The 57671-nt window shown below is 57.0% G+C and carries 49 protein-coding genes and 5 pseudogenes (1 of these 54 running past the window's edge); 28 read left to right on the top strand and 26 right to left on the bottom strand.

The genetic code is table 11. The annotated features are described in order from the left end of the window. Positions 1-230: 230 nt before the first annotated feature. The 8 genes and pseudogenes from D8670_RS03890 (at position 231) to D8670_RS03860 (ending at position 9396) form a co-directional block, all read left to right on the top strand. The gene (locus D8670_RS03890) at positions 231-2183 is read left to right on the top strand and encodes a bifunctional metallophosphatase/5'-nucleotidase (protein WP_121816777.1); all 1953 of its coding nucleotides are present in this window, start codon (positions 231-233) and stop codon (positions 2181-2183) included. Positions 2184-2740: 557 nt separating this feature from the next. Beyond that, entirely contained in the window at positions 2741-3253 is a 513-nt protein-coding gene (locus D8670_RS03885) for a GNAT family N-acetyltransferase (protein ID WP_121816776.1), read from the top strand. A 307-nt stretch (positions 3254-3560) separates the two neighbouring features. Continuing rightward, positions 3561-4223 carry a hypothetical protein gene (locus D8670_RS20670; RefSeq protein ID WP_162994158.1) on the top strand — a complete coding sequence of 221 codons (663 nt, stop codon included), beginning with the start codon at positions 3561-3563 and terminating at the stop codon, positions 4221-4223. Between the two features lie 452 nt (positions 4224-4675). After that, positions 4676-4943, top strand: a pseudogene (locus D8670_RS21780) (AAA family ATPase); the annotation flags it as partial. A gap of 127 nt (positions 4944-5070) precedes the next feature. Continuing rightward, positions 5071-5286 carry a hypothetical protein gene (locus D8670_RS03875; RefSeq protein ID WP_205254032.1) on the top strand — a complete coding sequence of 72 codons (216 nt, stop codon included), beginning with the start codon at positions 5071-5073 and terminating at the stop codon, positions 5284-5286. Positions 5287-6008: 722 nt separating this feature from the next. Next, positions 6009-6905, top strand: coding sequence for an MBL fold metallo-hydrolase (locus D8670_RS03870; RefSeq protein WP_162994157.1), 897 nt, complete (start codon positions 6009-6011; stop codon positions 6903-6905). A 232-nt stretch (positions 6906-7137) separates the two neighbouring features. After that, positions 7138-8898: a Na+/H+ antiporter NhaC family protein gene (locus tag D8670_RS03865; protein ID WP_121816774.1), complete on the top strand. Its 1761-nt coding sequence runs from the start codon at positions 7138-7140 to the stop codon at positions 8896-8898. Positions 8899-8901: 3 nt separating this feature from the next. Then, positions 8902-9396 (top strand): asparaginase domain-containing protein, encoded by a 495-nt coding sequence (locus D8670_RS03860; protein WP_121816773.1) that lies wholly within the window; start codon positions 8902-8904, stop codon positions 9394-9396. A 43-nt stretch (positions 9397-9439) separates the two neighbouring features. Here D8670_RS03860 and D8670_RS03855 read toward each other — a convergent pair whose 3' ends face one another. Beyond that, the gene (locus D8670_RS03855) at positions 9440-9934 is read right to left on the bottom strand and encodes a PIN domain-containing protein (protein WP_121816772.1); all 495 of its coding nucleotides are present in this window, start codon (positions 9932-9934) and stop codon (positions 9440-9442) included. Next, a complete protein-coding gene (locus D8670_RS03850; protein ID WP_121816771.1) occupies positions 9931-10233 on the bottom strand; it encodes a ribbon-helix-helix protein, CopG family in 303 nt (100 codons plus the stop codon). Before D8670_RS03850 ends, D8670_RS03855 begins: the two co-directional genes overlap by 4 nt. Positions 10234-10310: 77 nt before the next feature. Between D8670_RS03850 and D8670_RS21775 the strand changes: the two are divergent. After that, positions 10311-11020, top strand: a pseudogene (locus D8670_RS21775) (peptidase M14); the annotation flags it as partial. Between the two features lie 141 nt (positions 11021-11161). Here D8670_RS21775 and D8670_RS03840 read toward each other — a convergent pair. Together D8670_RS03840 and D8670_RS21265 are read right to left on the bottom strand one after the other, a co-directional pair. After that, positions 11162-11436: pseudogene (locus tag D8670_RS03840) on the bottom strand (hypothetical protein). Between the two features lie 501 nt (positions 11437-11937). Next, positions 11938-12318: a metal-dependent hydrolase gene (locus D8670_RS21265; RefSeq protein WP_205254031.1), complete on the bottom strand. Its 381-nt coding sequence runs from the start codon at positions 12316-12318 to the stop codon at positions 11938-11940. 7 nt (positions 12319-12325) lie between these two features. On the opposite strand from D8670_RS21265, the gene D8670_RS03830 reads away from it, so the two are divergent. Then, a complete protein-coding gene (locus tag D8670_RS03830) occupies positions 12326-12721 on the top strand; it encodes a S8 family serine peptidase (RefSeq protein WP_205254030.1) in 396 nt (131 codons plus the stop codon). 1411 nt (positions 12722-14132) lie between these two features. Here D8670_RS03830 and D8670_RS03825 read toward each other — a convergent pair. Next, a complete protein-coding gene (locus D8670_RS03825) occupies positions 14133-14435 on the bottom strand; it encodes a helix-turn-helix transcriptional regulator (RefSeq protein ID WP_121816768.1) in 303 nt (100 codons plus the stop codon). Between the two features lie 477 nt (positions 14436-14912). Between D8670_RS03825 and D8670_RS20665 the strand changes: the two genes are divergently transcribed. Continuing rightward, positions 14913-15281 (top strand): DUF7522 family protein, encoded by a 369-nt coding sequence (locus D8670_RS20665; protein WP_162994156.1) that lies wholly within the window; start codon positions 14913-14915, stop codon positions 15279-15281. 294 nt (positions 15282-15575) lie between these two features. On the opposite strand, the gene D8670_RS03820 is transcribed toward D8670_RS20665, so the two are convergent. Beyond that, complete coding sequence (locus D8670_RS03820; protein WP_121816767.1) at positions 15576-16787, bottom strand: LVIVD repeat-containing protein; 1212 nt, start codon at positions 16785-16787, stop codon at positions 15576-15578. A gap of 806 nt (positions 16788-17593) precedes the next feature. Beyond that, positions 17594-18547 (bottom strand): helix-hairpin-helix domain-containing protein, encoded by a 954-nt coding sequence (locus D8670_RS03815; RefSeq protein ID WP_121816766.1) that lies wholly within the window; start codon positions 18545-18547, stop codon positions 17594-17596. A gap of 136 nt (positions 18548-18683) precedes the next feature. Here D8670_RS03815 and D8670_RS21910 point away from each other — a divergent pair, with 136 nt between their 5' ends. Beyond that, positions 18684-18914 (top strand): DUF7350 domain-containing protein, encoded by a 231-nt coding sequence (locus tag D8670_RS21910; protein WP_449272248.1) that lies wholly within the window; start codon positions 18684-18686, stop codon positions 18912-18914. Positions 18915-19264: 350 nt separating this feature from the next. Further along, positions 19265-19482: pseudogene (locus tag D8670_RS21770) on the top strand (Cdc6/Cdc18 family protein); the annotation flags it as partial. A 101-nt stretch (positions 19483-19583) separates the two neighbouring features. Here the strand turns inward: D8670_RS21770 and D8670_RS21445 are convergent. The 3 genes and pseudogenes from D8670_RS21445 to D8670_RS20660 form a co-directional block, all read right to left on the bottom strand. Next, positions 19584-19808 (bottom strand): hypothetical protein, encoded by a 225-nt coding sequence (locus tag D8670_RS21445; RefSeq protein WP_233752187.1) that lies wholly within the window; start codon positions 19806-19808, stop codon positions 19584-19586. Positions 19809-19919: 111 nt separating this feature from the next. After that, positions 19920-20194: pseudogene (locus D8670_RS03800) on the bottom strand (hypothetical protein). 242 nt (positions 20195-20436) lie between these two features. Beyond that, a complete protein-coding gene (locus D8670_RS20660; protein WP_162994155.1) occupies positions 20437-20865 on the bottom strand; it encodes a hypothetical protein in 429 nt (142 codons plus the stop codon). A gap of 337 nt (positions 20866-21202) precedes the next feature. Here D8670_RS20660 and D8670_RS03795 point away from each other — a divergent pair, with 337 nt between their 5' ends. Next, a complete protein-coding gene (locus tag D8670_RS03795; RefSeq protein WP_121816765.1) occupies positions 21203-21484 on the top strand; it encodes a hypothetical protein in 282 nt (93 codons plus the stop codon). 169 nt (positions 21485-21653) lie between these two features. Here D8670_RS03795 and D8670_RS03790 read toward each other — a convergent pair whose 3' ends face one another. Beyond that, the gene (locus D8670_RS03790; RefSeq protein WP_121816764.1) at positions 21654-23375 is read right to left on the bottom strand and encodes a hypothetical protein; all 1722 of its coding nucleotides are present in this window, start codon (positions 23373-23375) and stop codon (positions 21654-21656) included. 469 nt (positions 23376-23844) lie between these two features. Here D8670_RS03790 and D8670_RS03785 point away from each other — a divergent pair, with 469 nt between their 5' ends. Beyond that, positions 23845-25062, top strand: a complete 1218-nt coding sequence (locus D8670_RS03785) for a Cdc6/Cdc18 family protein (protein ID WP_121816763.1) — start codon at positions 23845-23847, stop codon at positions 25060-25062. 39 nt (positions 25063-25101) lie between these two features. On the opposite strand, the gene D8670_RS03780 is transcribed toward D8670_RS03785, so the two are convergent. Then, entirely contained in the window at positions 25102-25287 is a 186-nt protein-coding gene (locus D8670_RS03780) for a hypothetical protein (protein ID WP_233752185.1), read from the bottom strand. Between the two features lie 391 nt (positions 25288-25678). On the opposite strand from D8670_RS03780, the gene D8670_RS03775 reads away from it, so the two are divergent. Next, complete coding sequence (locus D8670_RS03775; RefSeq protein WP_121816761.1) at positions 25679-26083, top strand: DUF8112 family protein; 405 nt, start codon at positions 25679-25681, stop codon at positions 26081-26083. Next, complete coding sequence (locus tag D8670_RS20655) at positions 26080-26544, top strand: hypothetical protein (protein WP_162994154.1); 465 nt, start codon at positions 26080-26082, stop codon at positions 26542-26544. The genes D8670_RS03775 and D8670_RS20655 overlap by 4 nt, the downstream gene beginning before the upstream one ends. Here the strand turns inward: D8670_RS20655 and D8670_RS03770 are convergent. From D8670_RS03770 to D8670_RS03760, 3 genes are read right to left on the bottom strand one after another with little or no spacing between them, the layout of a single operon-like run. Beyond that, positions 26523-27449: a hypothetical protein gene (locus D8670_RS03770; protein WP_121816760.1), complete on the bottom strand. Its 927-nt coding sequence runs from the start codon at positions 27447-27449 to the stop codon at positions 26523-26525. The genes D8670_RS20655 and D8670_RS03770 overlap by 22 nt on opposite strands. Next, complete coding sequence (locus D8670_RS03765; RefSeq protein WP_233752184.1) at positions 27446-28135, bottom strand: DUF8168 family protein; 690 nt, start codon at positions 28133-28135, stop codon at positions 27446-27448. Before D8670_RS03765 ends, D8670_RS03770 begins: the two co-directional genes overlap by 4 nt. Positions 28136-28188: 53 nt before the next feature. Then, entirely contained in the window at positions 28189-29043 is an 855-nt protein-coding gene (locus tag D8670_RS03760; RefSeq protein WP_121816758.1) for a hypothetical protein, read from the bottom strand. Positions 29044-29633: 590 nt separating this feature from the next. Here D8670_RS03760 and D8670_RS03750 point away from each other — a divergent pair. From D8670_RS03750 to D8670_RS03740, 4 genes are all read left to right on the top strand, one after another. After that, positions 29634-29873 carry a MarR family transcriptional regulator gene (locus D8670_RS03750; protein WP_121817556.1) on the top strand — a complete coding sequence of 80 codons (240 nt, stop codon included), beginning with the start codon at positions 29634-29636 and terminating at the stop codon, positions 29871-29873. Between the two features lie 327 nt (positions 29874-30200). Then, positions 30201-31736, top strand: coding sequence for a hypothetical protein (locus D8670_RS20650; RefSeq protein ID WP_162994153.1), 1536 nt, complete (start codon positions 30201-30203; stop codon positions 31734-31736). Between the two features lie 185 nt (positions 31737-31921). Further along, entirely contained in the window at positions 31922-33400 is a 1479-nt protein-coding gene (locus D8670_RS03745) for an alkaline phosphatase family protein (RefSeq protein WP_121816756.1), read from the top strand. Between the two features lie 92 nt (positions 33401-33492). Then, a complete protein-coding gene (locus tag D8670_RS03740) occupies positions 33493-34695 on the top strand; it encodes a glycosyltransferase family 61 protein (protein WP_121816755.1) in 1203 nt (400 codons plus the stop codon). Here D8670_RS03740 and D8670_RS03735 read toward each other — a convergent pair. Continuing rightward, positions 34692-36107: a flippase gene (locus D8670_RS03735; RefSeq protein ID WP_121816754.1), complete on the bottom strand. Its 1416-nt coding sequence runs from the start codon at positions 36105-36107 to the stop codon at positions 34692-34694. The genes D8670_RS03740 and D8670_RS03735 overlap by 4 nt on opposite strands. Before the next feature lie 128 nt (positions 36108-36235). On the opposite strand from D8670_RS03735, the gene D8670_RS03730 reads away from it, so the two are divergent. Further along, positions 36236-37306, top strand: coding sequence for a glycosyltransferase family 4 protein (locus tag D8670_RS03730; protein ID WP_162994152.1), 1071 nt, complete (start codon positions 36236-36238; stop codon positions 37304-37306). Between the two features lie 126 nt (positions 37307-37432). On the opposite strand, the gene D8670_RS03725 is transcribed toward D8670_RS03730, so the two are convergent. From D8670_RS03725 to D8670_RS03700, 6 genes are all read right to left on the bottom strand, one after another. Next, positions 37433-38818 (bottom strand): sulfatase, encoded by a 1386-nt coding sequence (locus D8670_RS03725; RefSeq protein ID WP_121816752.1) that lies wholly within the window; start codon positions 38816-38818, stop codon positions 37433-37435. Positions 38819-39983: 1165 nt separating this feature from the next. Continuing rightward, positions 39984-41288: an AGE family epimerase/isomerase gene (locus D8670_RS03720; protein ID WP_233752183.1), complete on the bottom strand. Its 1305-nt coding sequence runs from the start codon at positions 41286-41288 to the stop codon at positions 39984-39986. After that, a complete protein-coding gene (locus D8670_RS03715) occupies positions 41269-42327 on the bottom strand; it encodes a DUF354 domain-containing protein (RefSeq protein ID WP_121816751.1) in 1059 nt (352 codons plus the stop codon). Before D8670_RS03715 ends, D8670_RS03720 begins: the two co-directional genes overlap by 20 nt. Before the next feature lie 3 nt (positions 42328-42330). Beyond that, on the bottom strand, positions 42331-43620 hold the full coding sequence (locus D8670_RS03710; RefSeq protein ID WP_121816750.1) for a nucleotide sugar dehydrogenase: 1290 nt from the start codon (positions 43618-43620) through the stop codon (positions 42331-42333). After that, a complete protein-coding gene (gene wecB / locus D8670_RS03705; RefSeq protein WP_121816749.1) occupies positions 43617-44726 on the bottom strand; it encodes a non-hydrolyzing UDP-N-acetylglucosamine 2-epimerase in 1110 nt (369 codons plus the stop codon). Before wecB ends, D8670_RS03710 begins: the two co-directional genes overlap by 4 nt. Next, a complete protein-coding gene (locus tag D8670_RS03700) occupies positions 44723-46015 on the bottom strand; it encodes a glycosyltransferase family 2 protein (protein ID WP_121816748.1) in 1293 nt (430 codons plus the stop codon). Before D8670_RS03700 ends, wecB begins: the two co-directional genes overlap by 4 nt. A 272-nt stretch (positions 46016-46287) precedes the next feature. Here D8670_RS03700 and D8670_RS20645 point away from each other — a divergent pair, with 272 nt between their 5' ends. The 4 genes from D8670_RS20645 to D8670_RS03685 all read left to right on the top strand — a co-directional run bounded on the left by D8670_RS20645 (position 46288) and on the right by D8670_RS03685 (position 51498). Next, on the top strand, positions 46288-46509 hold the full coding sequence (locus D8670_RS20645; RefSeq protein WP_162994151.1) for a hypothetical protein: 222 nt from the start codon (positions 46288-46290) through the stop codon (positions 46507-46509). Positions 46510-46730: 221 nt separating this feature from the next. Beyond that, complete coding sequence (gene glmU, locus D8670_RS03695; RefSeq protein WP_121816747.1) at positions 46731-47888, top strand: bifunctional sugar-1-phosphate nucleotidylyltransferase/acetyltransferase; 1158 nt, start codon at positions 46731-46733, stop codon at positions 47886-47888. Positions 47889-47891: 3 nt separating this feature from the next. Continuing rightward, complete coding sequence (gene glmS / locus D8670_RS03690; protein WP_121816746.1) at positions 47892-49694, top strand: glutamine--fructose-6-phosphate transaminase (isomerizing); 1803 nt, start codon at positions 47892-47894, stop codon at positions 49692-49694. An 838-nt stretch (positions 49695-50532) separates the two neighbouring features. Beyond that, positions 50533-51498, top strand: coding sequence for a glycosyltransferase family 2 protein (locus D8670_RS03685; RefSeq protein ID WP_121816745.1), 966 nt, complete (start codon positions 50533-50535; stop codon positions 51496-51498). A 69-nt stretch (positions 51499-51567) separates the two neighbouring features. Here D8670_RS03685 and D8670_RS03680 read toward each other — a convergent pair whose 3' ends face one another. The 3 genes from D8670_RS03680 to tnpA form a co-directional block, all read right to left on the bottom strand. Then, positions 51568-52758, bottom strand: coding sequence for a hypothetical protein (locus D8670_RS03680; protein ID WP_162994150.1), 1191 nt, complete (start codon positions 52756-52758; stop codon positions 51568-51570). A gap of 608 nt (positions 52759-53366) precedes the next feature. Beyond that, positions 53367-54602 carry an RNA-guided endonuclease InsQ/TnpB family protein gene (locus D8670_RS03675; RefSeq protein ID WP_121816743.1) on the bottom strand — a complete coding sequence of 412 codons (1236 nt, stop codon included), beginning with the start codon at positions 54600-54602 and terminating at the stop codon, positions 53367-53369. After that, the gene (gene tnpA, locus D8670_RS03670; protein WP_121816742.1) at positions 54599-54988 is read right to left on the bottom strand and encodes an IS200/IS605 family transposase; all 390 of its coding nucleotides are present in this window, start codon (positions 54986-54988) and stop codon (positions 54599-54601) included. The genes D8670_RS03675 and tnpA overlap by 4 nt, the downstream gene beginning before the upstream one ends. A 256-nt stretch (positions 54989-55244) precedes the next feature. Between tnpA and D8670_RS03665 the strand changes: the two genes are divergently transcribed. Continuing rightward, the gene (locus tag D8670_RS03665) at positions 55245-55445 is read left to right on the top strand and encodes a hypothetical protein (RefSeq protein ID WP_121816741.1); all 201 of its coding nucleotides are present in this window, start codon (positions 55245-55247) and stop codon (positions 55443-55445) included. A gap of 87 nt (positions 55446-55532) precedes the next feature. Here the strand turns inward: D8670_RS03665 and D8670_RS03660 are convergent, their stop codons facing one another. Then, positions 55533-56591 (bottom strand): TrmB family transcriptional regulator, encoded by a 1059-nt coding sequence (locus D8670_RS03660; RefSeq protein ID WP_121816740.1) that lies wholly within the window; start codon positions 56589-56591, stop codon positions 55533-55535. Between the two features lie 202 nt (positions 56592-56793). Between D8670_RS03660 and D8670_RS03655 the strand changes: the two genes are divergently transcribed. Then, on the top strand, positions 56794-57671 hold the 5' portion of the coding sequence (locus D8670_RS03655; RefSeq protein WP_121816739.1) for a glycoside hydrolase family protein. It continues 49 nt past the right edge of the window; 878 of the gene's 927 nt are visible here — the first part of the coding sequence; its start codon is at positions 56794-56796; the stop codon falls past the right edge of the window.

Genomic DNA, 57671 nt, shown 5'->3' with positions numbered 1-57671 from the left:
AATCAGCGAATACATCCCCACGAGAGGTCCCACATGTCGCGGAGTCTGCGTCTGGCCCCGTCTCTGTCGCTGAGAGGTGTTTTGGGTCGCACGCCGGAGACTACCGACATAGTGTTGAATTGGATCCATCTGATTGCCTGTTAATTATACTACTTTTGTAATTCTAGTAGTTTTGTTGTACATTTTATTCCCTTACATTAACATACCACTGTGTTGACGCTCAGAACGGTATGCCAGACAGTGATGATTCATTAGACACGCAGGAGTCGATCACACGACGGAACGTCCTCTCAGCGACGGCCGGAGGGCTTGCTGCCGGCGGCCTCGGCGTCGCACAGGGTGGAACGGTCGCCGCACAGTCGGCCGAGACGGTGACCATCCTCCACGATAGTCACTTCCACGGTCGCTTCGGGGACCCGACCGATGACAGGGCCATGGACATCGCCCGATACCAGACGCTCATCGACGACTTGCGTAGCGCCCGAGAGAACGCGGTGTTCCTCGGCATCGGCGACGACCTTGCGCCGTCGATCATGGGCCTCATCCACGAAGGCGAGCATATGGTCGAGGCGCTCAACTACCTCGACCCGCTGGCGGTGGGTGTCGGCAACCACGAGTTCGATTTCGGGATCGACGTCGCCACGGAGCGGTTCGCGGACAGCACGTTTCCCTGGGTGGTCGCCAACCTCCGCACACCCGACGGCGACCCGATCCCGGGAACGGAACCGTGGATCACCCGCGACGTCGGCGGGGTCACGCTCGGCGTCTTCGGGAGCGGCGTCCGGAACTTCTACGACATCACCGACTATCCGGCGGACTACCAGGCCATCGACCCGGTCACGGCGAGCGAGGCAGCGACGGCCGCGCTCAAGGACGCCGGAGCGGACGTCGTCGTCCTCGCCTCCCACACCAACCACTCGACCCACTACGAGATCGCGGAGGCAGTCGACGACCTGGACGCCATCGTCGGCTCGCATTCGGAGGTCACGATGGACGAGCCGGAGGTTCACGCGGGGACCGTCATCAGTGAGGTCGGCGACGAGTTCGACCACCTCGGCGAGCTCACGCTCACTGTGGACGGGGACCTCGTCGACTGGCAGCGACACGATCCCGACGTCGCCGCGCTCGAGCCCGACGACGGGATGGCCTCCATCGTCTCGACGTGGCGGGACCAGCTCGAGGCCGAACTGGGACGGGAGTACTTCACCACCGACGTCACGCTCGACGCCAGGTTCGACACCAACTACGCCAAGGAGAGCGCGCTGGGGAACCTGATCTGTGACCTCATGATGGAGTACGCCGAGGCCAACGCCCCGGGCGTGGACGAGGTCGACGCTGCGCTCCAGAACGCCGGCGGGATCCGCTCGAACCAGGTGTACGGCCCCGGCGGTATCACCGGGCTAGAGTGGCTCGACATCCTTCCGTTCCCCAACACCATCGTCACGATGGAGGTCAAGGGACGCACCCTGCAGGCCCTCCTCGAGAGCCAGATTGCGGCGCTCCCGTGGTCGACCTTCGGCGCACAGCAGTCCGTCCAGGTAGGCGGCGTCCAGTACGAGTGGTCGGGCCACGACGGGGACGGGCAGGTCGAGGCCGTCTACGTACAGGGCGAGCCGCTCGACCCCGACACGACCTATACGTTCACGACGAACAGCTACGTCGCCGGGTTCGACGAGCTCGCAGACGCCGACGTCGTCCACGAATCCGACGGGCCACAGGGGCCCATCACGCTCGACATGCTCGAGGCGAAGGGGACGGTCTCACCCAGCGTCGAGCACCGCATCCTGCGTGTCGATGCGCGGACGGACGCCCGACAAGTGACCGCGGATCGTGACCGCATCAGCGTCTTCCTCGAGTTGCCGGCTGCCGTGGAGGGGCCGGCCGACGGCACCTTCTACGCGGTCACGCGCACCGGGGACCACGCGGAGGCACAGGGGATCCGCGGCCGCGGGGAGGCAGGCGCACTGCGGGTGATCTTCGACCGCGACGACCTCGCCGCGCTCGCGGACACTGAGGAACCGGACCTCCGCGTGTTCGGTGGGTTCGATCCCGACGAGGGGTACTACGACTACCGGGATGACGACGGTGCCCTGATCGACCTCCCGGTCGCCGCTGCGTGGGACACCTTCGTGTTGCGCGGACGGGTGCCGGCCGACGAGGTTCCCGGTCGACCGGGGCGGTGAGGCGAGCCACGCCATTGCCCACACGACGCCATGACGGTGTGGCGCCGGGCCTCGTGCGTGCGGAGACGCAGTGCATGGTCGGGAGGACGACCAAGTCGACACCGCACGGCGGCCATTCGCCCCGTCGGGACGGGCGCGATGCTCACGTCGCGTTTCACTGTCGAGGCGACGCTCACACGGTGGTCGTCCGCGGTAGCGCAGGAGTGCCCAATGCTGTACGGGTCACCCAGATGTCGGGACGAGCGGATGGACTGCTCCGTCTCTGACGAGGGGTGTTGCGGCAGCCCTTCCCCTCCATTTCGAGTTGACGGGGTGACACCTTTGGTGGATGAGTATGTTTTCGTCGGCAGGATCAGGAACTGCGCAGGTCGCTTCATGAGGCTACCCGGGTATCATGCTCGTACGGTGTTACGATCCCTGGGACCCGGAAGAAGTAGAATAGGACATTCAGGGGGAAGACAGAGGCGAAGTTCATCAGAGGCTGGACGGCAGTACGACGCGAGACAGATCGCGGTCTCTGGGGCAGGGTTAAGAAAACAGCGCCAGAATCGGAGCCTATGCCTGGGGCAGTATTCATGCGTGGTGAGCGAGTGACGCTCAATACGATTCATCCCGAGGATTATCCGTTCGTCGAGAAGCAGCTCAACGACCCCTCGATCCGGCAGCAAGCAGGCGTGTCCGTACCGTGGTCCGAAACCGAGGTCGCCGACTTTATCGAAGAGACCGAAGACACAGTGCAGTTTCTCGTCTGTCGTAACGGGACTCCCATCGGACACGTCGCGCTGACAGAACTCGATACGCAGGCCAGCAACGCCGAACTAGGGTGGATCGTGATCACCCCCGAGGAACAGGGCAACGGCTTTGCCACCGAAGCTGTCGAGTTGTGTCTCACACATGCGTTCAACGACAGAGGCCTTCACAAAGTCTGGGCACGAGTAAACGAGGACAACAGGGCGTCGATACGAGTGCTGGAGAAGCATGGATTCGAACAGGAAGGCGTCCTTCGAGAGCAGGAATATGTCGACGGAGAATACGTGGATGTCCGCCGTTACGGGCTGATCGCACCGTAACGGAAGTCTGTCGGGACCACACCCTTGAGAGATCAGCGTTCTCTGTTTGGTACAGTCCGAATCGACTTCTCCAGATTCCAGGTCCTGAAGAGCGAGGGAGTCACACGGTGGAGTTCCACGCCGACACGGACTCGTCAGAGAGTTACCTAGAACAGAGTCTAGTGTGTTTTTATCGGCCATGTCGTGCGTTATCTTCTCTACTACCATGGAGGTGAGAATCTCAATTGGCGAGGGAAAACCAACAGCGAGCCCGTATCCGGACTGCTGAGCGGACGGACTGACACATGATCGAACCAATTGCAGACCCATGAACGAACTGAGAGGATCGACACGGCGGAACGTACTGAAAACGATCGGTGCAGGCGTTACCGGGGGGACAGTGCTGACCGGCTCCGCAACTGCGTCGCCTGGTCAGGGAACCGATATCTACCTCAGGGGCCATAACTTCACTCCCAATCAGGCGAACGTAAGACTCGGTGGTGAAGGGAGTGCGACTGTCCGGTGGACGAATGATGAAGTGAACTATTTCGGGGAGGGCTTTCCCGTTCCTCATGACGTCCATCTCCACCATGAGGATGGCCATCTGGTCGAAAGTGGGATTTTTACGCAGATGTCATCCTTCAATGCTCCTGACCTCGGATCGGTCCCATTAGGGCCGACGTTTTACGAGGTGGAGTTCAGAGAGGAAGGAAACGATCTCGTGATCGAAGAAACCGGTGGGAAAGTAGCGTCAACGGGCTTTGAGAATTGGCCTCCGTATGATCTTATTGAAGACTATGACAGCGCAACGATCGAGGACTGGGGCGGGTCTGTCACCCTTGATGTCCACTGTTCACTACATAGCGTAGCCCTCAATGTGAACGAGGGTGAACTGGTGACTCGAACGATAAAGAGCGAAGACACAGAACCACCCTACGAACTTCACCTCGGCTTCTTCAAAATGGATGGGGGTCTGACGATAACACGGTAGGAATGTGTCTCCGATAGATCATTTTTTCACATGAGCCCCGATTCAGCACGCCGTGGCCCGACCATCGCCGACTGTGAATTGGCCCCATCGTGGATGAGTTCCGCCAGACGGTGACGCCTCCGACGAATCCGATCTGGGTCAGTGGGCGTGACGCGGTGCAGCCAGTTCGCTGCGACGACTGGGAGCGGCGACGCCTCCGCACCGCTGCGACCGCGTCGGTGGTGCCGCGACGGCGTCGGTCGATGGCCGAGTCGGAGAGCCCGATTGGTCCCCACTGTTTCCCGTGCTCGGGCGCTCTTCAGTCGTCAGTCCGCTGGCACACGGCCCGCTATCCCCAGCGCACGGAGGACAATAACGCGTCCGCCGCCAGCGTCGCGCTCGACACCATCCGGTCCTTGCGCACCTTTATCACTGCTGGCGTGTACTCACGCGTCACCCCGCTGAACGCCGCCATGAGCAAGTACGACGACCTCTTCGACGAACACCGCCCCCGACGACAGCGTCTTCGCCGACAAGGGCGCGCTCGATCCCCTTACTGAGCCGGACAAGATCGTCGGTCGGGACACACAGGAACGCGACCTCGCGACGCTGTTGAACGGGGTGCACGAGGGCTACCTCCCGACGACCGTCTCGATCTACGGCCCGCCGGGGACGGGGAAGACGCTCACGACGCGACGCGTCTGTCAGGGGTTCGCCGCTCGGACCGACGATCTCGCTATCGTGTTGTTGGCAGGAGCTGGCCGTTCTGCTGACTCGGCTATCGCTTCTGATGGCTCATCAGCTGTTCTGAGATGTCGTCTCTCGGTTGCGGACGTCGCCTGTCCCAACAATCGTTTTGTTGTCTCCGGTGCAACCGATAGCTCTGAACAGCAACCGGCTCCTCGAGGTCGTCCCCCACTACGTCGCGCTGCTGCTCCTCGTATTTCTCGTGCTCTCCGTCGTCCGGTCACTCGCCGGCGACGTGGGCTTCTGGATCGAATTGCTGATTGTGCTCGTTGTTGGGAGTCTCTACCGACCGGTCGTCCAGCGCCTCGGCATCGGGCCCAGTGCATGGGGGGACTGAACTAGCAGGAGGGGCGTGGGGGCCCGGTGCTACTCCTGCGGCGTCGCCGGACGGCGGCACGTGAGGAGACCTAGAGCAGCGACCTCGCTCCCGTCGCGGCATGTCGTCGCCCACACGTCGTGGGCCGATCAGACGGAGAACTGTGTCCGCAGTCGACGGAGTGCATGAGCCAACGCCACCGTGTTTGCTGGAGCGAGAATCTTGGCCCGCTCGACGAAGGCGACCGCCTCGACATCGGTCAATTTCCCCAGGTGCGCCTGATAGAGGCCGTACAGACACCCTCTCACTGCTTGCTCGTTACCATCTTACGCTCGACCTCGTACTGGCGGGCTGCGACGCGCTCGGCGATTTCTGCTCAAGAGAGCGGTTCACCGTGGTCGTTGAGGATCGCGATAGTACAGCGCCGCCGCACCGCACTCGCCACGTCGGGTATACGACGGCGTCTCATGACGCCGGGCGTGTGTACCGTCAACTGAAGACCTCCACACGCTCGTTCTCACAATCGTTCCGTTGGCTGGAGGCGGATAACAGAGCGACACCATCTTTCCTCGCTTCGGTATCGACTGTCAGACAAACAGGTGGGTCCCTGAGGAGCAAACTGAATACAGGGCGCGACTGCAGCACACGTGGATCCTGCCAACACAGAGATGTTTTGCGGGTCGATATCGATCACTCACGAATACTTATGCCGCCACACGACCCACCTTGTACCGTGGTACCACATGACAAGCAGCATCGACTCGGGTTCGGACCCATTCCGGTTCGAGGTCGGGACGGTCGATTGTACGCTCGTGAGTGATGGGTCCTACGCATATCCCCACCCGGCAGAGGTATTCTTTGCGGATGCACCGCCCGACGAGCGTGAACAGGCGTTGGCAGATGAAGGCATCCAGCCAGACGAGTGGAAGGAGTACGTCAGTCCGTATCCCAGCCTCGTGATCGACGCTGGCGACCAGACCGTTCTCGTGGATACTGGCGGAGGTGAGATGGCCCCAACGACCGGCAAACTCCAGACCTCGCTCGACGCGGCCGATATCGACGCCACCGCCGTCGATGTTGTCCTGATCACCCACGGCCATGCGGATCACGTCGGCGGTATGCTCACCGACGATGGGGACCCGGCGTTTCCGAACGCTCGCTACGTCATGCCCGAGGCGGAGTGGGAGTTCTGGACAGGCGCGGACCCGGACCTCTCATCACTCCGTGTCGATGAGGAACTCCGAACGCTGCTGATCACGGCTGCGCAGGCCAATCTCGAGCCGCTCGATGGACGGATCGAACTGGTAGAGGATGAGACCGAGATCGTTCCCGGGGTTCGGACCCTACCGGCACCGGGCCATACACCCGGTCACGTCGCTGTCGAAGTCACCTCGAACGAGGAGCGCCTGCTCCACTTGGTCGATACGGTCCTGCATCCACTGCACATTGCCCACCCAGAGTGGACCGCTGCCGTCGATTACAACCCCGACCAAACTGTCGAGACGCGCCGAGATCTACTCGACAGGGCAAGTCAGACCGAAGCCCTCGTATTTGCCTTTCACTTCCCTGCGCCGGGTCTTGGACACATCACAGCGACGGACGACGCCTGGGAGTGGCACCCGATCGAAACTCCACTGTAGCTAGCTTTGCCAGTTCTCCGAGAGGCAACCCGGATCCGTCGTTTTGTCGCGACTCGTCCAGCCGCTCTGTATGTGATACCCCTGGGGAGATGTTTGTGTATTTTCTCTCCAGTTGGCTCAAGATAATTTTGCCGTAACAGTCAGAATCTATGCTGATTTATGAATCTCAACAGGGTCTATTCTATTTAGTTTTATAATCGGTTTTTTGTATAGTGGAATGGTAACACAACTCATGTCGCAACATTTCGGCGTCCTCGCACTGGCGCCACCACTACTGGCGATCATACTTGCGATGACAACCCGACAGGTGTTAGTGTCACTGTTTGCCGGCGTCTGGATCGGGGCATTACTTGTCGCCGGCGGAAATCCGATTGGCGCGACAGCGCTCACAATGGATTGGCTTGTCGAAGTCGTCCGGTCACCGTTCGACACGAAGTTCATCATCCTGATCCTGTTTATGGGAGCTGGTGCTGCGTTCATTTACCGATCTGGGGGGATCCTGGCGCTGGAACGCTGGATCGGCGATCGCGTAGATACCGCCCGTGACTCACAGATTCTCACGTGGCTAATCGGCGTCTTCATTTTCTTCGATTCATACACCAGCACCGTCGTCACGGGCAACGCGACGCGGGAACTCTCTCAAGAGAACAAGTCATCCAGAGAGATGCACGCCTATGCGCTCGACTCAACGACGTCGCCAGTGACGACGTTTGGGCCGGTGTCGAACTGGATCGGGTTCCAGGTGTCGATGATCATCACTGGGTTTGAGGCGGCGCGGTTCACCGCCGATGAAATCGGGGTGACGGCGTTCGGACTGTTCCTCCGGTCGATCCCGTGGAATATCTATTGCTTCATGGCGTTCTTTATGGTCGGATTCATCGCGATTACCCAGCGGTTCTTCGGTCCGATGCTAAACGCCGAGTGGCGTGCGCGTTCGACCGGGAAAACTATCCGCGACGACGCGACCCCGCTGTCGGATGTCTCGGCGGACGTCGGCGAACCGAGTGAGAAGAACCCCTCGCTAGTGAACTTCTTTGTCCCGATCATCGTCCTGCTTGTTGTCGGCCTCGTCTCCATGTGGTGGCTCGGTGGGGGCTACCAGCCGGGTGTGGATATCCCGACGGCCTTCCAGGAAACCGACGTGGCGCTCGGCTTACTGTACGGAGCGTTTGCGTTCATGCTTACCGGATTCGTCGGCTCGCTCGCCTACCGGACGATGGATCTCGAAGAGGCCAGCGAAACGATCATCGACGGGTTCAACACGATGATGATCGCGCTCGCAATCATCGTGCTGGCGTGGGCGATCGGTCATGCCGCCGAGCAGGTCGGCACCGCGCAGTACATCGTCGACGTGATGGTCGGCAGTGGCGTCCCGGGCAGTTTCCTCCCGTTGATCATCTTCGTCGCCGCTATGTTCGTCGCGTTCACGACCGGGACGTCCTGGGGCACGATGGCGATCTTAACGCCACTTGCAATCCCGCTGGGGTACCAGCTCGTCGGCCCATCTGTGCTCCCAGTTCTGGTGGCGGTACTGTTCGGTGGTGCCATCTGGGGAGATCACAGTTCTCCGATTAGCGACACCACCGTGATGTCTTCGATCTTCGCAGGATCCGACCACATCGACCACGTCAACACACAGATTCCCTTCGCGGCGACGGCCGCCGGCGTCACTCTGATCATTCTCGTGCTGTACGGCTTCGGGCTTCGGAGCCCGCTCATCGCGTTGCCGCTCGCATTCGTGTTGACGGCCGTGGCAGTTATCGTGCTCAACAAACTCGACGCACGGCGCAAGGGCCTTCCCGAGGTGATGCCCACGGCTGAAGAGATTGAAGCCGGTACGGTTGACGTCGAGCGCGTCGAGCGCGTCGAGCGCGGCGAGATCGACGAACGTACTGGCAACTACGACTACCTCTCGCCGATCACGGTTACGGCGGTCGCCATCGTTGTCGGGTACCTCGCGATCGTGTTCGCGTTTGCTACGCTCGGAGCTTGAACTATGACAGACGAGTACATCCACTTCGTGACCACTGGCGGAACGATCGACAAAGACTACGTCACGCGGCGGGGGACTCGCAACTTCACAATCGATGATCCCGCTGTCGAGCGGATTCTGGAAAGTATCGCCCCGGAGCCGAACTTCGACTATGCTGTTGAGTCCGTGATGAAGAAAGACAGTCTCGATACTAACGCCGATGATCGACAAAAAATACGCGAAGCTTGCAGGGAGGCGCCGGGCAAGAACGTCGTCGTCACACATGGATCCGACACGATGGTCGAGACGGCCGCGGAACTGGACTGCGAGAAAACGATTGTGCTCACCGGCGCAGCGAAACCCCAGCGGATGACCGACTCGGACGCGGCGTTCAACGTGGGAATGGCTGTAGGAGCAGTGCAGTCGCTTGACGACGGCGTGTATGTGGCGATGAGCGGCAGAGTATACGAACGTGACGAGGTTGAAAAGCGTGAGGACGGGCAGTTCGTACGGAAGTGATCTTCCCGCAGGTAATCCAGAGGATCGGACGTAGCGCTCCGAATTACTCGTCGAACAGGCGGCGCGCGTACCGGTAGATCGGCGCATCGAGCCAGTCTCGCCCGTCAGCGATCGTTTCGAACGCGGTTTCCGCGCTCTCGGAACTGAGTGCGTTACGCTTGACGAGCGCTCGGAGCACGATCGGTGACACTGCAACCTCCGCATCGACCAGTCCCTGTAGTTCGGGGAGTGCTCGATAATCGTCCGTTACGAGGAACGCGGCGTCAACGTCGCGGGCGGCGGCGACGCAACTCGCCTCCCCGGTATCGACACGACTCGTTTCGAACGGCGCGCCGTCAGCGTCCTGTACCGTTAGTACGTCTGTCTGTCGGAGTACTGTGGTCGCCGCTGTTCCGTGTCGGTCATCGTACTCAGCCGTCTCTTCGAGTTCCTCGATGACCGTTGGCGTCGTGACGACGTCGAACGCTGCCAGCGTCTGATCGAGTACATCACCGACAGCGAGTGAAATGAACGCGCTCGTATCGACGACGACAGTCACAGCTCTGCGAGGTCGTCAGCGAGTTCCTCGCCCCGATCTAGCACGTGCTTTGACGCACGCACTGACTCGGCATCCTGCCGACCGATGACTTCCGCGAGTTTCTCAAACTCGATTTGGCCGTCGAGATACAGTTCCACGACCGCCTCCCGGAAGCTTTCGTCAGACTCCTTCTCTTCAAGATACTGCTGTAGCGCCTCGATCAGGATCTCGGTCCGGTTCTTGTGCGTGACTTCTGCAGCAACATCCGCTTGAGCGATCAGTTCCTCCGGGAGCCGGAAATTCACTCGCTTCGTGCTCATCGTTGTACGTACGTTGTATGTACGATCTTATAGGCGTGTCGCCAGTTATCCGTACGTACCACAGATCATTCCCGTGTTACTTCCAGCGCGAGTACGTCGTCAACCCGATGCAGTTCTTCGAGGACCTTGCCCCCTATCTGGAGGACGGATCGATCGAGGGACTGCGCGTCCACGACGTCCGCGTTAGGCGGCTGCTGAAGGGGAACTCCGGCAAGCGCCACTACGAGAACCTCGTCGTCTCCCACGACGACCGTTACGTCGCGGCTATCGAGGCGTTCGTCGAGGCTGGCGGGAACCTCGTGCTCACTGATTCGGGCTACAGTTGCTGGGTGTGCTGGATGTCAGCGACGCTGCGAGTATTGATGGTGACGACGTGACTTCGAGCACGGTCCGATTCCCGAATCTGAAGGAACGAGACCTAGAGCGTTCACTGTTAACGGACGTGCGGCCGATCCAGAAGGAGATCTGGAAGATCTCACAGCTCGGCTATACGACTGGGGTCGATTCACCTGTCTGGACCGTGGAGGCCGACGCGTTCGACGGGACGGTCGCCGGTGTGTTCGGTGACAACGGCGTCGGCGCCGGCACGCTGTCGGCTGGCGAAGCGGAGATCAACGTCATCGGCTCCGTACTGCCTCCAGCGAACCAGCGGGAACTCCACCCGTTCGGGATGGCCGACTACACGCTTTCGTTCATAGGCCACACGCTGCTCTGTAACGCCCTCGGCTTCGAGCAACGGCGGTATGTTGAGGGTGAGCTGGTTGGGACGTGGGGTGAACTACGGTAGGAAAACAGGCTAGTCGGACGGGCAGTTGTGTGGAGACTGCTGTCGTGATCCTTCGATCGAAGCCATCGAAGTCGTTCCCCACGTAGTTCTCCGCGCTATCCAGATGATCGGCATACAACACGCTCGTATCGACGAGCACCGTCATCCGTAGAGGACGTCGTTGATATCCGCTTCGTCGGTTTCGACGCCCGAACTGCTGCGGCCACGTCGCATCGCGTCTTTCTCCCCGTCAGAGAGCGGCACGGTCGAGTTCCAGAAGGAGTCGATGACGTCCGCTCGTGACTCGTACGTGACGTCGATCAGCCGCGCCAGGAGGTCCTGTTGCGTGACCGTCTCACCCGTCCGACGGCGAATCTCCGCCTGTAGTTCTTCGAGTTGCACTTCGCGTCCTCGTCGAGCTTCACTGCAGTCGCCAGACGGCAGTTGCATCCGAAACGTAGTAACCAGTGTTACTGAGTAGTGGTGTGAACGAGCGCCGGTGTCGAGGGGACGCCACATGGCCGACCAGCACTCGGTGAGGTTCGGCGACCGCGGACGTCACGGAGTCACCACCGTATCCAGCACGGCCACCCGCCGGGGACGTGCCCGGAGCGCCCCAGCGTACGGCGCCGGTATCTAACGCACTTGACTCCCGTCTCTCCGCCTGCGACCGTTCGAGAGGTTCCTGACGGCGGGATGAAGCGGCGCCGGTTACCAAGGCAGCCGTTCGCCGAGCGCGATGGGATCGTCACGCGTGACACACAGGAGCGCCAGCTTGCGATACTGTTGAACGATGTCCACGAGAGCTACCTCCCGACGACCATGTCGGTGTACGGCCCGCCGAGTACGGGGAACGCTCACGACGACGGGTGTGTCGCGAGTGCACGGCTGGGGTTCTGGTGGGACGCCGCGGCCAAGAGCCAGGGAATTACTCACTCTCAATCCCGTGTGCCAGCCCATAGGACGAGCGCGATGCACCCAGCGACGGCGGCCGGCCAGCGATCACTGCTGAGGTAGAGGTTGCCGGTCGGCGGATGGTACCCGGTGAGTGGCCAGAGGACAGGGTACGCGTATCCGCTCGGGGTGATGAGCAGAAGGTCGAGCGCGTGATGGGAGACGGCACCGAGTGCCAGTAATAGGAGGGTGACACGGCGCTGCTCTGGACCGACCAGCCACGCTCCGATGGCGACGATCAAGACTGTGCCGCCGAGCGTGTGCAGCGGCAGCCAATCGAAGGGGATGCCGAGCATTGCCTCGATGGACGTCGCAGGGATGAGGAGTCGAACCTTGACCACGTCGGGCGAGAGCGCGCCGAGCATCACGAGCGTGAGTGCGACCGGCCCGAACGACGCACTGACCTTCTACTCGAACTGGGGGACCAACGAAATCGACGTTGGCGCACCCGGCGGCGGGTACGAGACGTATGAGAAGACCGTAGACCCGGAGGCTGACGTCGAGTGGCCGTACCCGGCGAACCTGGTGCTTTCGACAGTCCCGGAAGATCTCTACAATGCATCGTATGCCTATTTCGCTGGCACATCGAATGCAGCGCCCCAAGTAGTGGGGACCGCGGCCCTCGTCCGCGAGGTCGCTCCGAACGCGAACGCTCGGCAAGTCGAGAACGCAATCAAGCTGGGGGCGGATCTCGTTAACGGTCGCGGCGATTCGGAACTCGGGGCCGGCCGAGTGAACGCTCGTGGCGCGCTCGACGCTGTGCGGTAGCCGACCCCCTGCAACGATAGCGCTAGGCTGTCCGCAGTCGTGGTGAAGGGGTCGCCACCAGCACCGGGACGACTGGAAGCACTTCGACGTGGTGGCGTCGTCGCTCGGCACGCTGGTCGTCTGTACCCGTCCCCGTATCGGGGAGCGCCGAACTCGGTACGCCACAAGAGACGCCAGGGCGGTGGCCGACGTCTGGGCCACTCCGCGCCCCGTATCCAGAGGTCTACTCGTGAGGCCCTGACTGTCGACGCGCCGTGTGCGGCATGCCGTCGCTTGGCTATCGACTCGTCTTGGTACGTCACTCCACCCGTGCCATATCCTCGCTAGTATCGGCCGTATCAGGCTCGACGTCATCCATTCCTTGCGAACATTTAGCAATGACGGCGTGTACTCACCCGTATTCCCGCTAGACGGTATGAGCACGTCCGGCGACCGCTTCGACGACACCGCCCCCGACAACAGTGTCTTCGCCGACACGGGACGCTCGATTCCCTTTCCGTGTCAGACGAAATCATCACGCGCGCCGCCGGCCGGCCGAAAATCGCCGCGAACTGGTAGTCGTTCGTTCCCGTTCGATAGCCACTGGCGTTCGTAGGACCGCTGCATCGTTGTTCCGCGCCGGGTTACTGGAGTTTCCTCAACTCCGTACTGCCGTCGGATGCTTCTAACAGGGCTTTGCAGACCTCGCTTTTGCGGTGATGCACCATCAGGTGCATATAGATGGTACGTACGCTCTCTCCTGTTGAGTCACAAAGTGGGCAGGTATGGTGATCGGTCATGTGAAGTCTTGTACACTGGTCGATGCCGTTGTTCAGATGGTGCACGATCGATGTGCGAGGGTGCGAGTGGCGACTCACAGCTCGTCAGAGACGAGCCGAGAGGTGGATTTCTGTCTGTATGCGGTGGGAGTCCCCTTGCGACTGACTCAGCCGCATCATCGCCTCTCGTTGCCCTCGCTGTCCGTGAGTCGGCACCAACTGTAGGAGAGCTCCCTTCGTAAATACTGTGGGGATATATGTAAACTTCTGAACTAACATAAATCGGCAGTGAAGGCTTCAGTTGCGACACTTGGGCGGAAACCTCCCATCTGTTGTTGGGTGTCTCGTAGTCCCTGGCACTCGTCCACCTGGGAAGGGGACGCTGGACAGGTGGGCGCGGCAGTGTTCGCCCCCATCCTTGGTCCCTATACAGATTAGGTGTCTGATATGGTATTTGCTAGCTATCGGGATCACGGACAGTCTCTCACTCTGCTAAACACCTTTCGGTGAAACTGGCTCGGTCAATCCATCGAGTATGACCGCCTTGGACACCGTCTCGGTGGGAATCCGCAGACACACCCAGATGAATTAGTCAGTGCCGCACCGGTACAACAATCGGGTCAGAGCCCCGTTTGATGCCCCAGAAACGGAGATCAGGTGGAGACAGCGTCGGCGAGGTCTGTGTTAGAGAGGTACTGGTCTTCCCACTCCCGGCGACTTTGGATTTCACGCCGGCCACGCTTCGTCAACCGGTACTCGTTCGTCCGTCGATCCTTCTCACTCTTGTTCACCAGTCCCTTGTCGACCACGGTATCGAGATTCGGGTAGAGTCGCCCGTGGTGTACCTCCGTCTCGTAGTAGTCATCCATCTCTTCTTTGATCGCGAGGCCGTGCGGTTCATCGAGGCCAGCGATCGTGTACAGCAAGTCGCGCTGAAATCCTGTCAGGTCGTACATTGAGCGTTTCCCTCTGTAGGTATCGTCACTGTCGGACTAAATAAGTATACCAAAATACGATAAGTATAGTGACAACAGACTGGACGTTCCGTGCCATCGCGCGACGCGTCCGCCTGTACTCAGCCCGCTGTTCAAACCTACCGGGATCGTCGGCGGGAGAAACGAGCGATGATGAGGCTGGTGAACGGTGACGCTGAGAGCTACTTGCCGACGGCGTCGTTCCGTCTCCTGAGATGCCTGTCTCAGTGATGCCGAGCAGCCCTCGCTTCTACTTCCCGCCGGCGTTTCCGTCCAGCCCACTACCGTGTGCCAATGCGCTGAACCAGTTGCCTTCTGCACCAGGAGTCTCGTCCAAATGGTTGATTCACCAATTATTTAGAAAAAGGGCTTATCCGGTTAGTTGTTCAATATAATTATTATGCGTGATAGAAGAGGGAAGAAGGGACAAGCCGGCCACGCCATCAGGAGGCAAAGTCGATGAGCGACGAAAAACCGAACTGGATCGCTACGCTGAAAACGAAGTTAGGAGATGATCTCCGAGTCGCCGTTGAGTATGACGAAACCGGATACGTATCCAGATACGTCCGAGACGATCTTGATGAAGAGTACTCTTCAGACGATCTCAATGAGATACGGCAGGAAATGATTGTGCTCATGCTGGGAAAAGATCGTATTGAAGAGTTCCTCACTGCTGGCGAGTTTCGTGCGCTCACGTATTGGCTTGATGACGCGATTATCTATCATTTTCCAGAAACGGAGGCGTTCTATGGCAGGGTGGTAAGCGTTGAACCAGAAGGAGAGTCAATGCGGGCAGCCATATTCGATGCGTGTAGTACGAAAGCATAGTCTCTCAGATACCTTTACTTCCCATCTCTCGGAATCCTGAATGGGACACTCCATCTCTGTTACCGTCCGCACGATCCCTCGCTGGTCTACTGGCACGCGTAATCGAGATCCTGGGAACATGTAGACGACCGCTTCGACGACACCGCCCCCGACGACAGCGTTGTCGCCGACACGGGGGACTCGACCAGTTAGCAAGCACCAAGCAGACTCGTTGCGCGAAAAAAGATGGCCTAGGGATCGTTTGCGGACACCTGTTCCACCCCACGCCCGGGTTCACGGCGCGTTTCCAACTGCCTATTCGTCGGGTCCGGGATGTCGACGCGCCGTGTGGGCCACACCGTCGCCTTGGATATCGATCGGGGTAGCGTCACCGGCGGGTGGGGCTCGCTCCCCACGGTCGGTGTGCAGCAGTGCAATGGAGCCACGGCTCAGATCACTCGCAAGCGTGAAGCTCCGATGCTGGATCGCGGTCCAGAACGACGAGCCGTCCGGGTCGTACGACGCGATCTCCGATGGGGACCCGGGGTCTGAAATATCGAAGACGCGAACCCCGCCCTCGTACCACGAGGTGTGGAGCCGGTTCGCCGTCACGTCGAAGTTATGCGACGTGTCGAAGCCCGGGGTGTCGGGCGAATCGATGAACCCGATCTTTTCGATGTTCGAGAGGTCAGACGTGTCGAGTACGTGGATCCCACCATATGGCTCGCTAAACGTCTCATCGCCGACGAAGACGATATCGTCGTTCGGCATCGGCTGGGCGTAGTGGGCCGCGTCGGTCGGGTCCGGCCAGTGGCCCACCTCCTCCGGGCTCGCCGGATCGGACACATCGAGGATGCGCAGGCCGGCATCGAACGCCGCAACGTACGCGAGGTCGTTCTGGACGTACACGTCATGCACGAGCCCTGTACTTTCGTCCGTGGGGTCATATGTCGCGATTCGTGACGGGTCACTTGCATCGTCGACGTCCCAGACCTCGAGGACATATTGGAAGCCCTCGTCAGTTGGGACGGCATGGCGGATAACGTACAGCGTCGTGCCGTCCGGATACACGTTGTGCGACCCTACCGGCGGGACCGGTACGAACCCGATGTCGGTCGGGTCGGTGGGATCACTGATGTCGTAGATCGTAACACCGACCTCGTCCGGGTTGCCCTCGCCGAGTGGCGGCGCAAGCTCCCCGCTTTCATCCAGTTGGCTCGCGACGTACATTCGATTGCCCTCGACTTTGACGTCCCACGCAAACGACCCCGGGACATCGCGGCTTGCCACCTCCTGGAGACGATTCGGATTTCGTAGATCGATCACCGAGACGTTTCCTGGTGAGTAATCGGTCACGTACGCGTAGTGGCCCTGCGTGACGGCTTCCGTACAGGCACTGTGGACCTGTTTCGTGCCGAACAGCCGCAGGTCCTGTGACTGCCCTGCACTACCAGTAGTGGCGAACCCGCCTGCCATTGTCACTGCGCCGATCGACCGCAGGAACGTTCGCCGTGTTGAATATGTCATTGGGATAGTACCCCGTCCCGAAATCCACTCATTTTCTATTAACTATTATTGAATAAATTAATAATAATATAAAACACCAGATCTAACTGAAAAGTCAGGGCAGAGACGTTCCTCATCAAACTGGGCGGCGCGCACGGCAACGCACTGGGTTTCGGTGCTGTGTCGAAATCAAAAAGGGAGACCAGCAGAGTGACGCATGTCCTACCCACGGCGTTTCCGGTTGAGAAGTTCCGTGATAGTTCTCTCACAGAGGACGGGTTGGTCGCCGGCCCGTGACTCCGGGGAGATGACGCACATACCCCACGCGCGTATATGACGGGGCGGCCGGGGTTCCAGCATGTCGGGCAGCTTTCCCGACAGTTGTTTCACTGTTATTATATTACTTAAACGCTTCCGTTTTAGTATAAAATACCATATATATATGAGTGGTATCAGGGAGGGACGAGTCTGCTGGGAGACTGAATCGATACGGACACCCGTGAGAGACAGCGAGGTATCGATCATCAGCTTCTCCCGCACGCGATTACCGTGGCAATCTGCGCCAGTTCGCCGTTGGACTGAGAAGAACTATCACGTTTCTCGTATTTGTCCGACTAATCCTTGCTTCCTGAAATATAGCGTGATCCAGCCGCTCTCTTCGGCGGCTTCCTGGTGGAGAGTGGAGAGCACCAGTTTTGCAGCGTACTCGTTCGTCCAACATCGATGGGACGGCACTCTCTGCATCCTCCTCTCACTACCGCCGTCCATTCCCAGGGCTGGGAATCGGTACGGGCAAAATAAGCCGTCGACAGCTGCGGCGACGGAGATTACTCCTGCGACTCCGCTGCTTCGATCCAGTCCGAAGCCTGCTCCTCCGAGACTTCCGCGGCCTCGGCGACGGTCTCCGTCTGCGCGTACGCGAGGTCGTTGGCGCTCACGATCCCGACATCGTTGAGTCGCTCGGCGATGGTCGCGCCGATGCCGTCGATGGTTTCCACATCTTCTTCGGCGTCCTGGTCAGCCGCGTCTTCGAGCGCATCCGAGGTCTCGTCGACGACCTCTTCGGTCGCCTCGGCGGCGTCGCCGGCGACGCCTTGCGTGGCTTCCTGAGACGTTTCAACGACGCCAGCGGTCTGTTGCTGGGCGGTCCGCACGGTCTCTTCGGTCTGCTGCTGGACGGACTCGGCGGTCTCTTCGGCGCGCTGGACGCCCTCGATGGTCTGTTGTTCGGTCTCCTGCTGGGCGTCGAGGAACGACTGGGTCGACTCGGCGACCAGCTGCTTCTGCTGTCGCGACAGGTCGTTGACCATGTCGCGGTACTCCGCTTCGAACTCCTCCCAGGCCTCGTCCTGGGCCTGTTCGAACTCGTCGAGCTGCTGGTCGACCGCCGACTGGACGTCGACGTCGTCGACTGCCGACTCGAGCGCGTCGAGCTGGACGTGCAGCAGACGCTGGAACAGGTCGGCGCCCTGCTCGTACTGCTTGTTCAGCAGGTCCTGGGTCTGCTCTGCGTTGTCCTCGAACTGCTGGTCGATCATCGCGCGGAACTTGTCGTCGTCGACCGCCGACTGGACCGCGTCGAGGTAGGCGTCGAAGACTTCCCGCGACAGTTCGGTGCCCTGGCGCTGGGCACTGCGCTGGGCCGAGAGCCCGTTCTGGAAGAACGCCTCCAGGGCGTTCTGCTGGAAGTCGAGGCTCTGCTCGACGAGCTGCTGGCTGTGTTCGACTGTTCGGCGCTGCAGTTCGAATGCCGCTTCGATGGGTGTGGTTGCGTTTGTCATGGTTATGTGGGGTGATTCCGTGGCGAACCAAGTTGCCTCGGAATCTTCGCTTGCAAGAGACCAGAGGCACTCCGGGCGTATAAGTCTCTTCCACTGTATGGATCTAAATACCATCTGATGGCATCTGATGGTATAGATGTTACCAGCGTCTGCGAACGATATCGTCGGTGATGCGGTTGCTATATCATACCGTTACCACTACGGCGCTCTCCACGACGGGATAGAATCGGGGGATGCAGTACTGATCACGATCGACACTCCGCCACATCGCTCTCGCCACGACGGGTGCGAGACGGCGTTGTTCGATATGACGCCGGCCACATGGCTACGGCCGCCGTTCGAGTGGTCCCCTTCTCGAGGTCTCTAGTACGATGGAGAGCGATCCGGTGGGATGCGCCATCGTGACGACGGTGAGCTGCCCCCACCATTTCCTGTTGGCGTAGCAATACCGTTGCGGGCACTCACGTCGAGATCGCCGAGACCGTGTCCTGCGACCCTCTTCTACAAGACACCGCTCCCAAATCCGGATGGGGTGCTCCAACACCGTTACCCCGCGGACGACCACAGGTCGTACCGCTGGCACGCGGACCGATATTCCATGAACAGGGACGTCGACTGCTTTCACGACACCGCACCCGTCGCCCGCGTTGCGTTCGGCACCGTCCATTCCTTGCGCATCTTTTTCACTGTCGACGCCTCCCCCCGCTGAAAGATGGTATGAGCATGTACGACGACCGCTTCGACGACACCGCGCCCAACGACAACGTCGTCGCCGACAAGGGCACGCTCGATCCACTTACTGAGTCCGCCGCGATCGTCGCTCGCGACGCACAGGAATACTCGCGACGCTGTTAAACGGTGAGCATGAGGGCTGCCTCCCAACGACCGTTTCGATCTACGGCCCACCGGGCACGGGGAAGACGCTCACAACTCGGTGTCCTCGGACCCCATCACACGTTCTCTGGAGCGATCCGTCGAACGACACCATCGAAGTCGTCGTCGAAACTTAGGATTCCGTCGGGATCATGTCGGTCGATCAGACGACACTCGTCGCATCCGTGAAACTCAGTGCTTGGTCGTCGTATCGTTCGAACACCGAAATCGCGTCGGTGAAGACCGTGGTCGAGACGTGAAGTAGCTCGTACACGTGCGGATCCGGGTCGTGACCGCGGAGTCGGTCGCTCAACTGTTTGGCTGCGGCGTGTGAGCCCGACAGCGTCCGGGTCAGCCTGATGGCCTCGTCGAACACGTAGTCGCTCACAGACGGGTGGCCAAACTCGCCGTCGTAGACGGCGTGCCTCGCTGGCCACATCGTGTCTGGACGCGTCCGTATCGTGGTCGGCAGCCGACACACCCGTCTCGACGAGCACCGTCATCCGTAGAGGATGTCGTCGATATCCGCTTCGTCGGTCTCGACGACCGAACTGATGCGGCCACGTCGCATCGCCTCTTTCTCCTCGTCCGAGAGCGGCACGGTCGAGACCCGGAAGGAGTCGATGACCTCCGCTCGTGACTCATACGCGTCATCGATCAGCCGCGTCAGGAGGTCCTGTTGGGTGATCGTCTCGCCCGTCTGAAGGCGAATCTCCGCCGGAGTTCTTCGAGTCACGCCTTCGCGTCCTCGTCGACCTTCACTGCAGTCGCCATATCTACGGTTGCATCCGAAACGTCGTAAACAGTGCTACTGAGTAGTGGTGGGAACGAGCGCCGGTAACGAGGGGGGGGGTGCTACATGGCCGACCAGCACTCGATGAGGTACGCGACCGCGGCCGACACGGAATGTAGTTCGCACGTCCGTATCGGTGAGGAATAGGCTCGGAAGGCCATCAGAATACAGTCATGTCTCTGGTCAGGTTTCCACCGCTATGAGTAGACAAGATAGGAGAACGTTATCCATCAACGGCCGTCAAACAGTATTTGAATAGCGTCTCTCCAGTCGGTTGACTGGGATACTGGTAGGTATATTCTCGCCAGTCCAAGGTATACGTCCCGGCCAACCGAATAGTGCGGTCCTGACTCTGTCGGAGACTTGCTTCCTCCGGCCATGCCAGCGTTCCCTTCACAGTCCGCCCATCGTACAGTTTGAAGGAGTCATAATTGGCGCCACTCGGTTGATTATCCCAGAGTAGCGCGTCGTTCGAGAGTATCACGGCCGCCCCTTGATCACAGCGCCCATCTGCAACTAGTGTTTCCAGCCGCTGTATATCGGTGAGATAGCTGGCACAGGCCATATCCGTCGGATCACTCCCAAAGTCGAATAGCTCTTCGTCAGTTCGGGCAGTGAAGTCCTTCTTCGGGTATTTCAGTTCGACTGCCATCGTCCCTTCAGTATCCACCAGCCAGAGATCAACCGTTGAGCCATCTACTGAGTATGCAGTCCGGATCGTCAGCGACGGAAAGTGTTGATGTAACGCTCACGTGAGGGCCTGTTGGAAATCCGCCTCTTTGTGGAACACTCGTGATAGCCGGTCGAGCGTCGCCTCGATGAGGGCTTCGCCCATATCCTCGTTTCGCTGATATCAGTGATAAAGACTGGCCGTAAAGAGGTGATCAACAGCTTCGAGTCCAGATGGGCGTCACGAGGGGACAGCAGTTCGACCGATTGCTGTTGTTCTAGCCAGTAGAATAATAGGAACGGTGCAACTGTGGTCGCGTATGGGTGAAAAGAAAACCCCGAACGAGGGCACGCTTCCCTGTTTGGTCTGTGGCGACCGGCTCAACTATCTTAACACGGCACACCTGCAGACGCATCCGCCCGAGAAGCCACAGACCGTTGCCCAGTATCGGGCATGGGTTGCCGAGCAGTTTGACCTCGATCCCGATGACCCGGCGGTTGCGAGTAACGAACTTCTCAAACCGCAACATTGGCGTGCGAATCGAAAGAAGTTCGAAGGGTGGCGGGAGAAGGCTAAGGATTATTCAGAAGTTCGGAAGTAGTAATCTAACTGGAACTCGTCAATCGGCCGGCTCTGGCGTTCACTTGACCATTCCGAAGCACAGCCATCGAGTCTGATAGAACAACTCGGCAGGTATTATTATCAGCAGGACATGTATTCTAGAATTGCTAGGGAACTGCGATTGAGTTCGTGCGTAGAACTCGGAGAGTCTATTCTTCTTCGATTGCTGTTCTGATCCCCTCTTCGAACATTTCTCGTCCGAGGTCACCAGTCGACATCTTTCGGCGGTCCGCAAGACGTTCTAGAACAGTAAATTGACCCCGTGGAACCCGGAACGTTAGTTCCACTCGATCATCGGCACCGAGATCATGGTGACGCTGAAGCGCTGCATTGAAAAACTGCGTTCGGGACTCGACTGCAGCAGTCGATTCGATGGCCGTATCAATCAACGATAGCAGATCGGACGGGAGAAGAAGTTCTACTGATTGGGAGGGTGAGCAAGCGATATCCGATGGGATATCCCCGTCGATCACGTCTTTCAAGAGAGTCCTAGCAGCGTTTTCAATCACAGACGGCGTGTCCGATTCAGTATCATTAGTCTCGGTCGTCAAAAACAATAGGAGTGGGTCGAACTCTACCTCGATCCTCTCACAGGCGTCGTCGCTGGCCGCGAGAGTATACTGATTGCGGGACTTCTCTGCCTGATGATCATCACTCGACGGTTCTGATCTCATCTGATCGTCCTTCCAGTGCGAGCGTACTTGTTCCAGTGACCAGTTGCGCCAGTTTGGCCAGGATTCCAGAAACTCCTGTACCTCCAGGTCGTCCGCTTCGTGGCGAATATTAAAGGCGTAAATCCGACCGCGATGATGGTTGACATCAAGCGAGACGAGATCGCCAGTCTCAATTTCTGGATCTTCGAATTCGTCTTCAGAGAAGGGGAACGTATGGCCTGTGTGGGTCCGGATGCGCCCGTATCCTTTTTGTCCTAACGTCAGGGGCACGCCGAAGACCCGACCATACTCAGCAGGGGTAATTGGTCCGATCTCATCCAACGCTTCGATACGGTCCTCGTCTCCATCTGGGATTGCTGCCGTCGCAGTCCCCTGTAGATCACCAAGTCTGGGACTTTTGACTAAGTTATGAACATAGTAGGAGATATCGGGAAAGACAGTGACGATATCCTCTACTTGGCGAGGGGAAAACCGGTCGCTACTCGTGTGCCACTCGACGATCTCGTTCTCGATCGTGATCGACTGCGAACCGCTTTCACCGGGCCTGATATCGAAAAAGAGAGAGGCATCGAGCGTCGAGTCTCGAATCATCCGGAAGTCATACACTACCCACGGGATCCCGTTCGAATCAAAGGAATACACCGGTATTCCGCGAGAACTGATGTGGAACCGATTCGGCTGGATCGGGTGTTCAGTGGCATGGTGTGCGACCGATTTTTTGATCCCCTCCGGGTCTCCGGCATTCGCTAATCGGTTTACCGTCGCTTCGTATTCGTCATCAGTGGGCGACCACTTTTTGATGAAGTACTCCTGGTTGCCGAAATCCGCTTCGGTAGCGTCGTCCGGAGAGTTGTCGTCAGGCTGCATGTTCTCTGTCAAACTGCCTCGCGGAGTATGGCGATCAAGGAACTCCTCAATCCGCTGTTTTTCCGCCTTAGAGAGCGAGGTAGAAGTAGTTGAAACGCCGGCATCGATCGTCTCTTGCGTAACTTCTGTTCCGGATTTGTTGGTATAGACGTGGCCCTGCTCACAGAGCGGCTGGAGCAGGGTCCACGAGATCTCCTCCTCAGCAGTGTATCCAAGATCCCTGAGAAGGCCTTCCGCTGCGGGTGTGAGTTGCAGAGTGATAAACCGACCCTCGATATTGGACCGTAAATAAAGCCCCGTCTCATCGGTATATTGGCGTATAGTTGGCATCGACACTGCTTTTGTGAGTTATTTGTTCTATATTGACTTTTCGACTAGACGAGCTGAGCCCGCATCATCGAACCATCCCTGAGATTTATTCTAAGCGGTAGCACCACTGCACACGGATGGTGGCGTCAACGGCGCGGAGATACGCCCAAATTAGGGCTGGGGTCCCCGCTACGGTGCTCGTCGCGCGATGGTCAAGGACGGTGCCGACAGCAGAGGAACGTTCACACGAGGTGACTACCAGCAAGTCCCTATGGCACCGATCATCGCTCGGAAATTGCCTAGTAACGTTTTACTGCCGTAATCGATCGCTACAGCATTCTGCAGTCAACCGTTTTGTCGCACTACCCAGCCCACATGTGGTATCCTCGCTGGTGACTCCACTGCCAGCGTCGCGATCGGCGCTCTCCGTTCCTTGCGTACCTTTTCACTGTCGGCACGTACTCACGCGTAACCCCCGCTGCACGCCGCTATGAGCAAGTACGACGACCGCTTCGACGACACCGCCCCCGACGACAGCGTCTTCGCGGACAAGGGCGCGCTCGATCCCCTTACCGACCCCGACGAGATCGTCGCCCGTGACGCCCAGGAGCGCGCACTCGCGACGCTGTTGAACGGCGTCCACGAGGGCTACCTCCCGACGACCGTCTTGATCTACGGCCCACCGGGCACGGGGAAGACGCTTACGACGCGACGGGTGTGTCGTGAGTTCGCCGCGCGGACCGACGCCCTCGCCGTCGAGTACGTGAACCTGAAGGAGTGTCGATCGCTGTTTAGCGCCGCCAACGAGATCCATGTCGAGCTCACGGGCGAGAAACTGGGCGCCTACGCAGGACTCGATGGCGTGTTCGAGGGGATCTGGACGGCGCTTGCGGACTATCCCGAGTGGACGGTGCTCATCCTCGACGAGATCGACCACGTCCAGCACGACAGCAACTACGATCCGAGCGACTTCTTCTACCGGCTGCTGCGCGGCGAGGGGAAGCTCACACGCGACATCCAGTTATCGGTGTGGCTCATCAGTAACGAGTTGCTCGAGGTGGACCTGCGGTTGGACAGTCGCGTCCAAAGCGCAATGAGCGGTGAGGAGCTCTTCTTCCCACCCTACTCCATCGAGGAACTAGCACAGGTGTTGCAGCCGCGGCTCAAGACGGCATTCCAGGATGGTGCACTGTCGGATGCAGCGATCGATGCAGGAATCACGATGGCGGCGACACGGTGGGGTGACGCCCGGAAGGCACTAACGCTGTTTCGACATGCCGGCGAGACGGCGAACGAACGGGGCCTCGACCAAGTGACTGTCGAGTGTATCGAACAAAACCTTGATCAGACTGATAAAACGGCGATCCAAGAGAAATTCCTCAGTCTCCCTGTGAAGCACTTCTTCGTGTTGTTGGCGGTCACTGCGTGGACCGAGCGGTTGTCCGGCGAGATCGTTCAGCCAGTGACCACCGCACAGGTTCGCGACGCGTACACGGACGTCGTGGGTGAGGGTTCGCAGGTGAGTGAACGAGCGATTCGCGACCTCCTGACCGACCTCGAGACGATGAATATCGTTGAGACGTGGGTCCAGTCGAAGGGCAGTGAGGGGCGCGTCAAGCAGATCGAAACCACGTTTGATCCTGCATGGGTGCAGGAGGTGCGGGATCAGTACATCGATCAAACGCCAAACTTAGAACATCAGAAGTAAAATTGATATCCAAGTATCAGATATATTCTTGACAGTACGTTAGTCTTCCTCGCAAACCACATCACGTAGTTCCTCAAGAAGATCAGGGCGATGTTCTTCGAGGACCTCAATATCTTGTGGGAGTTCCTCATTGATTCTTTTACGAACCCGGTAGACCGACTGATCCACCTGCCTATCAGACGGATCATCTTCTTCCGAGATATGCTTTCTATCAGTTTCCGTCATTATCGCGCGATATCGTCCCATCGGTATGCTGTTTTGATAACCAGTCATAAGTAAATCTCTACACTCCAGTTTTATCTACTATGCAATAATGACCAGTCTTCACTATTGCATAGTATTAATAGGCATTAGTGCATAGATGGAACTAGCGAGCACGGTATTGCTGAATCGAAACCGGCCGGTGCTGATGACACCGACCGTGCTCCTCGGAGGTTCGAGAAGCAATGGCAACTACAGAACGAACACAACAAAAGACTGGCGGAGCAACGAACGATTGCGACAACGACTGGTGTGACGGCCCGACGGGTGAGTCACTCCCATGTTTCGAGTGCTACGACCCAACGCAGGAGTACGAACCTCGCAGTCGGCACGATGATACCACGGAGCGGCGTGCATGATCGACGAGTACATCCACCCGTGGGACACGCCATGGGAGCGTACCGATACCGAGCTGTCGACGGTCCTCACGACGCCGGAACAGCTCCTGACGGGGGTGTCGATTGGCGTCCCGATCCCTGAAGCCCAGTGTGCCGACTGTGGACGAACGCTTCGGGAGGGGGAAAACGTCGTCGTGTATGCCTATCGGGCGGCAGACGCGACGGAGTGGGACGTGGCGCGCTGTTACTGCCGGGACTGTGGCCCCGATGGGATCTCGGCGCCGACCCTTGGCACGAGTGAGACCCTCGTAGGCGCCTTGATCGGGACGGTATCGGACGTCGGGCGGCAAACCCACCAGTTCTGCCTGCTTGACATCGAGCGTGTCGATGCAAGTCCACCAACGGATGGGACAGAGGCATGAGTGGCGCAGACGACTGCGATGAAGCCCTCGAACGACGCCTTGCTGCCCTCGAGGACGCTATTCACGACCTCGAAGAGACGGTGTCGAGGGCGACGAATCGGGACATACCACTGCTCACGGGAACCCTTCGCGCGCTCGTCGATGCCGATATCGAGACGCTTGAGGAACTCCCCGATGCAGGGCGGACGTTCCGACAGCACTGTGCCGAGCGCGAGGAGCGGCTACGGGCAGTCGAAGCACAAATCGACGCGCTCGGGGACGCTGAAGCCGCGAAGACCACGAAGGCTGAGAAGTACGGCGCGATTCTCTCGTTTGCCCACAACAAGCGCAACGGAAATGCGAAAGTCGCGGTGTCGCCTGCCGAAATCAAATTTTTGATGCGAACTCGATTTCTTTATTATTCTCCATCTCGACCGGGCATTCACAAGGGTTCGTTTATTTATTGGGTCCTACTACAGTGAAGCGTCCGAGATGGATCTGTTTCCTTTTCTATCGGTAGTACTCGTAGTTCTCCGAACCCATACTTCGAGTGGCTTCCGACGCGGCGGATGCCGCTCTTTGCTGTCTCCACCGGGCGGTCGCCCTCGTACGGTACCACCTGTCCGTGGTCCACCGTCTGGAGTATGTACTCTTCACGCCCCTCGAGTAGCTTCTCCTCGCGTTCCCGGAGGTCGGCGCGGTCCTCTCCCCACCACCACGGAACGTCCTGGTCGGCAGCGTCGGGATACGCCGACGCCAGTACGAACGGTGTCACCAGTTCGAGGCGGAACGTTTCGGCGTTGTCGAGCCGTGAGTAGTCCAGGGTCTCGAGGTCGACCATCTGAGTCTCCTTCAGCCGAGTGGTCCCGTAGCCGTAATTGCGCTTCCCGCCGAACTGGAGGCCGTCCAGGCTGCTTTCGTTGAGCGGAAGGACGTCATCTTGGTCGGCATGAAGGTAGGCGGTGATGTACCACGTCGTGGTTTGGTACTGTTTCCATGCCTCAGCGGGCCTGCCCATGATGGTTTCGTGCGCGAACGCTGGGTGGCCACCCTGAACGCGGACGTCGTGGGTGTTCAGTGCGTCACACGGCCGCGAGTCAAGCAGCCACGGCTGTGCCGGGTGACGCAGTAGGAACAGGTCGTCGTAGGCCTTGACGGACGGGAGGCTACTGCCGAGATACGGCTGGACACCATGCTGCGAGTGTTCCTCCGGGAACGACCCGAACTGCCCTGGGACGAAGATACCGTGGCTCGCGTGCAGGTGCTGATGGGCGTCGTTCGGAAGCCGCTGCCCGAGCGCGTGCAGGATGGCGTTCCCCGAGACGTAGTACGGGTGGCCGATGTAGTCCATCGTCAGCTCCCAGTGGACTTGTTGAATTTTCGTCATTGCTCGAACCTCTTCTCGTAATCCTCGATGTACTGCAGTGCCGTGGACCACGCGCCGATCCGACGGAGGTTCGTATCAAGCACCATCTCGATCTTGTCGTTGTCAGTGTCGAGCGGCTGCGCGGTCAATCGGGACCACGTCGACGCCCACGACCGCCACGGCCGTCGACCGAGCCGTGCGCCTGGCCGTCCGTCGGTTTTCGCGTCGATTCTGAGTGCGAAGCGCTCACCCGCGTAGACCGTCCGGTGTGGCACGAGCTCGTCGGCTGGATCCACGACCAACTGGAGGTCGGCGAACTCGTGGCCGTCGCGGTAGTTCGCCAGAAGTGCCGCCACCAGTAGTGTGTGGTACTTCAGCGACGTGTACGGGTAGTAGACGCTCTCGTTGAACGCCGCGGCGACGTCGCTGTCCAACCACGCCCGGTGCATGGCTTCCGGATCGGTTTCTGTTAGGAGCTCGCGGACGGCGGTCTCGTCATCGCGTGTGGCCGCCTGCGCCTCGTCTCGGCTCTCGCCCTCGAGGAGCGACAGCCGATAGGGCGTCGCGTGGGTGTCCACCGTCTGCTCGGGCTGGCCAGTGGGCCGGCTCAGTGCTGCCGCGTCGCCGTCCGCGCCCTGAGGGACCGGCTGGTTCACTGGCATGCCCGCGATCGTCTCGGGTGCAGCGTCGTGCGGATGGCCGGTCATCTTGTGCGCATCGTGTCTGTAGCTAGTGATAAGAACGCGATCTCTTGAGTCAGTCATTGGCTTTCGATGCGCTCTTCCAGTGCTTCGATGAATACCGGGCGGTATTCCTCGGCCCATTCTGTGTCTTTCTCGTCCATCGCCTGCGTAGTTCCCCGCCCGCGGTCGAAGACTCGCTGCAGTTCCCGCTTGTCGTAGAGGGGATTGATGACGTGCGTGTCGACGATCCCCGCGCCGAAGTTTCGCGCACCACCGAGTTGGTGCATGAACTCGGTGCTTCTTTTATTGAGGAATTCGATTGCTTCAATCAATAACCCGAGGAACTCCGGCTTTGACTCTCGGAAGGAGAGGTGCCAGCAGCCGTCGAGATTGGCGATGGCATCCACTTCGGTGTTCCGCAGCGGCTCTCGCTTGTCTTCGTCGTTGCGGGAGACGACGTTGCGGTTGAGTTGGCGGTAGTGACCTTCGGCCTGGCCGCGCGTGTAGTCCACGCTCGAACGGACGGGGTTGAACTTGATCGGCCGTCGCATCACCTTCCCGGGAACGCCACCAAAGCCGCCGAATAGGTCAAAGACCACGCAGCCGTCGTCCACGTTTGGATCCTCAACGCACGCACCCTTCTCATGGTACCCGTCGTCAAGGTCACGGTCGTAGACACTGTCCTTCCTGAAGTTCGCGTTCGACTCTCCAGGATGACACGCGGTGCTGCCGTACTGCTGCACGACTGCTTCCATCCCATGCCGAAGCCACCCGGAGAGCGGAAAAGCCGGAATGATCCCACCGATCTGGTTCTGCGGGTCGTCGGCTTCGTAGTTCCCGTTCGAAGCATGATGGCGGTCGGTCATGATCGAGTCGCCGACCACCAGCAGGTCAGCCTCGAGTCGAACGTAGACGTCCTGGATGTTGGTCATCGGAACACCTCCTCGCCATCTTCATAAACGACGTCGCGCACGGGTTCCCGACCGCGGATCCGCCACCGACACCCGTTCCACACCTCGTCGATACGCCAGTAACCGGATTCATCCGATCGCGGTTCGTACCGAATCCGTTGGCGGCTCCCATAGACAGGAGAGTATTCGATGGTAAACCCGTCAGTCATGCGTGTCGACACCTCTTGAAGTGACTTACGCGGTCTCTGTCGTCAACCAACACTTCGATTCCACAGTCAGAGCATCGAAGGAAGAAGTCTCCTGTATACTTCCCATACCGATTTCGTTTTGCGATGGGTCCTTCCCAAGCGCTGCTCTTTCTCGATCCGGAGGATTCAACTCCGGTTGCATCCGTTTTAGACATGGGTTCTTCAGTGCACGGAACCCAGTCCGCCTGTTCCAGCAGGCGGGCGCTTTTGCGCTATAGCACCCTACAGGACTGGGTTCTCATTATCAGATACAACAGAGAGGCACTTAGTGTTTTTGCTTAGCAAAGTGCTTGATATTTTACTGTGCGGAATACCAAACGAATTGCTTGGAATTATGTCTCCACCGCTGAAATGGGGAGGCAAATGGTGAACGAAAACTACGAACCGAACGAACGGGAGGAGCAAGTCTTAGAGTTGTTCAAAAACGGATGTGAAAGCCAGGATCCATGGGGACGAGTGAATCCACTGTATATTCGCGAGAACTCTGATTTAGATAAAGGACAAGTAGAATATGCATTGCGAAATTTGAGAAATGCTGGATGGGTGAAGCAGCTAAATCAAGGTGGCCTTTATGAACTCGTTGAGGATCCTCGAGAGGAGTAGAAACAAGGTTCCAGATATGGAGTTAGAGTTAAACGCAAAGGGAAGTCATTGCTTGACAACTGTGAGCGCGTCCATTTCTGTATCACTCCATTCCAAGGAGCTGACAGCGTCTGATTTGCCATCGCACAGTCGCTCGGCTCATTGAGTCGGGGTGGAAATCGCTCGCACTTGAGTATCGTAATTAGAGATAGTAATACCTGACTGGATTTTGATACGCTCTTCCGACATATATCATAAATACTTTCAAAAGAGAACTGTTGTTCTCACATCACTCTAAAATAGAACCGGTAAATACATATTAAATTCTATATAACTATATCCACTATAATGAAATCCGGATTGAAGATAGGATTGACTACCATTTTCCTAGCGGCCGCCATTTCCCTCTATCTACATACAATTTCAATAGCTGACTTTGCTGCACAACACGCTGAAGTCGTTTCCCACAGTCAACAAACGGGCCACCTTTCGACGAATGGAAAGTTGATCGAAGCATTCTACAGTTATGGGATTGTTTTTATTCAAATACTTGGTGTCAAAGGATCTAACTTACTTACATTTCCATTCTTAGTTTGGCCATATGTTGCTATTTTATTCACAACCTCATACCAACTATCTAATAATTATAAGATAGCAGGTAGTATCGTATTCTTGCATTTTGTATCTGGGATAAATGGAACAAATAAGTTATTTTATTGGCCTCATGGAATGGGAGCAGTGTTATTTCTCTGTGTTATAACACTCCTGATCATATTTGCAAGAAACTTTGATCATTACAGACGAATAGCACCCGCATTTACTATAATCATGACAACATTAATGTTCACTTCTTATAATTGGTCTGTCATTGGACTCTCTTCGATATTAGCTTTGGCCATAAGTATTGGGACTTTGTACCACTGGCACCCAGATATAGTTTCTGAGCGCACTAAAATTATATCAATGAGGATGTTATTACCAGTGATCGCCATCTCTATAATTCTGATAACAAGGATAAGCGAGTTCATATATACTACCGCTGTGCCAATGGTGTTACGTGTTCACGAAATATCTAGTATATCCAAGTTCTTGGGAGGATGGCTTGGAGCAAACACTCTACCTGAAGAGCTTTCGGAGATCTATCTGGTCCGGCCAGAGGTATTGACTTATTTATCAATATTCAAATATATTATAGTTGGTTTGGTTCTTTCATCATTCGGGATTATGATGTTACGGCGCCTCCAGAACAGGAAATTACATCTATTAGACTTTTTGATCAGTTCTTTCATTGTTGGAACTGGTGTATTTATAACACTCAGATTGACTATCGGATCAATCCCAATTCCTTGGCTGCATTTCCCTACAATCCTTTGTCTCGCTTACTGCTGGAGATTACAAATTGGAGAGAAGATCTGGAAACGCGTAAAGATTCGACGTGTATTCGTTGTAATCGCACTTGGTGGGCTACTACTCCAAGCACCCTTATTTTATGCGGCGAATGCCGAAGCCGATCTTATTAATCGAACCGATGGCTTAGATGATTACAAAGTTGCAAGTAGCTTTATCGGTGAGTATTTAGATGATCCTATTTACTCAACCCAAAAGCCGCGTTATTTATTGAGTATGTATTTAACTGAGAAGTTTGGTGAGAGTGGGAAGAAACCACCTACGCGAGTAATGCAATCTGAAGACGTGATTAATATTAGGGAACATAACAATATTGAGAAGGGCAGCTTTGTAATTAATTATGAATGGAATCATGTTGTATTAGGGAATTATATTTCCCTCGAATCGTGGAGATCATCTGAAGAAAGAATCAACTCACATCCCGGGGTGAATAAAGTTTATGTGTCTGAAGAAACGTATATTTATATAAGTAAATGACGTAAATTTATGTTATATTTATAGTGTATTGGATATAGGTGGTTTTGTCAGACCGGTCGCCGGAGGTTTCATACCCAAAAAGGGTTTATTAGAGTCTCTTATTGCGGGCACCGTCATATATCAATGAGGGTGATGTACATATACGGATCGTCATTTATTTAATAATTGAACTACTCCGCCGTATCATGACTAGAACCGTAATCATAGGCCTTGATGCCTTCCATCACGATCTACTAGAATACACACCATACATACAGAGATTAGTCAATGATAATATTTCTTCGGAGTTGCAGAGTACGAATCCTCCTTTAACTGCTGCAGCTTGGGCATCCTTTCAAACAGGGAAGCAACAAGGTAAGCATGGGGTTTTTGATTTTGTCTCGTATCAAAATGGAGATATGGAATACAACACCGGAGAAGATCTAAAATCAAAGACATTCTATGAATATCTCTATGAAGGTGAGAATGATATCTTTTTATGGAATCTCCCGCTTTGCTTTCCAGCTCGAATTGAAGGCGATATAGTACCTTCTTGGTTGGATGATCAAACAGAACCCACACCAGCCGATATTTATGATAAATATAGTATTGAACCCCCTCAATATCCAACACTTAGTGGCACTTCTAAACAAAAAATCGAAAAGCTTTCTAAAAGTTTCACTCACAATTCCAAACAATTCAGAAAAGTTTTAAATGAAGACGATCATGATATCCTATTCCAGTTAGTGAGTGTAACGGATTGGTTACAGCATGCCGGCTATAAAGAGTTGAAACAGAACCCTGAGAGTGAGATCGCCACAGCTGTGAGAGAGGTGTTGGCAGAGGTTGATGATTATATTAAAGACATAGATAATAGTTTATATGAAGAAGATAATCTGTTACTAATAAGTGATCACGGGTTTCGGATATTTGATAGACTATTTTACGCAAATGACTGGCTCGAAAAGAATAGATATTTAAAAACCGGTACAAGAGAGAAATCCGAAGACAAAAATCTCCAAAACCTCTCAAAGGTATCTGTGGGAAAAATAGGACGAAAGTTGCTCCAATTTGATTCTATTCGTCCTTTCTTGAAACAGATCAAAGATCTCCTCCAGTCTGCAGGATTTATTCTAGAAGCAAAAAAGGAAATAGATCTAGAATCCTCAATTGCTTATTGTCGTTCAAAAGACGAAGCTGGTATACGTATCAATAGAATACCGGAGAGTAAGGAAGAAAGTGCTATAATCAAGGAGATTATCAAGGGTATAAATGAGATAGATGGCATTTCGGCAAAAGAACGGTACGAGGTTTATTATGGCCCTTATACTGATGATGCGGCTGAAATTATTGTATCGTCCAATGAAATGAAGATGAACGATGGGCCAATTGGACAGACGATACTTGATGAATCGATCGCTCACCATGACTCAGACGGCATATTTGTTGCTAAGGGACAAGATATAACCTCAAACTTGGATTCTCCTAACCTGATCGATATTGCCCCAACGCTGCTACACCTGTGCGATATGAAAGTACCTAATGATATGGATGGGGATGTAGTTATTAGCCAATCAAACAAAGAAGTAGAATACTTCGATCCACCTCAGTACCAAGCTCCCCAGGAGAAAGAATCAACTCACGGTGAAGTTGAAGATCGACTTGAAAACTTAGGGTATCTTTAGAATTATTCCTCTGTATTTGAGCTTATATTTTAATCCTTATATGTTTACCAACGGATCGAATTATTGAATAGCAGCGTCTCTAGTAAGGTTGTATGTCCTTCCGAGAGGAGATAATAAGTGAGTATCGTCAAAATGGTATTTCTGCGGCCACAGAGTGGATATATGAAAGAGGTTTACAAATATCGCTTTCACCCGTAGCAAACTTCCTCACAAACGATTATAACCCCCTGATCATAGACGATCAAGAACTATACCGAATATGTCAAGATAAAGGGAAAGTGTTTGAGTACGATTCGGCTAAAAAGATTGAAAAACCTCTCCCCGATTCATACGATTATATCGACTCAAAGATAATGAATCAGCAGGGGAATTTTACCATCACGAAACCCTACGTGGGGACGACTGAGGCAAAATTGCTAGGTACTTATCCTTTAGTTGTCATAAATGGTAAGTTCCCAATTGAACCACTTGGAAGCCCTCAAGTTCTTGTAGCAAATATATACAATACAATAAAAGATATTTCACGTGATCCGGGCTTGATCTCTAATCCCGAAACGGATCACTTTGATTCCGCTGTTCTACTATATAATGCTTGGAATAAGGGGTATTTTCATTGGACTGCAGAAACTCTCACTCGGCTTGAAGGAGTTGAGCGATATAGGAAAGAAACCGGAAACAGCCCACCGCTAATTATTGGACCAAATCCAACAAGTTTTCAGTTAGAATCACTCGACTTGCTAGGATACTCTGAAGAGGATCTCATTTTTTGGGACTCAGAATATGCAACTGTCGATAAGCTCATCCTCCCTACATCCAGACGGGAAGCAGATCATAGATCCTGGTCGGCGCTCTCCACAGGATGGCTTCGTGAACGTATGAGGTCTGAAGCATTAAAACGGGTCAGTAAAAACCGATTCACCTCTAACGTATATATTACGCGTAATGACGCCTCTGCACGACAGGTTGTGAATGAAGAGGCTGTCATGGAATGTTTGGAAAAATATGGATTCGAGCGATATACTCTATCCGAAATGAGCGTTGCCGAAACTGTTGCTCTTTTCTCACAAGCAGATACGATAGTTGCACCTCATGGGGCAGGTTTGACGGATCTGATCTATTCTGACGAAGTCTCCGTAATTGAATTACTCAGAGGAAATTCGAATACGCGGGTTTATTATTCACTGTCTAAACAGCATGGATTTTGGTATGGTTGTTTACACTGTCATTCAGTTGGCCCAGATCTAAGAGTTAATGTTCGAGACCTAGAACAAATGATTCAGGAAGCTACCAGTTAATATCTTGTTTCCCTCAATAGCTTTATAATATCATATCTAATTTTGTGCGAAGATAGGAGCAATACGATGTAGATCGCCCCGCCTCCCAGGAGATATACTATAACTAAAATATCTGATGACTTCCCCATCCATTTTATCGTACTTGCTAACCCAATTGCCATTAAGATCGCCGCTGAGGACTGTATTTTCAGTCTTGTCCATGAAAATGATATTTTGACATAACGCCGGAGTGTAAAATAATAGATGACTGCAGCAAATGCATACGAGACTGCTGTTGCTGTTGCAGCTCCAAGGCTGCCAAAGATAGGTATGAATAGTAGATTCATTACTAAATTCACTGTTATGGCAGCCGTAGTCGCATAAAAAGCCATCTTTGGTTTGTCTATAGCAATAAGCGATCGACTGAACAGAGAAAAAATAGCTTGGAAAATGAATCCAACCCCCAGTATTGTAATAACTAACCGAGGAGTCGTGTAATCCGCTGTGAAAAGTAATGAGATGACTTCTTGACCTATAAAGAATGCACCAGCAGCGGTGGCAAAGGGGATCAGAAGAATATAGCGTAGACTCTGGCCAATTTCGCTGGTGATCCCTTTCGTATCATTTTCTCCGTATGATTTGCTAATATAGGAAAATACTGTATTTGAAATGATACTGTTCAACATCATGCCTGCAAATATAAGCCTCCAAGCTATTTCATAACGCCCCACATCAGCTTTTGTTAGAAGTATACCAATTATCACAACATCAGCCAGATAGAATATTTTGGATCCAAGAACATTGATGGCATAATACTTAGCAAAATGTATCAACTCTCTCCCCTCCTGGAATCTAGGTATAGTAACTGAAGTTTTAGAAATAAAGACAGAAATAGGGAGAAGAAGTACATGAGAAAGTATGTATCCCAGGATGAGTCCAGTCGATCCAAGCCCATACTTTACGAGGAGGAAAGATATAGCGAATATTACAACAAATCGTGCCAGATCAATACTGCCTGCTGTAGCGGCACGTAATTCTGCGCGTAGTAGGTGTTGATAAATCGAATAGAGTCGAGTAGATACTAACGCTATAATAAATAGTAATAGATACTGAGAAGAAAGTATTTCATGGACCTTAGAATTAAATATAATAAATAGAGCAGAAATAGCAATAGACGTACAAATAATAAGGAACAAGCCTGAGGAGAACCAAAGAGATCTATCAGATTTTTCGCTCACATATTTTTCAGTTGCCCCTGAAATTCCAAAACCAGCAAAAATAGCCACCATCCCTAATAAAGATTCAAAGTAAAAGTATTGTCCAAGTTGTTCTGGAGAAAGTATCCGAGTAAAATACATTATAGTGAGGAGTGAGACAATTTGTGAACCAGACTTTAGGAGGAATTGACGACCGATATTAGCAAGAGAGGACATGTATTCAAAGAGGTAATTTCTACACCTATATCACTTTTGATGCTCTCCCGTATTCCGGTCTAGACCGTGTAGAATAATGTGTGGGAGAGATCGTAGGATTTATAAAATATTATACTATTCCCATGGGTGTGAGAGAAAAGAACGATACAGTTGACCAAAATGTCTTAGTCATCTCCGAGCATTCCAACCCTGACAAGATCAAGCGCCACATAGAACCATTAGCAACAGTTGCTGACAGAACTAAAATGGTCTGCCTTACTCCCAATGAGAATGTTGAAATACAGTATCAAAAAGTACCAACATTTGGTTTTAGAATGCTAGGGATAATTCTAATCTTCTTTGAAGCTTTTAAAGATGCCGTGACCAACGATTATGATCTTGTAGTGTCTTTCTCTCTTTTTCCCTATGGCATGTATGCTCTGCTCATAGGCAATATATCAAAAACACCGACTCACTTAGGTATCCTTGGAGCTGATTTGGATGTTCATGCCCAATCATGGTATCGAATATTCCCAAAAACTGTATTCCGACAATTTGGTTCCCTGTCAGTACTCGGAACAGAACATAAATCTCAGCTCACCCAATATGGGGTACCGATAGAAAATATATTTATCCTCACTAATGCGATCGATACTGAAAAATATAACCCTAAGAGGAAGAAAGAAGTGGTATACGACTTTGTATGGTCAGGACGTTTTGCGCCTGAAAAGGATCCTCTGTTGTTTATTCACGCAATTAAGGAACTACGAGAACGAGGATATAATGTTCAAGCAGTAATGCTTGGAAGCGGAGAGTTGGAAAAGTCCGTTCGAGCAGTCATAGAAGAGTATAAGCTCTCGGATAGTGTTACTCTGCCTGGTTGGATTAACGAACCCGTAGAATTCTATTCAAAATCAAGTATATTTGTACTGACGTCAAAGCGAGAGGCTCTGGGACTTTCACTCTTGGAATCAATGGCTATGGGACTTGCCTGTATAACACCATCTATCGGAAACATTCCAGATATTGCGACTAATGAGGAAAATGTATTACTGGTTGATAACCGTGACCTATCGGACTTTGTGGAGGCTATGGAACGTCTTCTCACGGATGAAGAATTACGCAACACGCTTGAAGAGAATGCTATATCAGTTGGACAATCGTTCTCTTACGAAAGTGCTGAGCAGGATTGGGAAGATATTATTTCATACACTATATAATAAGTTATAACGATATTTTGTTATTAATATTTTATATAAAAATAAAAATTATTTATATATATATATATATTAACAAAACTTGAGATGGTATTCACAAACTAAGGAGACTCCTCTCCGTCTGCTATCCTATTTCATATACCCGAGGTCCTTGAGCTGCGCTTGAACATCTCCCTCTAGATCGTCCATCCGATTACCATCCTCATCCGAAGCCGTATTACCAAGATTATCAATACGACTGGAAAGGGCATCTGTTAATCTACTTTGTAACGTAGAATCGGAGTCAGCAAGGACCTGTTCATCGAATCCTTTGCCGTCAAAGAGATAGCTGTCGTCCGTATCACTCTGGACGAACTTCCCCGAAGTAGTTCCCAACCCTCGCCAGTAGGTTACGTCATCATATGGGGTTTGCCGCCCCGTGTGGGGAATAAAGTCTTCAAATAGAGCGTGGTCGGCATCCGGCTGATACTCTTCGACTGCTTGTGATGCACCGTTTGAGATATACTGATGAAGAGAGACAAGTTCAACGGGCGATTTGACGAGGGCGCCATTGTTCTGGTCAGGAGCTTTAACGATCAGCGGAACACGGGTATTGATATCTCGAAGATAGTGAGGCGGAGTTTCTGAACGGTCGAATCCACCGAGCGTCTTCCCGTGGTCAGAACAAATAACGATTATCGTGTCATCGAACACGCCCTTCTCTCGAAGAAGGTCCAGCAATTCGGCCACTTTCCGATCCTGATAGCGAAGACTCGCATCATAGAACTCCATCACCCGTTCGCGGGTGTCCGGCTCAAGATCGGCTTTTCCCATGATATAGGCCAGTAGTTTCGTGTTCAACACCCGGGGTTCGATAGGCCCTGGTGTGGAGAGCCCGAGTTCCCGGAAGGCCCACTTGCGCGGAAAGTACGGACTGTGGGCTTCCATGAGGTTCATGAAACAGAACCAAGGCTGTCCATCAGCGGATGCGGTGTCAATCCATGTCGACGCTCGCCGCGTGAGCGAGTCGGTAAAGAAGGGACGTTTCAGAAGATAAATCGGCTGACGAGCTGCATGCCCGACCAGCGAATTGAACCGCGAGGCAAGCCGGTCAGTCGTCGAATGGATCGCAGAGGTTGCTTCACTCCCAATTTCGAGGTTCCACTCAACGTAGTCGTCAAAACCTCTGTCAAGTCCCGATGTCTTTCCGACCCAGGGATTGTTAGAAAAGCCAGCCGTCCGATACCCTGAATCACGAAGTTTCTCCGCAAGTGTCGAGATCTCCGGAGAGAGCTGAAGATTACTATCGGGGAACGCGTTCGTGATGCCGTGTTCAGAGGGAAAGAGGCCGGTAAACAACGAGGTGTGTGTGGGAAGAGTCCACGGCGCGGGAGTATACGCGTTCGTATAGCGAGTTGCCGACGAAGCAAATTCATCTAGGTTTGGAGTTGTCTTCCGATCATGACCGTAACATGATACTCGATCAGTCCGCATCGAATCGAGAACGAGGAAAAGAACATTCGGTGATTCTGGCATTGCTACCCCATTAGACAGCCTATCAGATATATCTTATCAATCAGGTGTTATGCCTTTAATGACAGAAACACATAAATGACAACCGTAATAGTTTAGGCGAGGACATGAATTAGAGAGAGCATGAAGTTAGAAGGAATCTGGGAAGATATGCTATATACGTCAGATAGTCAAAATGTGTACGATGAAAGAGGTGGATTGGAGTTCACCCAGGTCAGTCACCTCCCAAGTCTCGGGATACGGACAGGTTCACTAAGTCGACTGCTCCAGACGAACAGCGTCACGAAAGAAGTTCTCTCCCAATTAGTTGGGCCGTATTTGACCACAAACGTCTGGCGAGTAACTACTGACGAACTCTATGCAACGCAAGGGAATCGTCTCTTTCGGAGTTTAGACAACGGAAATTCCTGGGTAGCAGTCCGCCAATTGCCCGCCTCTTCAGGGCCGATGGGAATCCTCCCGTCGGGGTTCTGTGCCCACGAAGGTATAATCTATCTCGGAGAGTATCCATTAGACCGATCACAGCAACCACGCCTTCTCGCCAGTCGGAACGATGGCGTGTCGTGGACAACGATAGCATCATTTGATGCACGACATATACATTCGGTACAAGTGGATCCGTATACTGGTGATCGGTGGATTACGACCGGAGATACGGACGATGAATCCATGATCCTCCGACTTTCTGAGGGGGAGTTAGAGGTCATCGGAACTGGAAGTCAACTCTGGCGAGCGGTCGACCTTGCGTTTACTCCGTCCGCCATCCTTTGGGGGATGGATTGTCCATACACAGAGGAAAACCGGATCGTGAAACTCGATCGCAATGATCTTAACGCCGAAGACCCACCTGTAGAGACGCTTCATACAGTCTCAAGTCCCGTCTATTACGCAGAGACACTGGAAATCAGTGGGGAATATCACGTATTTTTCTCGACTGCGATCGAACCCGCAACGGAACCACAGCATGAGGCCTGTGTACTGCATGCGACGTCTGCCGATTCATTTGAAACCTGGGAAACCGTAGTCTCGTACAAGAAGGGCAGGCACCCGCTATCTACGATTGTGGACACAAACTCGTACATCTTCATGGCTACTCATCCTGAGCGCGGGCTATTCGTGAATCCCTACAATACCCAGAAAGACCACGGGACAATACGAAACGTTCCCGTTACTCAGTTTCAGCAGTCGAGAGAGCCTTTGTGCTATGGAGACTAAATGCTGAAAGCGCATAGCACATCCAAGCTTGACTCCACCGCATGTACGGTGTTTTGTCGGTAAGGACACGCCCGATTCGCCGGTAGAAGTATCCTTCTGAATCAAAGAGATTATCGAGCGACCATTGGCAAACGTCGCCCGCAAGCTCCCAGTCCCGGTCGGACCCTCGTTGGACGAAGGTGAGTATTGCTTGAGCAGCGGCGTGGGCGTCATAGGGGTAACGTTGATCGGCTTCAAAGCGAGGTGCGCCGTTCTCATCAAACAGGTTTTGCTGGTAGAACTCCATGCCTTTCTGATAGGCCCGTTTCGCAGGATGATCGTCGGACTGCTCCATCGCATATTCGTAGAGGCTCTCCAAAACGAATCCAGTGTGGAAGTTGTCGTGGCTCAAATGCGAGTCCGTAGCAGGCATCGCGTAGTACCATCCGCCACTGCTCGCTTGAGCATCGATAACAAACTCGAAGAGTTCTTCCGCTCGATCTGACAACGCTGTCGAAGTTGTATGGTTCCCAAGCCGATAGAAGAAACCTGCAGCGAGAGCGTTCGTGTTTATCAAGACGAACGAATCGTAGGGCGTGTAGGTGAATACGTCGAAGCCATTGACCTGCTCTTGGTTAATGTGGGTGCGGATGAACGACGCCGCTGATTTTGCCGTCTCAAGTGCCCACTCTACACCAGTCACGGTGTAGTACTCGAGGAACGCCCGACCGCCGAAAACGGTGACGACAATGGAGGGATAATATTCCGGCAGAAAGAACTTCCGCGCGTTCTGCCAGTCAAAGTTGTACCCCCATGCGGCGTCGTCATAATTCGGAGAGCGATTTCGATCGAGCCAGCGAAGAAGGTCTTCTGCTGTGTCTTTGTCAGCATCCCGGCCAGTCTCGCGGTACCGGTTCAAATACGCCATCGCAAACAGAGCAACTCCCTTTGGATTGCGCTCTTTCGGGACGTTGAGCAACGGCCGGAGATTGATCGGAGATTTGTTCACCGTATGGATTCCGATCAGCCGTGTTAACCAGTTGTCTGAGACGGCAGAGAGATAGGGACTATTCAAGCCATCGTACGGGTCATAGCCTGCATACTCCTGCGCTGCAGCCCACTCAAGACAGCGATCGCAGATGTCCTCTAAATCGTACGTGACGTCGATATCGGGAGCCGCGTTATCAGGTTCCGAACTACGGGGAACCGAATCGTCAGACTCCGTTCGTTCAGCGTCCTGGTCGTCAGTCTCAGCGCTCTCAGGGATGGTGTTCTTCATTGATAATCTCCGTGACAATCTCAGCGACTTCTTGACGGACAGTCCTCGATCGCGTTAGATCCGGTGAAATATCTTGGTTTGAGAGTGAATCGATATAATCGAAAATCGCAGTTGGATCGCGTGAATGGAAGATCCGCCCGTCAGCTTCGAGTTCGCGGTCCACCGAGAGTAGCGTGTTCGGGAAGAAGGACACGGCTGGTTTCTCCATACAGGCTGCTTCCCGCGCCATCGTGCCGGACCCAGTGAGCATACATCTCGAGTGCCAAGCCAGCTGGAGCCCGTTGAGTGCTTCATCCGGTGTGTAGACCTCCGTGTCGTCATAGGGAGCTGCATATCGCTCGTCCCCCCGGCCGCGGGGAAGATAAACGACACTCAAATCCCGTTCGACAGCACCCTCAAGCAACTCGGGAACGAGTGACTCCTCAGTATCAACATAGGCAGCGTCGAGTGCTTCCGGCCGGACGACGATATACTCCTCGAAGGGGAACTGATCGGTAAACGCCGGATCAGACTCAAAATCAGCAATGTAGATATCTTCCTTGTAGCCGTCGTAGGTGTGCACACTCTCGGGATCCGCACCGCGTTTGACGAGCTCGTTCGTCTCGAAGGCTGCCGGGACGACGTTGTGCGTCGCCATCGCTTCAAGCCGGTTGTAGAGTTTCTCGAAGGAGAGTCCATCGACATGCGCGGTGATGTCATTGTCTGTGAAGTGTATCGATGGAATTCCCCTTGCCTTGGATGCGAGGATACACATCGCATTTCGGGACGAGAAGGACACGTCTGCTTGGGGGGCGGACAGCGCGAGTTGCCCAGTGCGAAGCGGGATACCGAACTTCCGAAGACGAGGGTTATCGAAGTCTCTGCCAACCACACGATACTTAAATCCGGCCTCGGCCGCGAGGGCAACTGTCTCCGTTTTCTCCCGGACAGTCGTTTGGAGTCGCATCTCCGGGAATTCATCAGCTAATGCGCGGAAGAAGAACGGATGAGAGGGACTTACCAGGTCGATCCACGTTGTTGTTTCACTTGTATTAGACATCGGTTAGATACGTCGCAGGGTCATGTCTGCTGATTGCCACCGTGCTTCCGGAAGGATCGCTTTCGTGTCAACGACCAGATCCCAATTCATGAGATCGCCTATCTGCCGAGGGTCGAGTTGTTCGAATTCATCGTGATCAGTGGTGATCACAACTGCATCTGCATCACTGACAGCGTCATCAAGGTCAGTGAGATCAAGCGTTGAATCAGTCACATGCGGGTCGTGCAGTGCAATATCAACCGACGAACCACCATCCACAATTGCCGCGTCAGCCTCAGTTGATTCCACTGCCTGCAAGTCACGAGCCAGCTTCAAGCCAGGACTCATTCGCGTATCGCCGACGTTCCCTTTATACGCCACACCTAGAATGGCGATTTTCTTGCCGGCCACCGAGCCGAGTTCGTCTTGCAGGATCTCGATGACGTACTCAGACATTCCATCGTTCACCTGCCGGGCAACCTCAATCAGATCCAGTTTGTCGGAGTTCTGGCCGAGGAACCAGGGATCGATAGGGAGACAATGGCCGCCAACCCCCGGCCCGGGTTGGTGGATATCGACACGAGGGTGCTGATTCGCCAGGTCGATCGCTTCCCGCGAGTCGATCCCGTAGTCGTCCGCCAGAATCGCGATCTCGTTCGCGAGGGCAATGTTCGTATCGCGGAACGTGTTCTGGATCAGTTTGACGAACTCGGCGGTCGTCGCGTTTGCCGTCGTCCGAATCTCGCCTTCGACGAACGACTCGTACAGTCGGACGGCTGCCTGCGTTGAGACGCCGTTGACGCCGCCGATGATACGATTGTTCTCCCGCAGTTCGGTGATGATGTTCCCCGGGAGTACCGTCTCGGGGCAGTGAACGAGCGCAAAGTCGTTGCCCGCATTGAGGCCGCTTTCCTCGAGGACCGGCTGTAACACGTCGACAGTCGTCCCTGGCGGCACGGTCGACTCCAGAATTACCGTGTCGCCCGTCCGCAAGTGCGGTACGATCGCCTCACCTGCAGTCTTCACGTACGCCAGGTCGGCTTCCTTGGTGTCGTCATCGAACGGCGTCGGCACAGCGATAATGTGGTACTTCGCAGGGACGACTTCGTCACTGACGGTAAGATTCCCGGATTCGAGCGCTTGCGTCACGAACGCTCGCAGACCAGGTTCGTCGAAGTGGACTTCACCGTCATTGAGCTGGTCTATAACCTCGGAATCAGCGTCGTAACCGATGACGTCGTGGTCGTAATTAGCGAACATTGCAGCGGTCGGCAGGCCGATATAGCCTAGTCCATGGACACAGATCGTACTCATTGTAGCACCTCTGATCGCATCGTAATCGGTAGCGCGTCCAGAATCCGTTCGCCAGCAGTGCCGTCACCGAAGGGGTTCTGCCAGTCACCAGCGTCGGTGACGGCTGTGACGGCCCCATCAACGATCCGGCTTGGGTCCGTTCCGACGAGGCGGTTCGCACCTGCCTCGATCGTCTCCGGACGTTCCGTGTTCTCCCGCAGCGTCACACAGGGGACACCCAGAATACAAGCTTCCTCCTGAACGCCGCCGGAGTCAGTCAGGATGAGCGAAGCTGCACTCTCGAGCGTCAGGAAATCCAAATAGTCCTGCGGCTCGATAAGCCGGATACGAGCATGAACATCAAGGTCGAACTCATTGAGCTTGCTCCGCGCACGGGGGTGAATCGGATAGAGGAGGTCGATTGACAACTCTTCCGCCACCTGCCCGACACCATCGAGTAGCTCCTTGAATCGGTCTTTGTCGTCAACGTTCTCCGCGCGGTGGGCAGTCATCAGGGCGAACTCACGTCGTTCGACTCCCAGAGTGTTGAGTATATCACTCTTCTGTTCGGCGAGCGCCCGGTTCTGTTCAACCGCATCGACGACGGTGTTGCCGGTGACGTAGATACGCTCGTCGTCGACGCCTTCATCCAGCAGGTACTCGCGTGACTGCTCGGTCGGCGCGAACAAGTAGTCGCCGACGTGGTCCGTAACGATCCGATTCGTCTCTTCAGGCATCGATCGGTCGAAACTCCGGAGCCCGGCTTCGATGTGGCCGAGCTCGATATCCAGTTTGCTCGTCGCGATGGCGCCCGCGAGCACGGAGTTCGTATCGCCCTGCACCAGCACGACCTCCGGGTCTTCCGCAAGCAGGAGCTCCTCGATCCCGACCATCATTGCGGCCGTCTGGTTCGCATGCGTGTCCGATCCGACGCCGAGGTGGTGGTCAGGCTCCGGGAGTTCGAGCTGGTCGAAGAAGACGGTATCGAGCGAGTCGGAGTAGTGCTGACCCGTGTGGATTACCGAGTACGCCACGTCGTACTGTTCACAGGCGCGGATGACGGGCGCGAGCTTGATGATCTCGGGGCGCGTCCCCAGCACGATCGTCACATCGACATCGGCCGTCATCGCGACACCTCCTTCAGTTCGGTAATCATGTTCGACATCCGATTCAGGACGAGCCCACAGAACACGCCGAGCACTCCCACGATCATCAGGAAGATGCCTCCGAGCGTGCGGCCGATCGCGAAGGTACCGGCGCTGTTGTAGAGGAGGATCACGTTCACACCGAGCGTCACACCCGCGGCGGTACAGAGGAAGCCCGGCACACCGAAGAACGCCAATGGATGGCGATCCCGGATGAGTTGCAGGAGGAACGTTGCGACGCGCAGCCCGTGCTGCAGTGGATTGTACGTCTGGCCGTCGACGCCTTCGTACCGGACGTCGATGGCGACCTCGTCAATCGTCAGATCGTGGTCCATCGCGTTCCCGATCATCTCGCTTTCGACGCCCATCCCGTCCGTCTGGATCGACAGCCGATCAACCGCGTCCGGCGAAAACGCCCGAAACCCGCTCTGGGTATCGGAGAGCTTCGTTCCGCTCGAGCCGACGGTCAGATAGTCGAGCGTCTTCTGGCCGAGTCGACGATAGAACGGCGTTTCGTCGGCGCCGGTTCCCTCGAGATAGCGACTGCCGATGACGACGTCCGCATCCTCCGTTTCGACCGGATCAACGACGGCCGGAATGTCCTCTGGCAGGTGTTGGCCATCGCCATCAAGCACGACGAACGACTCGTGGTTCGACGAGCGGGCATACTCGAAGAACGTCTGGAGGGCGCGCCCCTTCCCTTTATTCTCCTCGTGTTCGAGCACCGTCGCCCCCGTATCACGAGCGATTGCAACAGTGTCGTCCGAGCTGCCGTCGTCGACGACGACGACCTCGTCAGCGAACTGCTGTGCAGCGATGATCGTACTCCCGATCCCGACCGCTTCGTTGTAGGCGGGGATCCCGACCAATCGACCGGACGACGTGGACTCGTCGGACGCGGAGATAGCGAACGACGACGACGCGGCGAGCGAGCGCCGACACGCAGCGAAGTCGACGGTCTCATCGGCGTGACAGAGCACGAGTCCGTCGACATCGTCCGCCTTGGCTGTGTCCGTCAGTACTTCTCTGGTATCCGTCTGGAGACGGTGTTCCAGCCCATCGACGACACGGACATCCACCTGCTCGAGTAGGTGGTGTACTTCGGGATCAAGGCCATCTGAAGCGACGTACACAGTAAACCCTTCGCGGAGTGCACCGCAAGCAGTCTGGAACACCGCATCGGGGTTACCTGGGACGATCGCGACCGCGTACGTCGTCTCGGGTTTTCTGGGGGCTTGCGTCTCCGGACCCGTTACTGACTCGTGTGACATGATTTGAAAATGGGCTGCCGATATTCGGACTGTAGCATGCGCATCATCCCATCACCGCATTCCACCTGCTCTCAGTCCATCCATCCTTAGACATGTCATCTAAAAATTATCCTAACTACTAAACACTTTCCTATGTGATACTGTTTCCTATGAATTATTTCAGTAAAGGACGAGGCGGAAACGATTCCTGACAAGCACGACCACTCTCTACCGAGATAACTCCGCCCTATCACAATATTTATCATCTGTATATCATTACTCTTGTCAATCACATGTCTACGAAAGAGTGGAACGAGGGCAAATGGATGCCAGTAGGAGTGTTCATACTTGTTATAATAATGGGGATTAACACCTTCTATACGGTAGTCGAAGAACTCGGTGGATTTGCGGCCATGAATTCGCCGGCCGGAAGGGCCCTTTTCAGTTTGCAATTTGGTATGGCTATTCTCATTGTCACCGCGATCTCCTGCGGAAGAATAGTGCAGTCAAACTAGTGAGAACTGCATCACACTCGTACCAAATCCCCTCGGTGAGGGGACGTCGTACCAGAATACGTTTACTCGCGTCACCATTCCGTAATTGCAGTCATTAAAATTATATTTCTCCCGAAAAATCACCAAGGTAACGCTGATTCAGTGTGATAGAAAAAATGAGTAAAAGACTTAACTTGTTATGGAGTTAATGGGATTCAAATGACTTACAACGGTGATCCCGAGTGAAAGCGGTCATCCTCGCGGCGGGCGAGGGCCGCCGGCTGCGGCCGCTGACGAACCGGCGACCGAAGCCGATGCTGCCGGTCGCCAACACTCCGATCCTCGAGTCCGTCGTCGAGGCGGTCGCGGCGGCCGGCATCGACGAGATCGTCCTCGTCGTCGGCTACCAGCGCGCGCGCATCCAGAATCACTTCGGCGACGGCGATGACTGGGGCGTCGACATCACGTACGCCATCCAGGAGCGCCAACTCGGCACGGGCCACGCCGTCGCGCAGGCCGCCCCCTACGTCGACGACGACTTTCTCGTGCTCAATGGCGACCGCATCATCGACGCTAACCTCGTCGAGCGCGTCCGAACGACCAACACGGATGCCGACGCGGTCGTGACGGCGACGCGCGTCGACACACCCAGGGAGTACGGCGTCGTCACGACCGACGCCGAACGGCTGGTCGACATCCAGGAGAAACCGACCCACCAACCAACGTCGGAACTCATCAACGCGGGCGTCTACCGGCTCCCTCCGGCGATCATCGACGTGATCGACCACACCGACCCCACCCCGGAAGGCGAGATCGGACTCCCGCGGGCCGTCACGAACCTCGCCGACCACACACGCGTCGACGTCCTCCGCCACCAAGGAACGTGGACGGACGTCTCCCAGCTGTGGGACCTCCTCCGGGTCAACGCCCACCTCCTCGACGACACCACCAACGCCACGGCGGGCCGCATCGATCCATCGGCGGCCGTCGCGGACGCCGTCACGGTCGGCACCGACACGGTCGTCGGCCCGAACACGACGCTCCGCCCGGGCACGGCGCTTGGCCCGAACGTAACTGTCGGCGCGAACGCGGTCGTGGCGAACGCGATCGTCCTCCAGGACGCCGTCATCGAGGACGGCGCCGTCGTTCGCGACTGCATCGTCGGCGAGAACGCGACGGTCGGCGCCGGCAGCACCGTCAGCGGCGGCCAGACGACGCTGACTGTCGACGGCACCGTCCATGAAGACGTCACGCTTGGCGGCGTCGTCGGCGACAACACGACGCTCGGCAGCACGGTCGTCCTCGAACCAGGAACAGTGATCGGCGACGACGTCACGGTCGGCGACGGCGCCGTCGTCGGGGATCGCATCGCATCGAACGCAGTCGTGCGGACGGGATAATCTATGTGTGGTATTATCGGCTATCACGGCGACCAAGACGCATTGCCTATCATCCAGACCGGCCTCCAGAACCTCGAGTACCGCGGCTACGACTCCGCAGGCGTCGCCCTCCACAACGGCGACATATCGATCGAGAAGTGCAGCGGCGAGGTGGACGAACTCGTCCAGGCCTGCCCGCCCAGCAGCGAGGCGACCTGCGGCATCGGCCACACGCGCTGGTCGACGCATGGCCTGCCGACGGACGCGAACGCCCACCCGCATACGGACTGCACCCGGGAAGTTGCCGTCGTCCACAACGGTATCATCGAGAACTACGACGCGCTCAAGGCCGACCTCGCCGACCACGAGTTCACGAGCGAGACGGACACGGAGGTCATCCCCCACCTCCTCGAGGAGCGGCTGGCGGCCGGCGACGACCCCGTCGACGCCCTCACCGCCGTCACGGACCGCCTCGAGGGCAGCTACGCGGTCTGTGCGACAGTCGAGGGCTACGACGGCGTGTACGCCGCCCGCGACGACAGCCCGCTCGTGCTCGGCCACGGCGACGATGGGACGTACCTCGCGAGCGACGTGACGGCGTTTCTCGAGTACACGGACCAGGTGACCTACCTGGAAGACGGCGACGTCGCGGTCATTCGCGACGCCGTCACGCTGTATCGCGACGGCGACCGTGTGGACCCGCCGACGGAGACGATCGAGTGGGAGGCCGACGCCGCCGAGAAGAGCGGCTACGACCACTACATGCTCAAGGAGATCCACGAGCAACCCGACGCCTTGCGCCAGACGATCGCCGGCCGTATCGACCAACAGGCCGGCACAGTGGATCTGGACCTGGACCTCCCCCAGGAGTACCTGCAGTCAATTGAAGAGATCCAGATCGTCGCCTGCGGCACCTCCAACTACGCCGGTGAGTACGCGGCGCGACTCCTCGGAGAGTTCGCGGACGTCCGCACGTCGGTGTCGATCGCCAGCGAGTACGCGTTCGACAGCGGCAGCGACCCGTGGCGCACCCTCACCATCGCCGTCACGCAGAGCGGCGAGACGGCCGACACGCTGTCGGCGCTCCGGGCGGCCAATCAGGCGGGCGCCAGAACGCTCGCGGTGACGAATACGCTTGGCAGCACCGTCACACGGGAAGCCGACGACAGCGTGTTCATCCGCGCCGGCCCAGAGATCGGCGTCGCCGCGACGAAGACGTTCGCCTCCCAGGTCGCGACGCTGGCGCTGGTCGCGGTCCACATCGGCCGCCAGCGCGGGACGCTCACGGCGGACCAGGCGTCGACGGTGCTGGGCAACCTCCAGCAGCTCCCGGGCGCCGTCCAGCAGGTGCTCGACGACGAGGCTGCCGTCCAGTCGGTCGCAGAAGAATACGCCGACCATGACGCGTTCTTCTTCGTCGGGCGCCAGCTCGGCTACCCCGTCGCGCTCGAGGGCGCACTCAAACTCAAGGAGATCTCCTACGACCACGCCGAGGGCTTCGCGTCGGGCGAGCTCAAACACGGCCCGCTCGCGCTCGTCACGGAGCGCACGCCGGTGCTCGCGACGCTGACAGCCGGGACCGAGCCCGAGGACACGCTCAACAACGTGAAGGAGGCTCAGGCCCGCGGTGCGCCCGTCATCGGCGCGTCGTCCATGCCCGACGACGAGAAATACCTCGACGCGCGTTTCACTGTCCCCGACGTGGGCCGGGTCGCGCCGCTCGTCGCGAACGTCTACTGGCAGCTGTTCGCCTACCACGTCGCCGCACTCAAGGACCGGCCGATCGACAAGCCGCGAAACCTCGCGAAAAGCGTCACCGTCGAGTAAGCGTACCGGTGGCGCCACACGGCACGGCGTCGCTTGGTTAGTCGGGCTGACTGAACGCCTCCGTGTGCCCACAGTGCGGACACTCGATCCCGTAGCGCTCGGCTGTCTCCCACGACGCCGCCGGCCGCAGGCACGAGGGACAGCTCACTGAGTCCGCATCGTGTGTGAAAGCCGGTGTGTCCATACCAGTACTGTCGAGCGACAGCGGGTTAGTTACACACCTCATACGTGGCCGTAATGAGTCGATACTGGCAGATGCTGGACCTCACCCATGGGAGCACGCTGTCTCGCCAGGGACGAATCACTCTACGACACCGGCTCCTCGGAACTCGTCGTCTGTCCGCACTGCGAGCGGGCGGTCGGCACGGTCGCGACCGCATGTACGACAGCATCCTGTTCTGATGAACGGCTGCCGTCGCCGTTCGGGCACGGCGAGCAGGCTGGGTGGATAGGAATCGCTGCCCCCACCACGCTAGCTCACCATATCCGGCGAGCAGGGTCGCCGGTACGTGCGTGCCGCAAGAGCAGGTGAGGTGGCCGCGAACCCCCGGTCATCTCGGCGGGGGTTCGCTGTGGGCGGCCTCACTAGTGGAGTCGCTACCCCACTATGGGGACGATGGACATCAGTGGCTGGTGGGCGTGGTCACGGCGTTGTGGCTGGCAACAGGCGTCGGCAGTCTTCGTGACGCCGACAAACGAGTCGCCACCGTGAGTATTGATAAAACTACGGGGACATCTTTCCACAGCGCCGACCGGGAGCAGCGGACCCACCAAGGAAACCACCTGGTGCTGACGAGAAGCGCTATAGCCCTGTGGCCGCAACCAGAGAGGATGAGGAATGCCACCACAGCACGCGATCGACGGATCCCTGAGCGTCGTCCTCCCCACGCGGCGCTGGACGCGGGCGTGTGACGAACTCGTCGAACAACTCGCGCCCGGCGAGGAGTTCATCGTCGCCTGTGACCGTCCTGATGACCCCGTCGTCGCCGCGGCGGCTGCCACGCCCGCGGAGGTGGTGGTCGCCGGGGAGCCGCGACGATGTTCAGCGAAATGTAACGCGTTAGCTGCCGGCCTCGAGCGGGCGACAGGGGAGTATCTCGTCTGTACGGACGCCGACTTCGCGCACGGCCCCGAGTGGCTCGCGACGGTCCGCGACCACCTCGCCGAGGCTCCTGCGGGCCACGTCGTCTCGTCGGCGCCGGTCGTGGTCAGCAAGCGGCCGCTGTCGGCGCTGCTCGAGGGGCCGACCGCGGTCGGCGCCGCCCTGACAGTGCTCTTGGAGACCACCGCGTGGGGCGGGACGATGGCGTTTCGACGCGACGCCCTCGACCTCGACGCGTACATCGCCGACCTCCGGCGGACCATGAGCGATGACGCCTTGCTCACCCAGCGCGTCGACGGCGTCCACTCGGTGCCCGAACTCGTTCGGCCGATGCCGGTCGCGGGCACCTGCGCAGAGACGCTCGACCGGCAGGTCCGATGGACGCGGACAGGTCTGTATCTCGACCCGGTCGGACTGGTCATGTTCGCCGCCGTACTTCCACTGCTGGTTCTCTGCGGGACGATACTGGCTCCGATCCTAACGATCCCGCTCGTCACGATCGTGACGGGGCTCGCCTACGCCTACTGCGGACTTCACCGCTGGACGTTCCTCCTGGCCGTACCGGGCTATATCGTCAGCCTCCCGCTCTTGCTGTACGGCCTCGCGCGGTCGGAGTTCGACTGGAACGGTCGCCGGTACCGCTGGACAGCGCTGTACGACGTCACGGTACTGGATCACGGCGATGCGCGACTGGACCGATAGGGACGAGGTCGGCGACCGGCTCGAACGCAGTGTTCGTGACCCAGTAGCCTCGGCGGACGCGCACCGCCGTCACCCGCCGTCCTCGCACTCGTATTCGACGTCGGTATCCTCGAGCGCCGCGTCGATGGCCGACTCAGCCTCACCGCAGTCGGCCCCGTCCGTGACCGTGACCTCACCGGACTGCTCGACGGTCACCGAGCGCGTGCGCTCGGACTGCGTCTGTGTCGACTGCCCCGACCCACTGTCCGCGGTCTGGGTCTGCTCGACAGTGACCGATTGCCGTTGGTCTGACCCCGACCCGCCGCTCGCCTGGGTCTGCTCGACAGTGACCGATTGCCGTTGGTCTGACCCCGACCCGCCGCTCGCCTGGGTCTGCTCGACGTCGGCCGATTGGCGCTGGTCCGTTCCCGACGCCCCGTCCGTGGTCCGTGTCTGCTCGGCCTCGACCGACTGTGTTCGCTCGGTGCGCTGCCGGTCGGACCGACGGCGCTGCTCGGAACCCGCCGAGGCGTCGTCACAGGGGCCAGTCGTGACCCGGATCGGGGTGGAACGGTCGAGTGCGACGCGCTCGACGCCGCCGTCGGTCGCAGTGAGGAACTGCCAGTCGGTCACCGTCCCCTCGTAATACTCGTTGAAAAGGGGGGCCTCCTCGTTGAACGCGGGATCGATGGTGACGTCGATGTCGTCACCGAGGCCGCGGAACACGCCGCCGTCGGTGCCGGCGCTGCCCCACGTCCAGTCGATCCGCTGCGGGTCGCGGTCGAGGTACCACCGGTCGTAGTTCGACGTCGCGATCTCCCCCGAGTTGGGATCGCGGTAGAAGTCGTCCTTGACGAGCCAACGTCCGTCATCGGGGAGGCCCGCGAGCCGGAACGTCACGGACCCTGCGTCGTCGGCGTCCACTTTGCCGTGCACGACGACGAGACTCAGCCCGTCAGGGCCGCGATAGAGGAACGCGATGCTCGTCTGGGGGCGCTGGAGGTCTTGCGTCCCCGCGGACGCGTACGGCGCGGTGTCGCCGACGACCGCGCCGTTCTCGTCGGAGACGTATCGTTCGGGAAGCTGGTACTCGTAGAGCCCGTCGGCGGGCGACCCGCCCTGGAGCGGTCGCACCGGCACGCAGGTATCGCCCTGCACGAGGGCGAAGTCGGGGGGCGTATCACTCCCGGCGCTCGCAGGACGCACCACGCCAGCGGCGATCCCAGCACCGAGGGCCGACAGCACGGTGCGCCGTCGCAATGGGTGGCGTCGGCCGCTCATTGGGAGAGGCGCTCGTGCGTCGAGACGGTGGCCCTCGTCCGGCCCGGTACCGATGCGACAGCGGACGCGCCACTGGCGGTCGTTCCGTGTCTCTTCACAGGTGTCGGTTTGGTCAAATACTGATCATATCTACTGTACATATGTTGTACGTCAACATGCACCACTATAAGCGGAACTGTTCCCCCCCATCGCGGCGTGTCGACCGGGCCGCAGCGGTCAGTGATGATGGCGGCCGCACGCTTCGGATCGGCAGGAACGCGATAGCGACGACACCGTCGCAACGGGTGGCAATGAGAACTGCAACGCAGTGGGCAAGCCGCTGAACACGGAGCGTGGCACTGGTATCGATCTTCCCTCTGGCACGGCCCCGGCGTGGAGAACGTGTACGTCCACGACACCTGCGCGGACGCGTCGAAGCTCCGCGAGGCAACGGGCTGGGAGCCGTAGGTGACGGTCGAGGAGGAATCACGCAGGTCTGTGCGCCGTATACGGACGAGTAACCGCGGGCGTCGAAAGCGTCAGAGGTGCCGGACCCATTGACCTCCTCCCGCGCCTGAAGACGCGGGAATCCCACCACGGGATTTCAGGCCGAGCGTGGCCCTACGGTTTCAAGACGCATACGTTCCAAGCGTCTCTTGCTTGGTAGCATCGGCTTGGCTGTCTTGTGGGGCGGTCAAACGCCCCCCACCCTCAGCCGAGTCATCGTCGTTCTCGTGTTCTCTGAAACGACTCTCTCCGCTGAGGTAGCGGTCTGCGATGTTCACCGCTCCGTTCACGTCCGCTTGGTACTCGCCCATACAGCACGCATCGTTCGTACACTTGAACGTCGCCTGTCGCGGGCGGTATCCTACTTCACCGCAAGCGTGGCACTCCTTCGAGGTGTTTCGCGGGTTCACCGTCTCGACGGGGATACCCTTCTCAACGGCTTTGTAGCGTATCTGCGCGTGGAGTTTGGCGAATCCCCATCCGTGGAGACGGCGGTTCATGTACTCGCCGTAGTCCATCGACTCCCGTATGTACGTCAGGTCTTCCAGAACAAGAACGGGGTTCTCGACGGACTCGGCGTACTCCACGACTTCGCGGGTGACGCGGTGGAACACGTCGTCTATCTGGTTCCATATATCGTCCCCGAAGGACTCCGAGATACGCTCACTTCCGCGCGTCTGAAGTCGCCTCGTGGCGGTGAAGTAGGTCTTGCGGAGCCGACGAACAGTCTTGCCCTCGTCGGCCCACAGTTCGGGAGCGGTCGGAGAACCGTGCCTGTCGCGGTGACACACCGTGACAAGTGACGCTTCTCCAATATCGACTCCGATGGGCGTCCGCTCTTCGGCGGACATCTCGGAATCATCCTCAACGTTGCGGGTAGCGGTGACGTGGAGATACCACGTCCCGTCCCGCTCGAACAGCCGACTCTCGCCCATCGTGGCGTCTCCCGCGTTCAATGCTTCCAACCAGTCCCGTTGTTCGGGATTTGGTTGTGCTGGCATCCAGAGGTGGTAGTCCTCGTGGTGCGGAATTTTGACGTACCACTCGATAGCGTTCTCGGGCTTGTGGTCAAGCCGTAGCCCTTCGTTCGTGAAGCGGACGGGGTGGTCGTCGTGAAGTTCGCCCGCGTTGTACGTCGTCGTGAGTTGCGGGACGTACTTCTTGAGAGCGTTCTTCGCGTACCCGCTCAGGTCGTAGTTGACCACCACGTCGTTCGCTTCGGTCTGCGTGATACATCGGGCGTCGAAGGCGTCTTGGAGAGCGTGCTGGTACGCTTCTCGCGTCTCTCGGAGTTTCCTCCGCTTGTGGGCGTTCGGGTCCACAAGTTTGAGTTCCAGCGTCTTCGTGAATTCGGTCACGACTCGTCCTCCTCGTGACGCTGGATGTAGTTCATGACCGTTTCGCTGGATACATGGCCCGCTGTTCCCGCGTAGTAGTCTCTCGCCCACCCGATTTTCTCGCCATCGTGGTCGGCGTATCGGTGGTTGTACTTCCGTGAGGAAATACCCTTGAACCAGTTGGCGAGAAGCGACGGCGCGTGCTTCGGTGGGCTACTGACGAACAGGTGGATGTGGTCGGGTTGTACGGTCAGGTCGAGTATTTCGAGGCCCTTGTCGTCGGCAATTTCGTGGAGGATGGTTCGCACACGGTCAGCGACCTCGTTGACGAGTACCGAGTTGCGGGACTTCGGCAACCACACTATGTGATAGTTGAGGTTGTAGGTCGCGTGCCGTGTGGTCTTCATCCGTGTTGCACACTATGGTTCAAGGTATCTTGATACTGGTGGTGAATCGGTGGGAAATCCAGCCGTAGCGTCGTCGGTGGGAATGTACGCTATTGTCCGCTTGGCCCCCGCCTAAAGACGGGGGTATGCGCTCGTAACTCTATCACGATACGGCACCCAAGAAACCACCGGCGCGCGACCGACGTTCTGTACCGCACACCTCTCACAGAAGCAACTGATGCCAACAGTGATGGAGTATCCGGTGTCGATGTCGCGTATGGCGTTTACGTTTGTCGACAGCGCTCGCTGTCCCGAATGCGAGGCACGCATCACCGAGGAGGACGAGGTCGGGTTTCTGCGAATGAGCGAGAGCGACACCGGCTCCTCGGAACTCGTCGTCTGTCCGCACTGTGAGCGGGCGATCGGCGCGATCGCGACGGCGATGCACGACAGCATCCTGTACGAGATGCTGTTCTGACGTCGGGAGACAGTACGACGGGAAGCCGACCCTACCGTCCCTGATATGACGGGGAACCCGCCAGACGATACGTCCGCAGACGTGGAGTCACTCTTGCCACACTTCGATCCCGGTCGCGGCGACGTCCTCGAACGTCGCCTTCCAGCCGCCGACTTTCACGGGGCCGTCCTCGGTCCCCAGCGTGATCGAGGCGTACGTCGGCGGCGAGCGCATGTAGTCCACGTCGACCGGGCCGCCGGCGTCGTACTCCACGATCGGTCCCTCCCAGGTGCCGGTCTCGTGTGTGTCCGTCCGCCGACCCTCGACGATGGCGGCAAAGTCCTCGCCGGCGTCGAAGCGCTCGCGGAGGTCGATGATCGTCCGCCACGGGTCGAGGTAGCGCCGCGGGAACTCCGCCGTCTCCTGGATCACCCGCGACGCGTTCCAGATCTGCTCGCCGTAGTTCTGGAACAGCAACACGAGGTTCGACTCCTGACTGATAATGTACGACTGCTGGTCCTGTGCGGGATGCTTGCTCGAGAAGACACCGTAGGCGCAGTCGGCGACGACGAACGTGTCCGCGGCGGCCCGGTGGCGGATCCGGAACCGCTCGGGGAACTCCCGCCCGACCTCGTTCGGGTCAGTCCCGGTAAAGAGGACGCGGACAGTGACACCGCGGTCCGCAGCGTCGATGAGTTCCGGTTCGAGCTCGGCGTACCGGTCGTTGGGGATACACACCGTCAGCCAGTAGTCCGCGATGTTGATGGCGCTTTTCGCGTGCCGCAGCGCCGTTTCCTCGCGCTTGACCATCGACACGAAGTCCGTGAGGTCCCGCTCGGCCTGCTGGTGGAGTTCCTCGAGCGAGGACGCGACCGAGGAGACGGTTTCCGAGAGGTCGTTGACCCGCCGTCGCTTCAGGTCCTCGAGGACGGTCTGCGGTGAGGGCGCACTGACCTCCTTGCCGCGACTGCCGGACCGGACCTCGACCAGCCCGATGTCCTCTAGGTTATCGATGACGTCGTAGATCCGTCCCTGGGGGACGCCCGATTCGTCGACCAGTTCGCTCAACGGGATCTGACCGGCCTGGACGGCGGCGACGTACGCTTTCGTCTGATACTCGGTCAGACCGAGATCTTCTAACTTCCGAAGGAGTTCGGGATCGCTCATAGCTGAATGGGTGTGCGTGCGGCGGATGGACGCGCTAGCTAACTTTCACTACTCCGGCCCTGAATAAGTTCCCACCGGTCTTCGGCGGACGGCCTCGAGTCCGCCGTTCTGGTCTCGACGCGGCCGTCCTGACGCCACGCGGTGACACGTGGTAGCTGCCCGGTGAAAAATTATAACCCCGTAGCGTGGTTGTTATTATACGATGTACGCGAACCCACCGGCGGCGGACTTCGGCGACGCCGAAACGCTCCTCGAACCCGAGGGACGCGGTGAAGGGCACTGGGTCGGCGCTCCCTGTGTTCACCGCCACGACGGCACGACGTATCTCGCGGTCCGGAAACGCGACCCGGAGCGACGCGGCAACCGGGTCACGTTCTACGAGTACGACGACGGCGACCTCTCGTCGCTGTTCACGATGACCGCGGACGAACTCGGCGTCGTCAGTATCGAACGGGTGGCGCTCGCCACGCACCCGCGGACCGGTGACGTGCAACTCTACGTGCCGGTCGACCGGGGCGGGAACGACTGGGTGATCGAGAAGTGTGCGGACGCGCCCTCGGTTTCGGATATCGATCCGTCCACGAGTCGCCCCGTGTTTCGCCCGCAGCCAGGGACCGGCGAGTCGGGGACGGTGAAGGACCCCTACATCGTGACCGTCGGCGGGCGCTACTACATGTTCTACGCCGGCGCGGACGGGGTCTCCGAGCAGGCCCACCTCGCGACGAGCGTCGACGGCGACACGTGGCACCGCGTCGAGGAAAACCCCGTGCTGGAACGCGCGTACTGGCACGACCACCACACGCGCGTCTCCGCGGTGGTGCCCGCGCCGGACGCGCCGGCGTGGCTCGTCTTCTACGACGGCAGCGGCGTCGCCGACGAGGGCCGGACGTGGAACTTACGGACGGGGATGGCAGTGACGACCGACCTCGTCGAGTTCGTCGATACCTGTCCCGACGGCCCCCTGTACTCGTCGCCGACCGCCGACCGGGCGACCGGCCTCTCGTCGTTCGGGACGTGCCGGTACCTCGATATCCTTCGCCACGACGACTCGTGGGAGCTGTTCGCCGAGGTCGCCCGAGA

This window comes from Halostella limicola, assembly GCF_003675875.1.
Classification (GTDB): Archaea; Halobacteriota; Halobacteria; order Halobacteriales; family Natronoarchaeaceae; genus Halostella; species Halostella limicola.
The sequence above is the reverse complement of the archived record's forward strand: the minus strand, read 5'-3'. Positions and strand labels throughout refer to the sequence as shown.

Coding starts and splice junctions, on each gene's coding strand:
- D8670_RS03720 (WP_233752183.1), bottom strand. CDS start 41,288: ATGAAGAACACCATCCCTGAGAGCGCTGAGACTGACGACCAGGACGCT.
- tnpA (WP_121816742.1), bottom strand. CDS start 54,988: ATGAAGACCACACGGCACGCGACCTACAACCTCAACTATCACATAGTG.
- D8670_RS20645 (WP_162994151.1), top strand. CDS start 46,288: ATGTCTACGAAAGAGTGGAACGAGGGCAAATGGATGCCAGTAGGAGTG.
- D8670_RS03710 (WP_121816750.1), bottom strand. CDS start 43,620: ATGAGTACGATCTGTGTCCATGGACTAGGCTATATCGGCCTGCCGACC.
- D8670_RS20650 (WP_162994153.1), top strand. CDS start 30,201: ATGAAATCCGGATTGAAGATAGGATTGACTACCATTTTCCTAGCGGCC.
- D8670_RS03795 (WP_121816765.1), top strand. CDS start 21,203: ATGGGTGAAAAGAAAACCCCGAACGAGGGCACGCTTCCCTGTTTGGTC.
- D8670_RS03685 (WP_121816745.1), top strand. CDS start 50,533: ATGCCACCACAGCACGCGATCGACGGATCCCTGAGCGTCGTCCTCCCC.
- D8670_RS03725 (WP_121816752.1), bottom strand. CDS start 38,818: ATGCCAGAATCACCGAATGTTCTTTTCCTCGTTCTCGATTCGATGCGG.
- D8670_RS03815 (WP_121816766.1), bottom strand. CDS start 18,547: ATGACAAACGCAACCACACCCATCGAAGCGGCATTCGAACTGCAGCGC.
- D8670_RS03700 (WP_121816748.1), bottom strand. CDS start 46,015: ATGTCACACGAGTCAGTAACGGGTCCGGAGACGCAAGCCCCCAGAAAA.
- D8670_RS03785 (WP_121816763.1), top strand. CDS start 23,845: ATGAGCAAGTACGACGACCGCTTCGACGACACCGCCCCCGACGACAGC.
- D8670_RS03735 (WP_121816754.1), bottom strand. CDS start 36,107: ATGTCCTCTCTTGCTAATATCGGTCGTCAATTCCTCCTAAAGTCTGGT.
- D8670_RS21265 (WP_205254031.1), bottom strand. CDS start 12,318: ATGCTCGGCGCGCTCTCGCCCGACGTGGTCAAGGTTCGACTCCTCATC.
- D8670_RS03775 (WP_121816761.1), top strand. CDS start 25,679: ATGATCGACGAGTACATCCACCCGTGGGACACGCCATGGGAGCGTACC.
- wecB (WP_121816749.1), bottom strand. CDS start 44,726: ATGACGGCCGATGTCGATGTGACGATCGTGCTGGGGACGCGCCCCGAG.
- D8670_RS20660 (WP_162994155.1), bottom strand. CDS start 20,865: ATGGCAGTCGAACTGAAATACCCGAAGAAGGACTTCACTGCCCGAACT.
- D8670_RS20670 (WP_162994158.1), top strand. CDS start 3,561: ATGAACGAACTGAGAGGATCGACACGGCGGAACGTACTGAAAACGATC.
- D8670_RS21910 (WP_449272248.1), top strand. CDS start 18,684: ATGTTACCAGCGTCTGCGAACGATATCGTCGGTGATGCGGTTGCTATA.
- D8670_RS20665 (WP_162994156.1), top strand. CDS start 14,913: ATGAGCGACGAAAAACCGAACTGGATCGCTACGCTGAAAACGAAGTTA.
- D8670_RS03825 (WP_121816768.1), bottom strand. CDS start 14,435: ATGTACGACCTGACAGGATTTCAGCGCGACTTGCTGTACACGATCGCT.
- D8670_RS03665 (WP_121816741.1), top strand. CDS start 55,245: ATGGCGTTTACGTTTGTCGACAGCGCTCGCTGTCCCGAATGCGAGGCA.
- D8670_RS03745 (WP_121816756.1), top strand. CDS start 31,922: ATGACTAGAACCGTAATCATAGGCCTTGATGCCTTCCATCACGATCTA.
- D8670_RS03780 (WP_233752185.1), bottom strand. CDS start 25,287: ATGACGGAAACTGATAGAAAGCATATCTCGGAAGAAGATGATCCGTCT.
- D8670_RS03885 (WP_121816776.1), top strand. CDS start 2,741: ATGCCTGGGGCAGTATTCATGCGTGGTGAGCGAGTGACGCTCAATACG.
- D8670_RS03715 (WP_121816751.1), bottom strand. CDS start 42,327: ATGTCTAATACAAGTGAAACAACAACGTGGATCGACCTGGTAAGTCCC.
- D8670_RS03820 (WP_121816767.1), bottom strand. CDS start 16,787: ATGACATATTCAACACGGCGAACGTTCCTGCGGTCGATCGGCGCAGTG.
- D8670_RS03750 (WP_121817556.1), top strand. CDS start 29,634: ATGGTGAACGAAAACTACGAACCGAACGAACGGGAGGAGCAAGTCTTA.
- D8670_RS03680 (WP_162994150.1), bottom strand. CDS start 52,758: ATGAGCGGCCGACGCCACCCATTGCGACGGCGCACCGTGCTGTCGGCC.
- D8670_RS03760 (WP_121816758.1), bottom strand. CDS start 29,043: ATGACCAACATCCAGGACGTCTACGTTCGACTCGAGGCTGACCTGCTG.
- D8670_RS03890 (WP_121816777.1), top strand. CDS start 231: ATGCCAGACAGTGATGATTCATTAGACACGCAGGAGTCGATCACACGA.
- D8670_RS03770 (WP_121816760.1), bottom strand. CDS start 27,449: ATGACGAAAATTCAACAAGTCCACTGGGAGCTGACGATGGACTACATC.
- D8670_RS03870 (WP_162994157.1), top strand. CDS start 6,009: ATGACAAGCAGCATCGACTCGGGTTCGGACCCATTCCGGTTCGAGGTC.
- D8670_RS20655 (WP_162994154.1), top strand. CDS start 26,080: ATGAGTGGCGCAGACGACTGCGATGAAGCCCTCGAACGACGCCTTGCT.
- D8670_RS03865 (WP_121816774.1), top strand. CDS start 7,138: ATGTCGCAACATTTCGGCGTCCTCGCACTGGCGCCACCACTACTGGCG.
- glmS (WP_121816746.1), top strand. CDS start 47,892: ATGTGTGGTATTATCGGCTATCACGGCGACCAAGACGCATTGCCTATC.
- D8670_RS03660 (WP_121816740.1), bottom strand. CDS start 56,591: ATGAGCGATCCCGAACTCCTTCGGAAGTTAGAAGATCTCGGTCTGACC.
- D8670_RS03850 (WP_121816771.1), bottom strand. CDS start 10,233: ATGAGCACGAAGCGAGTGAATTTCCGGCTCCCGGAGGAACTGATCGCT.
- D8670_RS03860 (WP_121816773.1), top strand. CDS start 8,902: ATGACAGACGAGTACATCCACTTCGTGACCACTGGCGGAACGATCGAC.
- D8670_RS03740 (WP_121816755.1), top strand. CDS start 33,493: ATGTCCTTCCGAGAGGAGATAATAAGTGAGTATCGTCAAAATGGTATT.
- D8670_RS03765 (WP_233752184.1), bottom strand. CDS start 28,135: ATGACCGGCCATCCGCACGACGCTGCACCCGAGACGATCGCGGGCATG.
- D8670_RS03790 (WP_121816764.1), bottom strand. CDS start 23,375: ATGCCAACTATACGCCAATATACCGATGAGACGGGGCTTTATTTACGG.